The sequence below is a fragment of the Streptomyces sp. NPDC002788 genome, from assembly GCF_053592115.1.
The window spans coordinates 1-55514 of sequence record NZ_JBSFVB010000010.1 but is presented as its reverse complement, the minus strand read 5'-3'; the positions used below and the strand labels follow the sequence as shown (position 1 = coordinate 55514).

General features: G+C 70.6%; 56 protein-coding genes, 1 rRNA gene and 1 pseudogene. 36 read left to right on the top strand and 22 right to left on the bottom strand.

Features of this window, described 5'->3' with window-relative positions; all coding sequences use genetic code 11:
• Position 1: 1 nt before the first annotated feature.
• From ACWD1U_RS19675 to ACWD1U_RS19655, 5 genes are all read right to left on the bottom strand, one after another.
• Complete coding sequence (locus tag ACWD1U_RS19675) at positions 2 to 82, bottom strand: putative leader peptide (protein WP_350310325.1); 81 nt, start codon at positions 80 to 82, stop codon at positions 2 to 4.
• A 202-nt stretch (positions 83 to 284) separates the two neighbouring features.
• A complete protein-coding gene (locus ACWD1U_RS19670; RefSeq protein ID WP_451109071.1) occupies positions 285 to 1025 on the bottom strand; it encodes an LmeA family phospholipid-binding protein in 741 nt (246 codons plus the stop codon).
• Between the two features lie 288 nt (positions 1026 to 1313).
• Positions 1314 to 2453, bottom strand: coding sequence for a hypothetical protein (locus tag ACWD1U_RS19665; protein WP_451109070.1), 1140 nt, complete (start codon positions 2451 to 2453; stop codon positions 1314 to 1316).
• Positions 2454 to 2455: 2 nt separating this feature from the next.
• A complete protein-coding gene (locus tag ACWD1U_RS19660) occupies positions 2456 to 2710 on the bottom strand; it encodes a MoaD/ThiS family protein (RefSeq protein WP_451109068.1) in 255 nt (84 codons plus the stop codon).
• A gap of 96 nt (positions 2711 to 2806) precedes the next feature.
• Positions 2807 to 3658 carry an alpha/beta hydrolase gene (locus ACWD1U_RS19655; protein ID WP_451109067.1) on the bottom strand — a complete coding sequence of 284 codons (852 nt, stop codon included), beginning with the start codon at positions 3656 to 3658 and terminating at the stop codon, positions 2807 to 2809.
• Between the two features lie 171 nt (positions 3659 to 3829).
• Between ACWD1U_RS19655 and ACWD1U_RS19650 the strand changes: the two genes are divergently transcribed.
• The 8 genes from ACWD1U_RS19650 (at position 3830) to ACWD1U_RS19615 (ending at position 10534) form a co-directional block, all read left to right on the top strand.
• Entirely contained in the window at positions 3830 to 4609 is a 780-nt protein-coding gene (locus ACWD1U_RS19650; protein ID WP_451109066.1) for a response regulator transcription factor, read from the top strand.
• 128 nt (positions 4610 to 4737) lie between these two features.
• Positions 4738 to 5760, top strand: a complete 1023-nt coding sequence (locus tag ACWD1U_RS19645) for a LacI family DNA-binding transcriptional regulator (RefSeq protein WP_451109065.1) — start codon at positions 4738 to 4740, stop codon at positions 5758 to 5760.
• Positions 5761 to 5881: 121 nt separating this feature from the next.
• Positions 5882 to 6895, top strand: a complete 1014-nt coding sequence (locus ACWD1U_RS19640; RefSeq protein ID WP_451109062.1) for a S1C family serine protease — start codon at positions 5882 to 5884, stop codon at positions 6893 to 6895.
• Between the two features lie 43 nt (positions 6896 to 6938).
• The gene (locus ACWD1U_RS19635; protein WP_451109061.1) at positions 6939 to 7130 is read left to right on the top strand and encodes a hypothetical protein; all 192 of its coding nucleotides are present in this window, start codon (positions 6939 to 6941) and stop codon (positions 7128 to 7130) included.
• Between the two features lie 90 nt (positions 7131 to 7220).
• A complete protein-coding gene (locus tag ACWD1U_RS19630) occupies positions 7221 to 7958 on the top strand; it encodes a response regulator transcription factor (protein ID WP_451109060.1) in 738 nt (245 codons plus the stop codon).
• Positions 7955 to 9427 carry a sensor histidine kinase gene (locus ACWD1U_RS19625; RefSeq protein WP_451109059.1) on the top strand — a complete coding sequence of 491 codons (1473 nt, stop codon included), beginning with the start codon at positions 7955 to 7957 and terminating at the stop codon, positions 9425 to 9427. The genes ACWD1U_RS19630 and ACWD1U_RS19625 overlap by 4 nt, the downstream gene beginning before the upstream one ends.
• Before the next feature lie 59 nt (positions 9428 to 9486).
• Complete coding sequence (locus ACWD1U_RS19620; protein ID WP_451109057.1) at positions 9487 to 9819, top strand: ArsR/SmtB family transcription factor; 333 nt, start codon at positions 9487 to 9489, stop codon at positions 9817 to 9819.
• 34 nt (positions 9820 to 9853) lie between these two features.
• The gene (locus tag ACWD1U_RS19615; RefSeq protein WP_451109055.1) at positions 9854 to 10534 is read left to right on the top strand and encodes an NAD(P)H-dependent oxidoreductase; all 681 of its coding nucleotides are present in this window, start codon (positions 9854 to 9856) and stop codon (positions 10532 to 10534) included.
• A 27-nt stretch (positions 10535 to 10561) separates the two neighbouring features.
• On the opposite strand, the gene ACWD1U_RS19610 is transcribed toward ACWD1U_RS19615, so the two are convergent.
• Positions 10562 to 10759: a DUF397 domain-containing protein gene (locus tag ACWD1U_RS19610; protein WP_451109054.1), complete on the bottom strand. Its 198-nt coding sequence runs from the start codon at positions 10757 to 10759 to the stop codon at positions 10562 to 10564.
• Complete coding sequence (locus ACWD1U_RS19605) at positions 10756 to 11589, bottom strand: helix-turn-helix domain-containing protein (RefSeq protein WP_451109414.1); 834 nt, start codon at positions 11587 to 11589, stop codon at positions 10756 to 10758. Before ACWD1U_RS19605 ends, ACWD1U_RS19610 begins: the two co-directional genes overlap by 4 nt.
• A gap of 138 nt (positions 11590 to 11727) precedes the next feature.
• Here ACWD1U_RS19605 and ACWD1U_RS19600 point away from each other — a divergent pair, with 138 nt between their 5' ends.
• From ACWD1U_RS19600 to ACWD1U_RS19590, 3 genes are all read left to right on the top strand, one after another.
• A complete protein-coding gene (locus ACWD1U_RS19600) occupies positions 11728 to 11925 on the top strand; it encodes a hypothetical protein (RefSeq protein ID WP_451109052.1) in 198 nt (65 codons plus the stop codon).
• A complete protein-coding gene (locus ACWD1U_RS19595; protein ID WP_451109050.1) occupies positions 11922 to 12203 on the top strand; it encodes a hypothetical protein in 282 nt (93 codons plus the stop codon). The genes ACWD1U_RS19600 and ACWD1U_RS19595 overlap by 4 nt, the downstream gene beginning before the upstream one ends.
• Positions 12204 to 12283: 80 nt before the next feature.
• Entirely contained in the window at positions 12284 to 14347 is a 2064-nt protein-coding gene (locus ACWD1U_RS19590) for a pectinesterase family protein (protein WP_451109049.1), read from the top strand.
• A 75-nt stretch (positions 14348 to 14422) separates the two neighbouring features.
• Here the strand turns inward: ACWD1U_RS19590 and ACWD1U_RS19585 are convergent, their stop codons facing one another.
• From ACWD1U_RS19585 to ACWD1U_RS19575, 3 genes are all read right to left on the bottom strand, one after another.
• Complete coding sequence (locus ACWD1U_RS19585; RefSeq protein WP_451109047.1) at positions 14423 to 15445, bottom strand: glycoside hydrolase family 5 protein; 1023 nt, start codon at positions 15443 to 15445, stop codon at positions 14423 to 14425.
• A 152-nt stretch (positions 15446 to 15597) separates the two neighbouring features.
• Positions 15598 to 16833: an LmeA family phospholipid-binding protein gene (locus tag ACWD1U_RS19580; protein WP_451109045.1), complete on the bottom strand. Its 1236-nt coding sequence runs from the start codon at positions 16831 to 16833 to the stop codon at positions 15598 to 15600.
• A 58-nt stretch (positions 16834 to 16891) separates the two neighbouring features.
• Positions 16892 to 18706 (bottom strand): bifunctional metallophosphatase/5'-nucleotidase, encoded by a 1815-nt coding sequence (locus ACWD1U_RS19575; RefSeq protein ID WP_451109043.1) that lies wholly within the window; start codon positions 18704 to 18706, stop codon positions 16892 to 16894.
• A 145-nt stretch (positions 18707 to 18851) separates the two neighbouring features.
• On the opposite strand from ACWD1U_RS19575, the gene mshD reads away from it, so the two are divergent.
• A complete protein-coding gene (gene mshD, locus ACWD1U_RS19570) occupies positions 18852 to 19778 on the top strand; it encodes a mycothiol synthase (protein WP_451109042.1) in 927 nt (308 codons plus the stop codon).
• A 42-nt stretch (positions 19779 to 19820) separates the two neighbouring features.
• Positions 19821 to 20333 carry an N-acetyltransferase family protein gene (locus ACWD1U_RS19565; protein ID WP_451109041.1) on the top strand — a complete coding sequence of 171 codons (513 nt, stop codon included), beginning with the start codon at positions 19821 to 19823 and terminating at the stop codon, positions 20331 to 20333.
• Here ACWD1U_RS19565 and ACWD1U_RS19560 read toward each other — a convergent pair.
• The 3 genes and pseudogenes from ACWD1U_RS19560 to ACWD1U_RS19550 all read right to left on the bottom strand — a co-directional run.
• Positions 20305 to 21267 carry a LysR family transcriptional regulator gene (locus tag ACWD1U_RS19560; protein ID WP_451109040.1) on the bottom strand — a complete coding sequence of 321 codons (963 nt, stop codon included), beginning with the start codon at positions 21265 to 21267 and terminating at the stop codon, positions 20305 to 20307. The genes ACWD1U_RS19565 and ACWD1U_RS19560 overlap by 29 nt on opposite strands.
• Before the next feature lie 120 nt (positions 21268 to 21387).
• Positions 21388 to 22023 (bottom strand): ABC transporter, encoded by a 636-nt coding sequence (locus tag ACWD1U_RS19555; protein WP_451109039.1) that lies wholly within the window; start codon positions 22021 to 22023, stop codon positions 21388 to 21390.
• A 12-nt stretch (positions 22024 to 22035) separates the two neighbouring features.
• Positions 22036 to 22344, bottom strand: a pseudogene (locus ACWD1U_RS19550) (RNA polymerase sigma factor); the annotation flags it as partial.
• 137 nt (positions 22345 to 22481) lie between these two features.
• Between ACWD1U_RS19550 and ACWD1U_RS19545 the strand changes: the two are divergent.
• The 10 genes from ACWD1U_RS19545 to pstB all read left to right on the top strand — a co-directional run bounded on the left by ACWD1U_RS19545 (position 22482) and on the right by pstB (position 33093).
• The gene (locus ACWD1U_RS19545; protein ID WP_451109412.1) at positions 22482 to 22877 is read left to right on the top strand and encodes a GntR family transcriptional regulator; all 396 of its coding nucleotides are present in this window, start codon (positions 22482 to 22484) and stop codon (positions 22875 to 22877) included.
• Positions 22874 to 23758 (top strand): ABC transporter ATP-binding protein, encoded by an 885-nt coding sequence (locus ACWD1U_RS19540; RefSeq protein ID WP_451109038.1) that lies wholly within the window; start codon positions 22874 to 22876, stop codon positions 23756 to 23758. Before ACWD1U_RS19545 ends, ACWD1U_RS19540 begins: the two co-directional genes overlap by 4 nt.
• A complete protein-coding gene (locus tag ACWD1U_RS19535; protein ID WP_451109036.1) occupies positions 23755 to 24612 on the top strand; it encodes an ABC transporter permease in 858 nt (285 codons plus the stop codon). Before ACWD1U_RS19540 ends, ACWD1U_RS19535 begins: the two co-directional genes overlap by 4 nt.
• 188 nt (positions 24613 to 24800) lie before the next feature.
• A complete protein-coding gene (locus tag ACWD1U_RS19530; protein ID WP_451109035.1) occupies positions 24801 to 27167 on the top strand; it encodes an RNA degradosome polyphosphate kinase in 2367 nt (788 codons plus the stop codon).
• On the top strand, positions 27148 to 28263 hold the full coding sequence (locus ACWD1U_RS19525) for a CHAD domain-containing protein (protein ID WP_451109033.1): 1116 nt from the start codon (positions 27148 to 27150) through the stop codon (positions 28261 to 28263). The genes ACWD1U_RS19530 and ACWD1U_RS19525 overlap by 20 nt, the downstream gene beginning before the upstream one ends.
• 31 nt (positions 28264 to 28294) lie before the next feature.
• Positions 28295 to 28729, top strand: a complete 435-nt coding sequence (locus tag ACWD1U_RS19520; RefSeq protein ID WP_451109031.1) for an NUDIX hydrolase — start codon at positions 28295 to 28297, stop codon at positions 28727 to 28729.
• Positions 28730 to 28975: 246 nt separating this feature from the next.
• Complete coding sequence (gene pstS / locus ACWD1U_RS19515; RefSeq protein WP_451109029.1) at positions 28976 to 30103, top strand: phosphate ABC transporter substrate-binding protein PstS; 1128 nt, start codon at positions 28976 to 28978, stop codon at positions 30101 to 30103.
• Between the two features lie 104 nt (positions 30104 to 30207).
• Positions 30208 to 31206, top strand: coding sequence for a phosphate ABC transporter permease subunit PstC (gene pstC, locus ACWD1U_RS19510; RefSeq protein ID WP_451109027.1), 999 nt, complete (start codon positions 30208 to 30210; stop codon positions 31204 to 31206).
• Positions 31203 to 32273: a phosphate ABC transporter permease PstA gene (gene pstA, locus ACWD1U_RS19505; RefSeq protein ID WP_451109026.1), complete on the top strand. Its 1071-nt coding sequence runs from the start codon at positions 31203 to 31205 to the stop codon at positions 32271 to 32273. The genes pstC and pstA overlap by 4 nt, the downstream gene beginning before the upstream one ends.
• 43 nt (positions 32274 to 32316) lie before the next feature.
• Positions 32317 to 33093 (top strand): phosphate ABC transporter ATP-binding protein PstB, encoded by a 777-nt coding sequence (pstB, locus tag ACWD1U_RS19500; protein ID WP_391253862.1) that lies wholly within the window; start codon positions 32317 to 32319, stop codon positions 33091 to 33093.
• Between the two features lie 121 nt (positions 33094 to 33214).
• On the opposite strand, the gene ACWD1U_RS19495 is transcribed toward pstB, so the two are convergent.
• Both ACWD1U_RS19495 and ACWD1U_RS19490 read right to left on the bottom strand, forming a co-directional pair.
• Positions 33215 to 34213, bottom strand: a complete 999-nt coding sequence (locus tag ACWD1U_RS19495) for an anion permease (protein ID WP_451109024.1) — start codon at positions 34211 to 34213, stop codon at positions 33215 to 33217.
• 7 nt (positions 34214 to 34220) lie between these two features.
• The gene (locus ACWD1U_RS19490; RefSeq protein WP_451109022.1) at positions 34221 to 34841 is read right to left on the bottom strand and encodes a DUF47 domain-containing protein; all 621 of its coding nucleotides are present in this window, start codon (positions 34839 to 34841) and stop codon (positions 34221 to 34223) included.
• A gap of 203 nt (positions 34842 to 35044) precedes the next feature.
• Between ACWD1U_RS19490 and ACWD1U_RS19485 the strand changes: the two genes are divergently transcribed.
• Positions 35045 to 35422, top strand: coding sequence for a metal-sensitive transcriptional regulator (locus tag ACWD1U_RS19485; protein ID WP_451109020.1), 378 nt, complete (start codon positions 35045 to 35047; stop codon positions 35420 to 35422).
• Between the two features lie 16 nt (positions 35423 to 35438).
• On the opposite strand, the gene ACWD1U_RS19480 is transcribed toward ACWD1U_RS19485, so the two are convergent.
• Both ACWD1U_RS19480 and ACWD1U_RS19475 read right to left on the bottom strand, forming a co-directional pair.
• Complete coding sequence (locus ACWD1U_RS19480; protein WP_451109019.1) at positions 35439 to 35612, bottom strand: hypothetical protein; 174 nt, start codon at positions 35610 to 35612, stop codon at positions 35439 to 35441.
• Between the two features lie 85 nt (positions 35613 to 35697).
• Positions 35698 to 36549 (bottom strand): hypothetical protein, encoded by an 852-nt coding sequence (locus ACWD1U_RS19475; RefSeq protein ID WP_451109017.1) that lies wholly within the window; start codon positions 36547 to 36549, stop codon positions 35698 to 35700.
• A 430-nt stretch (positions 36550 to 36979) separates the two neighbouring features.
• Here ACWD1U_RS19475 and ACWD1U_RS19470 point away from each other — a divergent pair, with 430 nt between their 5' ends.
• Positions 36980 to 38536, top strand: coding sequence for an FAD-binding oxidoreductase (locus ACWD1U_RS19470; protein ID WP_451109015.1), 1557 nt, complete (start codon positions 36980 to 36982; stop codon positions 38534 to 38536).
• A 63-nt stretch (positions 38537 to 38599) separates the two neighbouring features.
• On the opposite strand, the gene ACWD1U_RS19465 is transcribed toward ACWD1U_RS19470, so the two are convergent.
• The 3 genes from ACWD1U_RS19465 to ACWD1U_RS19455 all read right to left on the bottom strand — a co-directional run bounded on the left by ACWD1U_RS19465 (position 38600) and on the right by ACWD1U_RS19455 (position 41425).
• On the bottom strand, positions 38600 to 39301 hold the full coding sequence (locus ACWD1U_RS19465; RefSeq protein WP_451109013.1) for a phosphatase PAP2 family protein: 702 nt from the start codon (positions 39299 to 39301) through the stop codon (positions 38600 to 38602).
• A gap of 244 nt (positions 39302 to 39545) precedes the next feature.
• Entirely contained in the window at positions 39546 to 40553 is a 1008-nt protein-coding gene (locus ACWD1U_RS19460; protein ID WP_451109011.1) for a bifunctional lytic transglycosylase/C40 family peptidase, read from the bottom strand.
• A gap of 146 nt (positions 40554 to 40699) precedes the next feature.
• Positions 40700 to 41425: a trypsin-like peptidase domain-containing protein gene (locus ACWD1U_RS19455; protein WP_451109010.1), complete on the bottom strand. Its 726-nt coding sequence runs from the start codon at positions 41423 to 41425 to the stop codon at positions 40700 to 40702.
• Between the two features lie 344 nt (positions 41426 to 41769).
• Here ACWD1U_RS19455 and ACWD1U_RS19450 point away from each other — a divergent pair, with 344 nt between their 5' ends.
• From ACWD1U_RS19450 to ACWD1U_RS19420, 7 genes are all read left to right on the top strand, one after another.
• Positions 41770 to 43059 (top strand): S53 family peptidase, encoded by a 1290-nt coding sequence (locus tag ACWD1U_RS19450; protein ID WP_451109008.1) that lies wholly within the window; start codon positions 41770 to 41772, stop codon positions 43057 to 43059.
• Between the two features lie 478 nt (positions 43060 to 43537).
• Positions 43538 to 43846, top strand: coding sequence for a hypothetical protein (locus ACWD1U_RS19445; protein WP_333935173.1), 309 nt, complete (start codon positions 43538 to 43540; stop codon positions 43844 to 43846).
• Between the two features lie 212 nt (positions 43847 to 44058).
• Positions 44059 to 44889: a hypothetical protein gene (locus tag ACWD1U_RS19440; RefSeq protein ID WP_451109006.1), complete on the top strand. Its 831-nt coding sequence runs from the start codon at positions 44059 to 44061 to the stop codon at positions 44887 to 44889.
• On the top strand, positions 44879 to 46207 hold the full coding sequence (locus ACWD1U_RS19435) for a hypothetical protein (RefSeq protein WP_451109004.1): 1329 nt from the start codon (positions 44879 to 44881) through the stop codon (positions 46205 to 46207). The genes ACWD1U_RS19440 and ACWD1U_RS19435 overlap by 11 nt, the downstream gene beginning before the upstream one ends.
• A complete protein-coding gene (locus ACWD1U_RS19430) occupies positions 46204 to 47760 on the top strand; it encodes an SCO6880 family protein (RefSeq protein WP_451109002.1) in 1557 nt (518 codons plus the stop codon). Before ACWD1U_RS19435 ends, ACWD1U_RS19430 begins: the two co-directional genes overlap by 4 nt.
• Positions 47761 to 47766: 6 nt before the next feature.
• Positions 47767 to 49176, top strand: coding sequence for an ATP-binding protein (locus ACWD1U_RS19425; RefSeq protein ID WP_451109000.1), 1410 nt, complete (start codon positions 47767 to 47769; stop codon positions 49174 to 49176).
• Positions 49177 to 49186: 10 nt separating this feature from the next.
• Positions 49187 to 50875: a TraM recognition domain-containing protein gene (locus ACWD1U_RS19420; protein ID WP_451108998.1), complete on the top strand. Its 1689-nt coding sequence runs from the start codon at positions 49187 to 49189 to the stop codon at positions 50873 to 50875.
• 54 nt (positions 50876 to 50929) lie between these two features.
• Here the strand turns inward: ACWD1U_RS19420 and ACWD1U_RS19415 are convergent, their stop codons facing one another.
• Positions 50930 to 51472 (bottom strand): GNAT family N-acetyltransferase, encoded by a 543-nt coding sequence (locus tag ACWD1U_RS19415; RefSeq protein ID WP_451108996.1) that lies wholly within the window; start codon positions 51470 to 51472, stop codon positions 50930 to 50932.
• Between the two features lie 94 nt (positions 51473 to 51566).
• On the opposite strand from ACWD1U_RS19415, the gene ACWD1U_RS19410 reads away from it, so the two are divergent.
• The 4 genes from ACWD1U_RS19410 to ACWD1U_RS19395 are packed head-to-tail and all read left to right on the top strand — an operon-like array spanning position 51567 to position 55193.
• Positions 51567 to 52487: an ABC transporter ATP-binding protein gene (locus ACWD1U_RS19410; protein WP_451108994.1), complete on the top strand. Its 921-nt coding sequence runs from the start codon at positions 51567 to 51569 to the stop codon at positions 52485 to 52487.
• Positions 52484 to 53263, top strand: coding sequence for an ABC transporter permease (locus ACWD1U_RS19405; protein ID WP_451108992.1), 780 nt, complete (start codon positions 52484 to 52486; stop codon positions 53261 to 53263). Before ACWD1U_RS19410 ends, ACWD1U_RS19405 begins: the two co-directional genes overlap by 4 nt.
• 23 nt (positions 53264 to 53286) lie before the next feature.
• Positions 53287 to 54528, top strand: coding sequence for a sensor histidine kinase (locus tag ACWD1U_RS19400; RefSeq protein WP_451108990.1), 1242 nt, complete (start codon positions 53287 to 53289; stop codon positions 54526 to 54528).
• On the top strand, positions 54525 to 55193 hold the full coding sequence (locus ACWD1U_RS19395; RefSeq protein ID WP_451108989.1) for a response regulator: 669 nt from the start codon (positions 54525 to 54527) through the stop codon (positions 55191 to 55193). The genes ACWD1U_RS19400 and ACWD1U_RS19395 overlap by 4 nt, the downstream gene beginning before the upstream one ends.
• A gap of 46 nt (positions 55194 to 55239) precedes the next feature.
• Here ACWD1U_RS19395 and rrf read toward each other — a convergent pair.
• A 5S ribosomal RNA gene (gene rrf / locus ACWD1U_RS19390) occupies positions 55240 to 55356 on the bottom strand.
• Between the last annotated feature and the right edge of the window lie 158 nt (positions 55357 to 55514).

Sequence of the window (55514 nt, the reverse complement as noted above, 5' to 3'; positions counted from 1 at the left end):
CTCAGAAGGTGCGACAGAGCATGGCGGCGACGCGGCACAGGTCTACTGCCCGCCGCTTCGTGAGATCCGCCTGTCGCTTCATGCCGTCGATCGTAGGGACGGCAGGGCGGACGTGTCACCGGTGTGTCGCATAGTGAGACAGGATGATCCGCAATATGGGATCAGCGGCGCGTCAGGACACCCGCGGCAAGCCCTCCGGCCGACTGTGTCCCCGTCACCTCTACGCTGCGGACATCGCCGTCTCGCCTACCGGACAGCGCCGGTCGGGTCCGCCGTGCGCGTTCCTACCCGGCGAGCCGGACGTCGGAACCCTTCACGGTGACCTCGACGCCGTTCGGGGCGGCCTGGACCTTGTCCAGCCGGATGCCGCCGGGGAGGCCGTCGATCTTCTGCTGGAAGTCGGTGACGGAGCGGACCCGGTTCTCGGCGAGGTCGACACCGGCGAACTTGGGCAGGCCGTCGGCCTTCACCCGCACGGTGTCGCCGTCGACCACCGTCACCGTGCTGAGCACGGAGACCGGCTCGGGCAGCTTGGTGCCGAGGACGGTGGCCTCGACGGTGACCTTGATCTTGCCGTTGCCGCCGTCGGAGAGGCCGACGACGTTGGCGGTCACGCCCGGGGCGACCTGGGTGGGCTCGGACTTCGCGGTCTTCAGCAGCTCGTCGTAGGCGATGGCCGCCGTGCCGGTGGCGCTGGTGGCGGTGGCGGAGCTGTAGTCGCCGGAGAACTCGACGCCCTTCATGTCGGCCTGGAGGTCGTCGATACGGATCTTCTGGTCGCCGTTGCCCGCGGCCGCCTCGAAGTCCTTGATGCCGACCTCGATGTCGTCGAGGGAGCCGCCGGCGACCTGGGTGAGGAACGGGAAGCCCTTGATCGACACGTCGGGGGTGGCCGAGAGGTTCTCCGTCGCCTTCAGGCGGTCGGCGGCCTCGCCCTCGGCGAAGTTGACCGCGACCCGGTCGGCGATCACGAAGAGTCCGCCCAGGACCACGACGAAGATCAGCAGTATTCGCAGTGCGCGCATGCGGTGTATCCCCCACCTAGGCGGTTGTGACGGCGTCCCTCGACGACCGGGTGGCCGTCCCTTGCGTGAGGGTAACTCCGTGCCGGGTGGGGATCGGGAGTTTGTCGATCATCTGTGACAGGTGCGGCTGCTCGGCGAGGGCCTGGCCGGGGCAGCGGCCGGGGCGGCTACGGCATCTGCCGCGACGCACCAGCGGCCGCCGGCCCATCACCCGGCGAGAAGGCGCGAGCGCGCGCCCCCGCCGAACCGGCCACATTCCGCCGCGGGCACCCTGGCTGGGCAGTACAGCTAGACCAGCGCCCGCCCCAGGACGTAGACCACCGGCGCGGCAGCCGCCAGTGGCAGGGCGACGCCCGCTGTGAAGTGGACGAAGCGGGACGGGTAGTCGTAGCTCGCGACCCGGTGGCCGATCAGCGCGCACACCGCCGCGCCCGCGCCCAGCAGGGCGCCCGGCGTGCCCAGGCCCGTCAGCGCCCCGGCCGCGGCGCCACCGCCCGCCGCGGCGAGCAGCGCCACGACCACCGACACCGGTGTCGGCAGCGGCACGGCACGCGCCAGGACCGCGACCGCCACGGCCACCGCGCCCACCGTCACCGCGTCCGTGCCGGCCGCGAGGTACCCGCCCGCCACGATCGCCAGCGCCGATGCGGCGACCGTCGCCGTCAGGCCGTACATCCGCTCGTCGGGATCCGCGTGCGACCGCAGCTGCAGCACCAGCGCGAGCAGCACCCACACCCCCAGCGTCCCCAGGATCGCCGCGGGCGAGCGGTCCGACGCGAGCAGCGCGGCATCCGCGGCCAGCGCCCCGGCGAAACCCAGCGCGATGCCCTGGCGCGCCGGCCACATCCCGTTCAGCCGGAACCAGCCCGCCGCGGTGACGGCCTGGAGGACGACCAGCGGCACGAGCAGCGCGTACGTCCCGACCGCCGCCGCACCGGCCATCAGCAGCCCCAGCAGCGCGGTCAGCGCGGCCGGCTGCATCCCGGGCTCGATGATCGGCGACCGCCCCTCCGCCCGCGCCCGCTGCGCGTCCGTGACCCGCGTGTTCCCACCGACGGTGGCGGGACCGTACTCGGGAGCGGCCTCGGGGGCGTCGGCAATCTCGGCGGACGCAGGAGCAGCCGCGCGCGCCGCGTGTCCCTGCGGCGGCAGATACGCGGTCTCGGCAGCGGCCGGCGCGGACACCGGCCGCTGCGTCTGCGTCTCCCACGTCTGCCCCTGCCACTGCTGCGTGTACTGCTGCGCGGCGTAGGGATCGTCGTACCCCTGGTACCCCTGGTACCCCTGATCCCCAGGATGCCCCTGCCCGGGCCACGCCTGATCCCCCGGGTGCCCCTGCCCGGGCCACCCCTGCGGCTGCTGCCCGTAGGGGCCCTGGGGTCCCTGGGGTCCGTGCGGTTCGTGACCGTCGTACGGCTGGTCGGTCATCGTCACCCTCCTGCGAACGGCGGGAGCACCTCGACCGTGCCGCCGTCGGCCAGCCGTACCGTCTCGTGTCCGCGGGTGCCCACGGGAGCGCCGTCCACGAGGAACGAGCAGCGTCGCAGGACGCGCTCCAGTTCGCCCGGGTGCCGCTCGCGCACTCCGTCGAGCGCCTCGGCGAGCGTGGCCGCCTCGTACGGCTCCTCGGCCACCCCGGCCGCGGCCTTGGCGGCGGCCCAGTAGCGCACCGTGACCTTTGGCATCTGCTTCCTCAATCGCACAGTCGCAACGGACTCATCGAACTCGTCGGACTCACAACGGACTCACAACGGACTCACCCGACGGTGAACCCCGTCAGGCTAGCCCGCCCGGCCGGCGACCCACTCCCCGATCCGGTCCAGCAACTCGTCGCTCGCCGCGTGCTCGGCGTGCCCCATCCCGGACTCCAGCCACAGTTCGCCCTGGTCACCGGCGGCCGCGGCGAGCATGCGGGGATGGTCGACGGGAAAGTAGCCGTCGGCGTCACCGTGCACGATCAGCAGGGGCGTGGGCGCGATCCTCGGCACCGCCTCCACCGGCGAGAGCGGGACCGGATCCCAGTCGCGGTGGTGGATGCGCGTGCGGAATCCGTAGCGGCTCACCACCCGGCCCTCGGGCCGCGTCACCAGCCAGTGCAGCCGCCGCATCGGGGCGGTCCCCCGGTAGTACCAGCGGGCCGGCGCGCTCACCGACACGACCGCGCCGGTCTGCTCCGGGTGCAGCGCCGCGTGCCGCAGCACCACCGAGCCCCCCATGGAGAACCCGACCGTGCCCACGCGCGCGTGCCCGCGCTCCCGTGCCCACCGCACGGCCGCCGCCAGGTCGAGCACCTCCCGGTCCCCGACCGTCGACCGCCCGCCGGAGGCGCCGTGCCCCCGGAAGGAGAAGGTCACCACGGCCCCGTAGCGGGCGAAGGCCCGGGCCACCCGCCGCACGTGCGGCCGGTCCACGGCCCCGGTGAAGCCGTGGGCGACGACGAACACGGGGTGATCGGAAGGCGTCCGGGAAGTGTCGTACACAGCCGTCCCCGGGTCGTACACGGCATCGATCGTCACACCGTCGGACGCGCGCAGGAACGTCCTCGACGGCGTCCGCACAGGCGTTCCCGCGACCGTCTCGGAGTTCGGACGATCGGTGGAACGCGCCACATGGCCTGCCGGACCAGAGCTCATGTGGGCTATTCTGCTGGGCAGAGGACTCGGGCAGCGTAGCCCCCGGGTCCTTTTGTGCTTTCGGAAGCGTTGTATACAACGCGGGAAACCGCAGGTGTACGGGGCCTTCGGGATCGCAGAGCTGGCTGTGCCAACAAGTGTCCTCGCAGGGACCGAGGAGGAACCAGACATATGAGTTCTCTGCTGCTCCTGACCAATGCCCTCCAGCCGTCGACGGAGGTGCTCCCCGCCCTCGGCCTGCTCCTGCACAACGTGCGTGTGGCCCCCGCGGAGGGCCCCGCCCTCGTCGACACCCCCGGCGCCGACGTCATCCTCGTCGACGGCCGGCGCGACCTGCCGCAGGTGCGCAGCCTGTGCCAGCTGCTGCGCTCCACCGGGCCGGGCTGCCCGCTCGTCCTCGTCGTCACCGAGGGCGGCCTCGCCGCCGTCACCGCCGACTGGGGCATCGACGACGTCCTGCTCGACACCGCCGGACCCGCGGAGGTCGAGGCGCGGCTGCGCCTCGCCATGGGCCGGCAGCAGATCGTCAGCGACGACTCCCCGATGGAGATCCGCAACGGCGACCTGTCGGTCGACGAGGCGACGTACTCCGCCAAGCTCAAGGGCCGGGTCCTCGACCTCACCTTCAAGGAGTTCGAGCTCCTGAAGTACCTCGCGCAGCACCCCGGCCGCGTCTTCACGCGCGCCCAGCTGCTCCAAGAGGTGTGGGGCTACGACTACTTCGGCGGCACGCGCACGGTCGACGTGCACGTCCGGCGGCTGCGCGCCAAGCTCGGCCCCGAGCACGAGTCGCTGATCGGCACCGTCCGGAACGTCGGTTATCGATTCGTTACGCCGGAGAAGGTGGAGCGCGCCGCCGAGGAGGCGAAGGCCAAGGCGACCAAGGCGAAGACGGACAAGACGGACGAGTCGGCCGCCCTGGACGCCACCGAGGTCCGCGCCAAGGCGTGAAGAGGCGTATCCCGACGCCGACCCGGGCATCGCTCTCCACGACGGCGCCCGCGGACGGCGGTCGGGATATCGTACGGATCCTCCTTTACGCCCTGCCCGGCATGGGTATATCCGCGTAGACTCCGCGCGTGGCCAAGGTGACTCGGGATGATGTGGCGCGGCTGGCAGGGACTTCCACTGCCGTGGTCAGCTATGTCATCAACAACGGACCCCGGCCGGTCGCCCCGGCCACGCGCGAGCGTGTCCTCGCCGCGATCAAGGAACTGGGGTACCGACCCGACCGGGTGGCCCAGGCGATGGCGTCCCGGCGTACGGACCTCATAGGCCTGATCATCCCGGACGCGCGCCAGCCCTTCTTCGGGGAGATGGCGCACGCGGTCGAGCAGGCCGCCTCCGAGCGCGGAAAGATGGTGCTCGTCGGCAACACGGACTACGTGGGCGAGCGCGAGGTCCACTACCTGCGCGCCTTCCTGGGGATGCGGGTCTCCGGCCTGATCCTCGTCAGCCACGCGCTCAACGACCTGGCCGCCGCCGAGATCGAGGCCTGGGACGCCCGGGTCGTACTGCTGCACGAGCGGCCCGAGGCCATCGACGACGTCGCCGTCGTCACCGACGACCTGGGCGGTGCCGAGCTCGCCGTGCGGCACCTGCTGGAGCACGGCTACGAGTACGTGGCCTGCATGGGCGGCATAGCGGAGACGCCCGCGGTCGGCGACCCGGTCTCCGACCACGTCGAGGGCTGGCGCCGCGCGATGGACGACGCCGGGATCTCCACGGAGGGCCGCCTCTTCGAGGCCCTCTACAACCGCTACGACGCCTACCAGGCCGCCCTGAAGATCCTCTCCGGGCCCGACCGCCCGCCCGCGATCTTCTGCTCGACCGACGACCAGGCGATCGGCCTGCTGCGAGCGGCACGCGAACTGCGCATCGACGTCCCCGGCGAGCTGGCGGTGGCCGGCTTCGACGACATCAAGGAGGCGGCGCTGGCCGACCCGCCCCTGACGACGGTGGCCTCCGACCGCTCGGCGATGGCCCGGGCGGCGGTGGACCTCGTACTCGACGACGGCCTGCGGGTCGCGGGGGCACGGCGGGAGCGGCTGAAGGTGTTCCCCTCACGGCTGGTGGTACGGCACTCCTGCGGCTGCGCGTAACTGCCGCCCAAGGTCCCTTCCGCTCCTCCCGAGGTGTCCTTATATCGGGCATACGAGGTTCTGTCGGGCTTCTCAGCAAGCACTCAGGAAGCTCTCATGGTCGGGCGACAAGCTCGATGCCATGACCGAGAGCTTCCACCGCAGTGGCGAGTACCAGAACCCTTACGAGGGTCAGCAGCAGGCCCCGGTGAACCCCGAGTGGCCGCCCCCGCCGGCGTACGCCCCGGCGCATGCTCCGAAGAAGCGCACCCGTGGCCCCGTCGCCCTGCTCGCCGCCGTGGCGATCGTGGCAGCGGCGATAGGCGGCGGCACCGCCTACGGCATCCAGGAGCTGACCGGCCACGACGCCGTCGCCTCCAGCTCCACCAGCACCACCGTGGTGCCGTCCAGCCAGAAGGGCACGGTCGCCGGGGTCGCGAAGGCGGTCAGCCCCAGCATCGTCGAGATCAACGCCGCCTCCAACGCAGGGTCCTCCACCGGCTCCGGCGTGATCATCACGAGCGGCGGCGAGATCATCACCAACAACCACGTCATCGCCGGCGCCTCGCAGATCAAGGTGACGACCGACGACGGCAAGACGTACTCGGCCAAGGTCGTCGGCACCGACAGCAAGAAGGACCTCGCGCTGATCAAGCTGGAGAACGCCTCCGGTATGAAGGCGGCGACGCTCGGCGACTCGGCCGGGGTGCAGGTCGGCGACCAGGTCGTGGCGATCGGCTCCCCCGAGGGGCTGTCCGGCACCGTCACCAGCGGCATCATCTCCGCTCTCGACCGTGACGTCACGGTCCCGACGGAGGAGAACCAGGGCCAGGGCCAGGATCAGCAGCAGTGGGGCCAGGGTCAGGGCGACCAGTGGCCCTTCGAGTTCGGCGGTCGGCAGTTCAACGGCGACACCGGCAACAACACCACCACGTACAAGGCGCTCCAGACCGACGCGTCCCTCAACCCGGGCAACTCCGGCGGCGCCCTGATCGACATGAACGGCAACATCGTCGGCATCAACTCCGCGATGTACTCGCCGACCGGCCAGGCCTCCTCGTCCTCCGACGCGGGCAGTGTCGGCCTGGGCTTCGCCATCCCGATCAACACGGTCAAGGCCGACCTCGCGAAGCTGCGGGCCGGTTCGACCGACTGAGTCCTTCCGCGATCGAGTTTCACCGAGTTCCGAGGAGAGGGCGATGATCCAGCAGGTTGCGCACGCGGAGCCGGGTGCGGACCCGGCGGGAGTCGGGACGGCGCTGGCGGTGGCGTACGAACTGCACCCGCCGGCACGACGGGCACCGGAGGTGGCTCCGGCCGCCGCGGCCGGAGCCGCCGAGCGGGCCGCCGGCCGGCGCCGGTCCGCGCGTCGGAGCACCTCAGGGGGCTGACGCCGCTCCTCCCGGCCCGCCCCGCCGACATGCGAGGCTGAGAGCATCAGAACACCCCGACCGTCCCTTCACCCCCGAGGACCCCTGCCCATGAGCCCCGCAGACGGCGACCGTGACCCCCAGCGCATCCTCATCGTCGACGACGAGCCGGCGGTGCGCGAAGCACTCCAGCGCAGCCTCGCCTTCGAGGGGTACGGGACGGCGGTCGCGGTCGACGGCTCGGACGCCCTGGAGAAGGCGGCGGCGTACCGGCCCGACCTGGTCGTCCTCGACATCCAGATGCCGCGCATGGACGGCCTGACGGCGGCGCGCCGCATCCGCGCCACGGGCGACACGACACCGATCCTCATGCTCACCGCCCGCGACACGGTCGGCGACCGGGTGACCGGTCTCGACGCGGGCGCCGACGACTACCTGGTCAAGCCCTTCGAACTCGACGAGCTCTTCGCCCGCATCCGCGCGTTGCTGCGCCGCAGCTCCTACGCGGCGGCCGTGGGCGCGGGCACACCGGAGGACGAGGACGCCCTGACCTTCGCCGATCTGCGCATGGACCTCGCCACGCGCGAGGTCACCCGGGGCGCCCGCCAAGTGGAGCTGACCCGGACGGAGTTCACGCTGCTTGAGATGTTCATGGCGCACCCGCGCCAGGTCCTCACGCGGGAGCAGATCCTGAAGGCGGTCTGGGGCTTCGACTTCGAGCCGTCGTCGAACTCCCTCGACGTGTACGTCATGTACCTGCGCCGCAAGACCGAGGCGGGCGGGGAGTCGCGCCTCGTCCACACGGTGCGCGGTGTGGGCTACGTGTTGCGGCAGGGCGGCGCCGAGTGAACAAAGCCGTACGACGGTACCGCTCCCTGCCGATCCGCTCACGCCTGGCGCTGCTGGTGGCGGCGGCGGTGGCGTTCGCGGTGGCGGCGGTGTCGGTGACCTGCTGGTTCATCGTGCAGGGGAAGTTGTACGACCAGGTGGACGGTGATCTGAAGTCGTCGTACCGGACCCTGCAGGCGGACGACTTCGAGGCCCTGACGAAGTCGTGTCCCCAGAAGCCGTCGAGCACGCTCGGCGGGGCTCCGCGTCCGCAGACCTACGCACAGGTGGTCAGGACCGACGGCCGGGTCTGCCTGTTCAGCAACCTCATGCCCCAGGTGAAGGTCACCAGCGGTGACAAGGCCGTGGCCAAAAACCCCGATCCCACCGTCGACAGGCTGCGCAACGGCACGGACAGCGACGGCAACTCGGTGCGGGTGCTGACCACGGCGGTCGTCGTGAAGAACGGCCCGTTCGAGCAGGGCGTGGCCGCCGACTACGCGCTCGTCATCGCCGTCCCGCTCAAGGGCACGGAGTCCACGCTCAACGAACTGGCGCTGATCCTGCTGCTGGTGTCGGGCGTCGGAGTGGTGGGCGCCGGGGCGGCCGGCCTCGCGGTTGCCCGGGCGGGCCTGCGCCCGGTGGACAAACTCACCGAAGCCGTCGAGCACGTGGCCCGCACCGAGGACCTGGACGTCCGCATTCCGGTCGACGACGCCAGCGAGGACGAGGTGGCCCGGCTGTCCCGGTCCTTCAACTCGATGACCTCGGCCCTGGCCAGCTCCCGCGAACTCCAGCAACAGCTCATCGCGGACGCCGGCCACGAACTCCGCACGCCGCTGACGTCACTGCGCACGAACATCGAACTCCTCACCCGCAGCGAGGAAACGGGCCGTCCCCTCCCCAAGGCGGACCGCAAGGCGCTGCTCGCATCGGTGAAGGCGCAGATGACGGAACTGGCCGCACTCATCGGCGACCTGCAGGAACTGTCCCGGCCCGACACGGACCAGCACGCGGGCCGTACGCAGATCGTGGCCTGGCAGGACACGGTGGAATCGGCGCTGCGGAGAGCACGGCTGCGCGGCCCCGAGCTGACGATCACGGCGGACATCCAGCCCTGGTTCGTCCGCGCGGAACCCTCCGCCCTGGAGCGGGCGGTGGTCAATATCCTCGACAACGCGGTGAAGTTCAGCCCGGAGAGCGGCACGATCGACGTGCGCCTGGCTGAGGGCGTCCTCACGGTCCGCGACCACGGCCCGGGCATCCCCGCCGAGGAACTCCCCCACGTCTTCGACCGCTTCTGGCGCTCGCCGAGCGCACGGGCGTTGCCGGGCTCGGGGCTCGGCCTGTCGATCGTGGCGAGGACGGTGCAGCAGGCGGGCGGCGAGGTGTCACTGTCCCGGGCGGAAGGCGGCGGCACGGTGGCGACGGTACGACTGCCGGGGGCGGCGGTACCACCGCCGGACAGCCTCACCTTCGCCGACGCATAGCGCGCATCCGATATCGATATATCGTGGTGTGTCGCACTGACGGGCGAGGAGGGTGACGCATGGCCGCGAGGGCGGAACTGGATTCGGGCGATCTGATCGAGGTGTTCAAGGCCCTCGGCAACCCTGCCCGCCTGCAGATCATGCAGTGGCTGAAGGATCCCGACGCGCACTTCGGTGAGTACGAGCCGATCGCGGACCGTCGAGCGGTCGGCGTGTGCGTCACGCACATCCAGGCGAAGGCGGGACTCGCCCAGTCGACGGTCTCCAGCTACATGAGCACGCTCGAACGGGCGGGACTCGTGCGTCCCACCCGGGTGGGCAAGTGGACCCACTACCGGCGCGACGAAGAGCGGCTGGCACGGCTGGCACGGGCGATCGGCACCGCCCTCTGATTGACGAATCGCGATACGTCGATATGATCCCTTCATGTCGACCTTCACTGCTGCGCCCACAGCCCTGATCGTTCACGCTCACCCCGAGCCCCACTCGTTCAGCACCGCCCAGATGGCCGCGGCGGCTCAGTCCCTGGGCGAGGCCGGGTACCGGGTCGACGTCCTGGACCTCTACGCCGACGACTGGGCGCCAGTGCTCGCCCGGGAGGAGTTCGCACCGATGGAGGGGGCGTTCAAGCCACAGGCCGAGCAGCTGCGCGCGGTCGAGGAGGGGACGCTCGACGCGGCCGTGAGGGCCCATCTCGACCGGCTGCTCGCCGCTGATCTGCTCGTGCTGTCGTTCCCGATGTGGTGGTTCTCGCTGCCGGCCGTCCTCAAGGGATGGGTGGACAGGGTCTTCGTGATGGGCGGGGTTTTCGGCGGCAGCCACGGGCTCTTCGGCGACGCGGCGCTCGCCGGGAAGCGCGCGATGCTGCTGTTCACGACCGGCGGGCCCAGCGAGTCGTTCCGACCCGGTGGCGCCTTCGGGCCGATGGACGACTTCCTGTTCCACATCCACCGGGGAATGCTGGAGTTCGTCGGCTTCCAGGTCCTGGAGCCCGTGATCACGTACGGCCCCGCCCGTATGACCGACCAGGAACGAGCCGCGGCGCTGGATGCGGTCAGGGGGTCCGTCGCGCGCGTCGCGGCCGATGCCGGAACCACCGTGGACTGACGCCGACGCCGGCTGGGACGAGCGCCATCACCCCTTGACGCCGGCCAAGAACAACGCCCAGGGGGTCGCGCCGAACACGAGCACGGGGCCGTCTGGCTGCTTGCTGTCGCGGACGGGGACTATGCCGGGGCAGTTGTCGGCGACTTCGAGGCAGTTCGAGGCGCCTCCGTCGCTGTAGGAAGACTTGCGCCACGCCGCGGTGGTGAGGTCAGGGGTTCGGTTCATGGTCTGCACTCCTCCAAAAGGCGTTTGATGAACGCCGTCGACTCCGCCGGGCTCAGCGCCGCATCCCTGACGAGATCGTAGGACAAGCGGTAGGACAGGACCCTGTCCGGATCGTCGATCAACTGCCCGATCCCGTTGCCTTCAACGTAGGCAACAGGATCCCCGAGGCGCTGCCACAAGAGGATGAGGTCGCTGTTCATCAGATCGTGCACACCGGCCGTGTAAGGCAGCACCTGGATTGCGACATTCGGCAGCTCGGCAGCGTCCACCAGGTGTGACAACTGATCGGCCCAGACCTTCGGGTTGGGAACCGGTCGCCGTACCGCTCCCTCGTCCAGAATCACGCGCACGCTCGGCACCGATTGGCGATGGAGCAACTCCTGCCGCCCCATCCGCGCGGCCACCTGTTCCTCGATCTCCTCACTGTTGCCTGCTGTTGTCTGCGCGCCAGACAACCCTGACAACACCGCTCGGGCGTAGTCCTCGGTCTGCAAGAGACCCGGCACGCGCAGCTGGAACATCCACATGATCTGCGCCGTCGCCTCAAGGTCCATGAACGCCTTGTACTTGTCCTTGATGACTTCGCGGCGCGCGTCCCGCCACTCACGAACCAGCAGGTCACCGGACCTGTAGTAGCTGTCCAGGTCCTCCATGACCGCCCGCTTGGAGAGCCGCTCCCCCTTCTCCAGGCGGCTCAAGTAGCTCTTGTCGTACCCCGTGTCCTCGGCCAACTGCCCGAGTGACTTGCCAGCCTGCTCGCGCAGGAACCTCAGTGTCCGGCCGAGCGCAGCCCGCCCCGATTCCCGCTCCCGGTCAACCACTTCGCCCACGTCACCCCTCACCGTTGCCTGGAGCGCCAGGCAACACCTGGCCCCTTCCGCAGCGTACGCGCGGCCAGTGACGATGAAGGCACGAACGGTAATCGACACTCGTCAACCCTGCCTCCTGCCCTGAGAAGGGACACTTCCGTGCGCCTGCGTATCCCTGAACTCTGCGAGTCGGTCCTGCTCCTCCTCGTGCGGATCCTGCTGCCCGTCCGAGGACGTCACCGGGCCACCCCGGCCCGACCCTCGCCGGCGCTCCCCCACTCCCTCGATGAGGAGCCCTTGGTGATGGACACCCCGCTCGTACGGCCGTACCTGAACACCGTGGAGGTGTTCGCGTGAGGCTGCTCCCCTGGACCGGCGCCGACGGCAAACCCTGCTACCTCAGCACCGACGACCCGGACAGCCTGCTCTCGCGGCTCGCCGACGACATCGAGGCCGCTCAACTCACCTCCGCCGAACAGGTCCTCGCAGGCGCCGAGGCCGTACTCCGCGACCCCAAGGCCGGTGAAAGCGCCGTGCGCTTCGCGTTGGTCAGGGCCTTGGAATCGCTGGGAGACGTGCTGCGGGTCGCGGTCAGTCGCGGGGAGCGCATCGATCCCAAGTCCTGCACCGAGTAGAGCTCATACACCGGCAACCTTTTCGCGCCGAGCGGCAACCCACCCCCGGACCATCCCCCCGCATGGAACGGATTCGCCGCATGAGTGAGCTGCTGCCCAGCAAGCCCCGACACCGCAGAAGCCGAAAAGCCCTGGCCACCGGCATCCCCCTCGCCCTGACCGCCGCCGGCACCCTCGCCTACGGCGCCGACCTCGGCGTCCTCGGCTCCACCGCCCAGCAGGCCTCCGCCGCAGTCCCGGCCTGGGCTTCCGCCACCGCCGACGGTTTCGCCTCCGTCAACTCGCTGGGGCAGAACGGGACGTACGGCGGACGCGGCGGGCAGATCGTCACCGTGAAGACGCAGGCCGAGCTGGAGAAGTACGCCACCGCGACCCAGCCGTACGTCATCGTCGTCGCCGGGGCGATCAACATGAACCCGGTCGGGAAAGAGATCAAGGTCCGGTCCGACAAGACCATCGTGGGGGCCGGGACCTCCGGCCATATCGTCGGCGGTGGGTTCTACCTCGGTTCCGGGGTGCACAACGTGATCATCCGGAATCTGACCATCCGGGACTCGTACCAGGGCATCTGGAACGACAAGGATCACGACTTCGACGCCATTCAAATGGACGGCGCCCACCACGTGTGGATCGATCACAACGATCTGCGGCACATGGCCGACGGGCTCATCGACGTCCGCAAGGACAGCACGAACGTCACCGTCTCGTGGAACAAGCTGAGCGACAACAACAAGACCTTCGGCATCGGCTGGACCGAGAACGTCAAGACGGACATCACGATCCACCACAACTGGATCCGCGAGACCGAGCAGCGCAACCCGTCCACCGACAACGCCGCCCACGCGCACCTCTACAACAACTTCCTCGAGGACGCCCCCGGCACCGCCATCAAGTCGTCGTACGGGAACTACTCGCGCGGCGCCACGAAGATGGTTCTCGAGAACTCGTACTTCAAGGGCATCAACAACCCCGTCATCAAGGACAGCGGCGCCGCCGTCGTGCAGCGCGGCAACTCCTTCTCGGGTACCAGCGGACGGAACGAGAGCGGCGGGAGCGCCTTCGATCCGAAGGCCTACTACCCGTACACCCTCGACAAGGCCGCCGACCTGCCGTCGGTCCTGAAGTCCGGGGCGGGTCCCCGCGGTTCCATCGGGACCACGGCCGCCGCCTCCACCAAGGCAGCGGCCGCCACCACCCTCACCGTCGCCAAGGACGGCAGCGGGCAGTACAGGACCGTGCAGGCCGCCGTGAACGCCGTACCGGCGAACAATCCCTCGCGGGTCGTGATCGCCGTCAAGCCGGGGACGTACCGGGAACTGGTGAAGGTGCCGGCCAACAAGCCGCACGTCACCATCCGGGGCACCGGCAGCAGCCGCAAGGACACGACGATCGTCTACAACAACGCGTCCGGTACGCCGAAGCCCGGCGGCGGTACGTACGGCACGGGCGGCAGCGCCACCGTCGCCGTCGAGGCCGACGACTTCCAGGCCCGCAACCTGACCATCTCCAACGACTTCGACGAGGCGAAGAACCAGCACATCAGCGGGCAGCAGGCCGTCGCGCTGCGTACCGCCGCCGACAAGGTGTTCCTGGACGGGATCATCGTCAGCGGGGACCAGGACACTCTGCTCCTCGACACCGCGTCGAAGGACCGGCTGGGCCGGGTCTACGTCAGCAACTCCTATGTCATCGGCAACGTCGACTTCATCTTCGGCCGGGCCACGGCCGTCGTCGACAAGTCCGTCATCACGCTGAAGAAGCGCTGGAACGGCACCTCGGCCGGCTACATCACCGCCCCGAGCACCGCCGCGAACCGCAGGGGCATCCTGATCGCCAACTCCACGGTGAACGGGGACGTCTCCGCCGGGAGCTTCTACCTCGGCCGGCCCTGGCACGCGGGCGGGGACGCCTCGCTCGATCCGCAGGCCACGGTCCGCAACACGAACCTGAGCAACGCGATCAAGTCGACCCCGTGGACCGACATGAGCGGCTTCTCGTGGAAGGACGACCGGTTCGCCGAGTACGGCAACTACGGCGCGGGCGCGGGCCCGGCGAGCACCAACCGGCCGCACCTGAGCGACGCGCAGGCCGCGAACCAGGAGGTCGCGGACTGGCTCGCGGGATGGACGCCCACGGCGTCCTGACGGCTCCCTTCCGGGTCCGGCTGACAAGCGGCGCCGGACCCGGAAGGGTCACCATGGTGTTCCCCGCAGGGACGTCTACTGCTTCCAGGCCCAGTGCAGGCGGTCCAGGCCGCTCTGGTTGTTGACCTTCAGGCTGAGGTTCGTGCCCGTGCCCTGGAGGGTGGTCAGGGAGTAGGTGTCACCGTTGCGCAGCCCGGGCCAGTAGACCGAGCCGAGGCCCAGTTCGCGGATGGTGTCGGTGGCGGCCTGGATGTACGCGACCTCGTTGGAGCCGTTGACCGGGCCGTTGTAGTCCAGGCCGGTGGTCATCGAGGCGCCGAACTCGTCGAGGATCGTCCGGGAGGCGCAGTCGCCGATGCGCGCCTTGAAGTCCTGCTTCCACTGGTCGACGCTGGTCCAGTCGGTGTGCCAGAAGCCGTAGTTGTGCAGGGCCAGGCGCGTGCCCTTCAGGCGCGGGTCGGCGCAGACCGGCTTGACGTCCTCGCTGTACTTGTAGCCACCGATCAGGATGCGGTCGCGGGGCACGTTGCCGTGGGTGCTCACCCACTTCGCGGCGATGTCGGTCCACTCCTGGGCGGTGTAGCCGAACGGCTCGTTCATCGGCTCGAAGTACACCTTGGAGTTGCGGGCGTAGGCGGAGGTGATCCGCGCCCACATCCGGTCCCAGGACGCCTGGTTGTCGATCTTGCCGTCCTTGGCGTTGTCGGCCTCCCAGTAGCCCAGGATGACCTTGAAGCCCTTGGCGGTGGCGGCGTCGATCGCGCCCCGGTACGACTTCCAGAACGGGCCGTTCACGGAGGTCGGGTTGACCGGGAGGCGGACCGTGTTGGCGCCCAGTTCGGAGAACCCGCTGATGATCGCCTTGGACTTGGCGTAGGTGGTGGCGTAGCCGTCGGAGGTGGACAGGCCCGAGGGCACGACCGCGTCGTCGGCGTAGTTGTCGCGCGGGTCGGCCCAGTTGACCCCCTTGAAGTCGCTGACGGGCGGCGGAGCGGTGGAGGAGGCGGCTGCGGGGGAGGCGAGGGCCCCGCCGAATGCCGTGACGCAGGCAAGCAGCGCCCCCAGGCCGGCTGTCCCCCGATGAGTCTTTCGTGACACGACGTCCCCTTCTGAGCAGATGCGTTCGCGAGAACTCGCGTGCCAAGCGGCGGCGGCTCGTTGGCTCCCGCAAACTAGAAGAAGGCTCGAACAGAGGTCAACACATCTGATCACCAAATTTCATCAAGAACGCAGACCGCGGACCCATCGGGCTACGAACCCAGGTTCAGCCCCGACCCCGACACCCGCACCCGGATGCCGTCCTCCTCCACGCGCACATCCCTCAGCCGCACATCTCCCTGTTCCGGCTCCGGCAGTTCGAACGCCAGGGAGAGCCGATCGGCCATGACCGGGCGGGTCAGGCCGGACAACTCGTCGAGAAGGCCGGGGTCGAGGCCGAGGCGGCGGAGCACGCCGGGGTTGTCCAGAGCCAGGTCGATGAGGTTGAGGCGCTGGGCCTGGCGGGCGAAGCGCGGGGAGCCGGTCAGTTCGGTGAGCTTGCCGTCGTCGGCCAGGGCCTCGCGCACGGTCGTCTCGGGCACGCCCATCCGCCGCACGATGGCCGGGACCGACAGCAGCGCCTTGGCCTTGCGGGTCTCCCGGGCGAGGTCGGCGGCTGCCTTGGGCGTCAGATGCAGGCCCTCCGCGGCGCGGGTGCCGGGGCGGTAGGTGGCCAGGTCGCCGATGTCCAGGCGCATGTTGCCGATCTCGGTGGCGATGCCCCGCTCGCCCTGCCGCTGGATGCGGGCCTCGGCGCGCAGCCGCAGGTCGTGCCCGGCGACCGGCAGGGTGCCGTCGGCCCGGACCCGGTCGCGGCCCTCGCCGGTGAAGGTCACCTGGGAGGCGCCGAGTTCGCGGTTGAGGTCGGCGAAGGAGAGCTGGACCTCCCCCTCGAAGCGGGGGACGTGGGCGCCGCGCACGGACGTGAGGCCGTCGGCGTCCAGCCGGATGTCGTGGGCCGTGGCCGACACCTTCGCCAGCGAGACGCGGTCGGCGGCGACATCGGGGACGGTCACCTTCACCGAGTCCAGCCGCTTGTCGGCGAGCTGGGTGAGGAAGGGGAAGCCGCCGATCTCCACCTCGGGCGCGGCGGCCAGGTCGAGGCGGTCCTTGAGGGTGTCCGCGGCCCGGTGCTCGGCGTACAGCACGGCCCAGCGGTCGCCGAGGGCGGCGAAAGCGGTGAGGACGACCAGTCCCACCACCGCCTTCATCGCGAACGGCAGTCCGGCGAAACGATTCCTCTTGCGCCGGCCGCCACGGCGGTGGTCGGGCGGCGACCACGCGGGCTCCTGCTCGTCCCGCTGTCCGGCATCCGCGCCGAGGAAGTCCTCCAGAGGGGTCGCCTCCAGAGGGCCGTCGTCGAGTGCGCCGAGTTCCTCGTAGGGGTTGCGGGGCTGCTCGGAGCGGTCGTGGGGATGATGCGTGTCCATGCGGTGGGGGGTGCGCATCGTCTCATCCGACCATGCGCACCGCCCCACCCGGCAACTCGAACCCCGGGTATGCGATTTACTTCACGACGGTGATGCGGTCCGCCTTCGGCGGCGCCAGCGGGGCGGACGCCGAGGAGTTGGCCGTCAGGTACTGCTCCAGCGCGGTCAGGTCGTCGGCGCCGACGACGTCGTTCGTGCCCTGGCCGAGCGTGGGGAAGCCGTCGCCGCCGCCCGCGAGGAAGCTGTTCGTCGCGACGCGGTAGGTGGCCGCCGGGTCGATGGCCGCGCCGTTCAGCTTGATCGAGTCCGTGACCACGCGGTCGGCACCGGACTTCGTGAGGTCCAGCGTGTAGGTGAGGCCGGACGACACCTGGAGGACCTTCGGCGCCGCCGCGTTCGGGCCGGTCACCTGCTCCTTGAGCACCTGGATCAGCTGGGCGCCCGTGAAGTCCTGGAGGTTCACGGTGTTGGCGAACGGCTGGACCGTGAAGCCCTCGGCGTAGGTCACCACGCCGTCGCCCTCGGTCCCCTTGGCCGCGTAGGCGAGGCCCGGGCCCCGGATTCCGCCCGGGTTCATCAGCGCGAGGTCCGTCTCCGGGTCGAGCCCCTTGCCGTACGCGAGTTGCGCGTCGGCGATGAGGTCGCCCATCGGGGACTCGGTGCCGGTGCTGGATATGTCGGCGGAGATGTATCCGATCGGGCGGTTGCCGATGGGCGCCGCGAGGTCGTTCCACTTGACGATCAGATCGGTCATGTCGCTCGCCGGGCGGACGGTCCGGGTGACCACGTGGTTCGCGGACGCCACGGCCGTACGGGCGATGTCACCCGTCCAACGGTCGTACGTCAGCGTGGTGTCCGTGTACAGCCGGCCGAAGGACGCGGCCGAGGTGACCGTACGCGGGTTGCCCGCCGGGTCGTTGATGGTGCACGCGTACGCGGCGTGGGTGTGGCCGGTGACCAGCGCGTCCACCTGCGGGGTGATGTTCTTGGCGATGTCGACGATCGGGCCGGAGATGCCGTCGCCGGCGCCCGGGGCGTCACAGTCGTAGTTGTACGACGTCGACGCCGGGAAGCCGCCCTCGTGGATGAGCGCGACGATCGACTTCACGCCCTGCCGCTGGAGCACCTTGGCGTACTTGTTGATCGTCTCGACCTCGTCCTTGAAGGAGAGGCCCTTGACGCCCTCGGCGGAGACGACGCCCGGGGTGTCCTCCAGGGTCACGCCGATGAAGCCGACCTTGACGTCCTTCTTCTTCCACACCCAGTAGGGCTTGAGGATCGGCTTCTTCGTCTTCTCGTCGAGGACGTTGGCGGCCAGGTAGGGGAAGTCGGCGCCCTGGAACTCTTGGTCCGTGTAGCAGCCGTCCTTGGGGTGGCAGCCGCCGTTCTGGAGGCGGGCCAGCTCCTCGGCGCCCTCGTCGAACTCGTGGTTGCCGACGGACGTGACGTCGAGGTCGAGCTTGTTCAGCGCCTCGATGGTCGGCTCGTCGTGGAAGAGGCCGGAGATCAGCGGGGATGCGCCGACCATGTCGCCGCCGGCCGCCGTGATGGAGTACTTCTCGCCCTCGCGGGCCTGACGCAGATGGGTGGCGAGGTACTCGACACCGCCCGCTTCGATGGGCTCCGTCGTGCCGTCGGTGACCCGGCCGGAGGAGCCGGTGGGCGGCTCCAGGTTGCCGTGCAGGTCGTTGAAGGACAGCAACTGGACGTCCTGGTAGCGGCCCGGCCAGTGGCCGCCCCCGCCGTGGTTCTCGCCGGCCGACGCCGACCCGGGCACCGTCGCCGCGGCCAGCGCGCCGACGGTGGCGACACCGGCGGCGAGAGCGACGAGACGGTTCCTGCGACGTCTGCGGCGCTCCTGGTGCGCCGGTGCCGGTGAAGTGGCTGGCATACGCCCCCCAATGGTTCTGCTGGGACAGTGATGTCGTCCGGCGCAGCCTAGAGTCAACGCGCGTAGCGCGACAGGTGTTTCGTGGTTACAGCCTGGTTGCTTCTTTGCCGCCGTTTTGCCGGTGGTGCCCCGTACCCTCGTACGCATGACCAGCGACGACACCGTACCGCCCGGCCGCCCCCGCTCGATCGAGACCCTTGCCGCGCTCTCCGCCGAGCAGACCGAGGCCGTGTTCGGACTGCTCGACGAGGCCGCCCGGACCGACGGACAGCAGGCGGTCTCCGAACAGGGCCGGTTGCAGTTGCGCGGCGGGGAGCGCGAGGGCGTGTCCCATCTGCTGCTCACCGTCGGCGGGGAACTTGTCGGTTATGCCCAGTTGGAGGACACCGACCCGGTGGAGCCGCCGGCCGCCGAGCTGGTCGTGCATCCCGGGCACCGGGGGCGCGGGCACGGGCGGGCGCTCGGCTCGGCGCTGCTGGCGGCCTCCGGCAAGCGGCTGCGGGTGTGGGCGCACGGCGGGCACACCGCCGCCCGGCACCTCGCGCAGGTCCTGGGCCTGGCGCTGTTCCGCGAACTGCGCCAGATGCGGCGGCCGTTGACCGGCTTCGACGCGCCCGAGCCGGTGCTGCCCGAGGGTGTCACCGTCCGCACCTTCGTGCCCGGCCAGGACGACGCGGCCTGGCTCGCCGTGAACGCCGCCGCGTTCGCCCACCACCCCGAGCAGGGCTCCTTCACCCAGCGCGACCTCGACGACCGCAAGGCCGAGCCGTGGTTCGACCCCGCGGGCTTCTTCCTCGCCTTCCGCGGCGACGAACTCGTCGGCTTCCACTGGACCAAGGTGCACGCCGAGGAGGGCCTCGGCGAGGTGTACGTCCTCGGCGTCAGCCCCGGCGCGCAGGGCGGCGGCCTCGGCAAGGCCCTCACCACCATCGGGCTGCGGCATCTGGCGGGGCAGGGGCTGCCGACCGCGATGCTGTACGTCGACGCCGACAACAAGGCGGCGGTGACGGTGTACGAACGGCTGGGGTTCGTCACGCACGAGGTGGACCTGATGTACCGGACGGAGACCTGACCGGCCCGCTCACCGGCAGGACGGGTGTGTGAGGATCCCCGGGTGAACGATCTGCGCCTCCGCTTGGCCACCGAAGCCGATCTGGCCGCCCTGGTCCGCCTCCGCGACGACGCGGCCCGCTGGATGCTGGCCCGCGGTGTCACCGGGCAGTGGCGGCCGGGCGAGCTGGACGAGGACCACTTCCGCCGCGTCATGGCGGACGGCGAGGTCTGGCTGGCGGAGGCCGGTGGCCGTCCCACCGGTGCCTGGGAGCTGTGGTGGGAGGACGAGGACGCCTGGGGTCCGCAGCCGCCCGTGGCGGGATACGTGCACCGGCTGATGGTGGACCGGGGCGTCGCCGCGCCCGGGACGGGGCGGCTGCTGCTGGGGGCGGCGGAACGCCGGGTGGCCGAGGTGGGGCGGACGACGGTGCGCCTGGACTGCCTGGCCGGCAACGCGCAGCTCAACGCCTACTACCAGGGCGCCGGTTACCGCGTCGTGGGACTCAAGGAGGGCAAGCCGCAGCCGGGCGGTGCGCCCAGGTCCTTCACCCTGCTGGAGAAGCGGATCGGGTAGGCGACGGACGCGCCCAGGCCGGCCGCCAGGTCTCGCCCTCCGGCGGGCGCGGGCGGGTCGCCACCAGGTAGTCCCGGAGAGCGGTCAGGCCGGGATGCGGGTTGTCCGCGCGCCAGAGCAGGGAGTGCGGGTAGACCGGGGTCGGCTCCCGCAGCGGGACGAGCCGCAGATCGTGGCCGACCGGCCAGACGTGCGGGGTGCGTTCACTGAGGAACGTCGCCACGGTCGGGGAGCCGGCGATGGTGTCGAGCAGCGCTTCGAGGCCGAAGTTGGGCCCGATGGTGTCGATGGTCGGCCCGAAAGCGGCGGCGAGTGCCTCGTAGTAGGCGTGCCACTCGGTCCCGGGCACGTTGCCCGGCATCCAGATCCGGTGGCCGGCCAGCTCCGCGGGCGTCACCCAGGCGGCCCGGGCGAACGCGTGGCCGGGGCCGACGCACAGGTGCAGCGGCTCGTCCAGGACCGGGACGGCGGCGATGCCGTCGGGGAGCCGGTGCCCGGGCATGGTGACGGCACGGAACGTGGCGTCGACGGCCCCGTCCCGCACGGCCGCCATCGCCGTGTCCGCGTCGAACAGGGTGACGACGTCCAGCGCGATCTCCGGATGCGCCCGGTGGAAGTCCTGTACCAGTCCCCCGGTCGCGGCCCGGCGGCCCACGACGTCCACACGCAGCGCGCGGTCCCCCGGACGCACCGCGGCGACGGCCCGCTCCTCCGCCTGGAGCAGGACCCGGGCGTGCGGCAGGAGGGCCTGCCCGTCGATGGTGAGCTCCGCCCCGCGCGGTGTACGGACCAGCAGCCGCACCCCGAGGTCCTTCTCCAGCGCGGCGATCCGCTTGGACACGGCCTGCTGGGTGAGAGCCAGGTCGACGGCGGCCTTCTGGAACTGCCCGGCGTCGGCGATGGCGACGAAGGCCCGTACGGCTTTGAGATCCACGGCCAGAGCCTAGCCTCACAACGTGTGGTTGTGCCGTGGGAGACGGCGGTTGCTCGAGGCCCTGGATACAGCCGAGCCCGTCAGCCGCCGCGCCGGTCAGCACAACCACCGGGCGTGGCGCTAGTGCCCGGCCCGTCTCAGGCCCCGGCGTCGCAGCGGCTCCACCGCGCACGCCGCCCCCGTCAGCACGGCCGCAGCCGGCACCACGGCCCACCGGTCGTGTGCCGCCGCCCACCGTTCGTCCTCCACGGGCACGAACAGAGCCCAGCGGCCGGGCCAGAACAGCATGGTCAGGACCGCCGTGGTCAACAGGGCGGCCGCCACCGGCAGTCCGGGCCGGGTGACCTCGGTGAACCGGACCGCGGCCGCCGCGCCGGCCACCGCCAGGACGAAGGCGGCTGCGGCCTCCAGCGTGAGGTCGGCGACCGGGGGCCGTGCCTCCGGCGGGACGAGCAGCAGCGCTGCCGTCCACCAGGCCGCCGCGGCCGGAACGGCCAGGGCCACCACCCGCAGGGCGATGCGGAGCGGGCGCGGGGTCGGCACGGCGGCGGTGGTGTGGCGGGCCGGGTCGTCCAGGAGGAAGACCAGTCCGAGCGCGAAGGCCAGGACGGCGGCCCGCAGCAGGGAGAGCCGTTCCGCCGCCTCGCCGGTCCGGGTCAGCGCGGCCGGCAGCAGTCCCGCTCCCCCGGCCGCACCGAGCACGCCCCAGGGGACGGTCCGGTGGACCCGGAGCAGCAGATCCCGGTTCAGAGGCACTCGTCGTTCCCCTCGGGTGCGGGCAGGCCCAGCAGCTTCGCGGCCCGGGCCGCCGTCACCTTCGGCGCCGTCAGTTCGGCCCAGTGCTCCTTGACCCGGGCGGTGGCCTCGCCCCGGGGCCGGTCGAGCAGCGCTTGCAGCACCTCCGTCTGGGCCTCGGTCATGCAGAGCCCGTCCGAGGAACGTCTCTTGCACGACGTCGTCGACCACGCCGAGATCGGCGCACCGCCCCCGCAGCCGGGCCCGGAGCCACGGCGCGTACCGCCGGTACAGCTCCTCGAAGGCGCGCCGGTCGGCGTGCGCGGCAACGGCCCGCAGCAGCTCCCCGTCGCTTCTCGCCTCGCTGACGTCTCCTCATCGGACGGCCCGGCTCGAACGGTTCACCGAAGCGGGGTTGACTTTCCGGCTCCACGCCACCACCCTTTCACTACTCAATTAGTGAAAGGGTGGTTCAAGCAGTGGTCGAGTACCGCATCGACCGGCGCAGCGGCGTGGCCACCTACGTCCAGATCGTCCAGCAGACCAAGCAGGCCCTGCGCCTGGGCCTGCTCGAGCCGGGCGACAGGCTGCCCACGGCCCGCGAGGTGGTGGAGGCCACCGCCATCAACCCGAACACGGTCCTCAAGGCCTACCGGGAACTCGAACGCGAAGGCCTGGTCGAGGCCCGCCGCGGGCTCGGCACCTTCGTCCGCAAGTCCCTGGGCACCGCCCCCACCGACTCGCCCCTGCGCGCCGAGCTGGACGCCTGGGCGGCCCGGGCCCGCGAGGCCGGTCTGGAGCGCGACGACGTGGCCGCCCTCTTCACTTCCGTACTCGACGCGCACTTCGACGCACACACCAAGGGGGACGCATGACCGACACCGCCATCGAGGCGGCGGCGCTGGGCAGGAGGTTCGGGCACCGCCGCAGAACGGCCCTGGACGGCTGCTCCTTCCGGCTCCCCACGGGCCGCGTCTGCGCCCTCGTGGGTCCGAACGGCGCCGGCAAATCCACCCTGCTCGCCCTCGCGGCCGGGCTGCTGAGGCCCACCGAGGGCGCGATCACCGTGCTCGGCCGGACCCCGGCCGCGGCCCGCGCGCGCCTCGCCCACGTCGCCCAGAACAAGCCCCTCCATCCCCAGCTCACCGTCGCCGGCACCCTGCGCCTGGGCCGCGACCTCAATCCCCGCCGCTGGGACGCCCGGGCCGCCGAGCGGATCGTCGCGGAGGGCGACCTCGACCCGGACGCCAAGATCCGCTCCCTCTCGGGCGGCCAGCGCACCCGCGTTGCGCTCGCCCTGGCCCTCGGCAAGCGCCCTGAGCTGCTGCTCCTGGACGAGCCGATGGCCGACCTGGACCCCCTCGCCCGGCACCAGTTGACGGCCACGCTCATGGCCGACGCGGCCGACTGCGGCACCACGGTTGTCATGTCCTCGCATGTCGTGGCGGAGCTGGAGGGCTCCTGCGACCACCTGCTGCTGCTCGGCGCCGGCCGCGTCCGTCTCGCCGGCCCGCTGGACGACCTGATCGCCGCGCACACCCTGGTCACGGGCCGGGCGGGCGACGGTCTGGACCCGCACACCGTGGTCGAGTCCCGCACCACCGGACGCCAGCTGACCGCGCTGGTCCGGCCCGCCGGCCCCCTCGGTGAAGGACGGCGGACCGACCGGCCGTCCCTGGAGGAACTCGTCCTCGCCCACCTGCGCTCCCCCGACGCCCCGCCGCTCCTGCTCGACACGCGGGAGGCCGCCGTATGACCGCCGGGACCGCCGGGGCGCCCGCTGCCCGGCGCGGGTCGGAACAGCGCGGCCTGCTCCTGGCCATGCTCCGGCTGCACCGCTCGGCACTGTGCTTCTGGCTCGGACTGGTGGCGGTGGCCGCCGGGTCGCTGCTGTGGGCACTCGGCCCCGGCGCGGACGCCGCCTGGACCGAGTACCGGGCGATGGGCTGCGACGGGGGCAGCCCGAACCTGGGCTGCGATCTCCCGGGTCCCGCGAACGGCCGCTACGAGACCGTCGTGACGGTCGCCACCGGGCTCCTCTCCCTCCTCCCGGTGATCACCGCCGCCTGGGCGGGCGGCGCACTCATCGGCCGCGAACTGGAGGACGGCACCGCCCGGCTGGCCTGGACCCAGTCGGTCACCCCGGCCCGCTGGCTGGCGGCCAAGCTGGCCGTCCCGGCCCTGCTGCTGGTGCCGGGCACGCTCGCCGTCATGCTGCTGCATCGCGCACTGTGGTCGTCGGACGGCCACCTCCAGCGCGTCCTGGGCTGGCGCGAGTGGCACAGCGACAGCGTCTTCGAGGCCAACGGCACCCTCGTCACCGCACGCGTCCTGGCCGCCCTGGCCCTCGGCGTCCTGGCGGGCCTGCTGCTGCGCCGTGCGCTGCCCGCTCTCGGCGCCGCGGTCCTGGCCACCGTGTCGCTGATCCACGTGCTCGACGAGGTACGCCCTCACCTGTGGCCGACGCCGCCCGGGAAGCCCGCGCTCATGCACGAGCACCCGGCCTCCCACTTCTGGCCCCTCCAGCTCGTGGAGACCGGCCTGGTGCTGGCCGTGGCCACCGCGGCGACGGCCACCGCCTTCCTCCTCCTGGTCCGCCGCCTGCCCTGAACCCGGTCCGCGCGTCCTTCCACGGGGGGACGGACGCGCGGACCGCCGCCGGGAGCGGGAGCATCTTCCACAGCCTGTGGGCGGGCGCCGCACACGCCGGCCCCGGGACCCCCGCGAGCCGCCCCCCGCTATCCCGCACGTCATGTATCCGTAACCATCGATTCAGACGAGCTTGCGAAGCTCGGCCAATGAATCCCGCTGTGCCAGAGCCTTCGCCTCCCCCGGAGGGGCCCGCGAGGAACGGGAGCACTCATGAGGCTCCCTCGCTCCCGCCCGCGCTTTCCGACGCGCCCGTGATGCTCGCGGCGCGGAAGAATGGGTCCATGAGCCAGCCGAACACCCAGGCACAGGTCCAGCACGCGCAGCCCTCCGTGGGCTCCATCGCGGCCCACCGACCGCACACGATCGCGGCAGCCGTCTCCGACCTCGAACCCGACATCGACGCCGACCTCGACGCGTACGAGGAGTCGCCGTACGACGGGCCGCAGCTGCCCCAGGGACGGTTCCTCGACCGGGAGCGCAGCTGGCTCGCGTTCAACGAGCGCGTGCTCGAACTCGCCGAGGACCCGAACACGCCCCTGCTGGAACGGGCCAACTTCCTCGCGATCTTCGCCAGCAACCTGGACGAGTTCTTCATGGTCCGGGTCGCCGGGCTGAAGCGCCGTATCGCCACCGGCGTGGCCACCCGCTCCGCCTCCGGCCTCCAGCCGCGCGAGGTACTGGAGATGATCTGGGCCCGCTCCCGCGAGCTGATGGCCCGGCACGCCGCCTGCTACCACGAGGACGTCGCCCCCGCACTCGCGGAGGAGGGCATCCACCTGGTCCGCTGGAGCGAGCTCCAGGAGAAGGAGCAGGCCCGCCTGTTCACCCTGTTCCGGCACCAGATCTTCCCGGTGCTGACCCCGCTGGCGGTCGACCCGGCGCACCCCTTCCCGTACATCTCCGGCCTGTCGCTGAACCTGGCCGTCGTCGTACGGAACCCGGTCACGGGCCACAAGCACTTCGCCCGGGTGAAGGTGCCGCCGCTGCTGTCCCGCTTCCTGGAGAGCTCCCCGGGCCGCTACGTCCCCATCGAGGACGTCATCGCCGCCCACCTCGAGGAGCTGTTCCCGGGCATGGAGGTCCTGGAGCACCACGCCTTCCGCCTCACCCGCAACGAGGACCTGGAGGTCGAGGAGGACGACGCGGAGAACCTGCTCCAGGCCCTGGAGAAGGAGCTCATGCGGCGCCGCTTCGGCCCGCCGGTGCGCCTGGAGGTCGAGGAGTCCATCGACCGCGAGGTCCTGGACCTGCTGGTGCGCGAGCTGAAGATCAGCGAGGCCGAGGTGTACCCGCTGCCGGGCCCGCTGGACCTCACGGGGCTGTTCCGGATCGCCTCCCTGGACCGGCCGGAGCTGAAGTACCGGAAGTTCGTCGCCGGCACCCACCGCGACCTCGCCGAGGTCGAGTCGGCGTCCGCGCCGGACATCTTCGCGGCGCTGCGCGAGCGGGACGTCCTGCTGCACCACCCGTACGACTCGTTCTCCACGTCCGTCCAGGCCTTCCTGGAGCAGGCGGCCGGCGACCCGGACGTCCTCGCGATCAAGCAGACCCTGTACCGCACCTCGGGCGACTCCCCCATAGTCGACGCGCTCATCGAGGCCGCCGAGTCCGGCAAGCAGGTCCTGGTCCTGGTCGAGATCAAGGCCCGCTTCGACGAGCACGCCAACATCAAGTGGGCCCGCAAGCTGGAGGAGGCCGGCTGCCACGTGGTCTACGGCCTGGTCGGCCTGAAGACCCACTGCAAGCTGTCGCTGGTGGTCCGCCAGGAGGGCGAGACCCTCCGCCGCTACAGCCACGTCGGCACCGGCAACTACCACCCGAAGACGGCCCGCCTCTACGAGGACCTCGGCCTGCTCACCGCCGACCCGCAGGTCGGCGCCGACCTCTCGGACCTCTTCAACCGCCTCTCCGGCTACTCCCGCCGCGAGACCTACCGCCGGCTGCTCGTCGCCCCCAAGTCGCTGCGCGACGGACTGGTCTCGCGCATCACCAAGGAGATCCAGCACCACCGCGCCGGGCGGCCCGCGTACGTCCGCATCAAGGTCAACTCGATGGTCGACGAAGCCGTCATCGACGCCTGCTACCGCGCGGCCCAGGCGGGCGTCCCGGTGGACGTGTGGGTGCGCGGCATCTGCGCGCTGCGCCCGGGCGTGGCGGGCCTGTCGGAGAACATCCGGGTCCGCTCGATCCTCGGCCGCTTCCTGGAGCACTCCCGGGTGTTCGCCTTCGGCAACGGCGGCGAGCCCGAGGTGTGGTTCGGCAGCGCCGACATGATGCACCGCAACCTCGACCGCCGGATAGAGGCCCTGGTCCGGGTCACCGACCCGGCGCACCGGGCGGCCCTGAACCGGCTGCTGGAGACCGGCGTGTCCGACTCCACCGCCTCCTGGCACCTCGGCCCGGACGGCGACTGGACCCGGCATGCGACCGACGCGGACGGCCAGCCCCTGCGCAACGTCCAGGAGATGCTCATAGACGCCCGGAGGCGCCGGCGTGGCACAGCGACACCTTGACCCGACGAACTCCCTGTCCGGGCCCGCCCCCACCGGAGACACCCTCGCGGGCTATCTGCGGGCCCAGGCCACGGAGTTCCTCCGAGCACTGCGCCTGCACCGGGAGACGGGGGCGGGGGCGAACGGCTCGGAGGGGTCCGCCGAAGCGGCCCGCGCCCTGCGCCGCTCGGCCCGCCGCATCAGCGCCAGCCTCCACACGTTCCAGTCCCTCCTCGACACGGACTGGTGCGAGGCGATGCGCCCCGAACTGGCATGGGTCTCGGGCACGTTGGCGATGGAACACGCGTACACGGCACGCCTCGAGCGCCTGCTGAGCGCGCTGCACCGCCTGTCGGGCTCCACGGCGTTCCCGTCCCCGGCCGCCGAGGCGGCCGCGGGCGGTGGTGCCGCCGGGGCGGCCGTCCCGCAGACAGCGGCGTCCCGCGACGCCGGGCCGCGCACCCAGCCGACGGCGACACAGGAACGCGGCAACCTCACGGTGGGAGCGGCCAAGGCGGGCGCCCTGCTCGACCGCCAGCTCACCCTCGCCCGCACCCGGGCCCACTCCACCACCCTGCAAGCCCTCGGCTCCAGCCGCTTCCACGCCGTCGCGGACAAGGTCGCGGTCCTGGCCAGCGAGGTTCCCCTCGACACGACCGCTCCCACCACCGACCTGCGCCCCCTCGCCAAGGCGGCCGAAGACCGCCTCAGGGACGCCGTGACCGCCCTCCCCCTCGTCACCGCGGGAAGCCCGTACAACGCCGCGGCCCTCATCCACGGCCTGTCCCCGGACACGGTCCCGCACCCGCAGGACGCCCCGTGGCACCAGGTCCGCCTGCTGCTGCGCCTGCACCGCTACGCCCGGGAAGCCGTCAGCGGCCCCAAGGGCAACGCCGTCGTCGACCTGCGCCTGCTCTCCGCCGGCCAGGCCCTGAACCGGCACCGCGACGCCTCGGAGGCGGCGGCAGCGGCGGCCCAGGCGGCCCGTACCCCCCGGATCGCCCCGGCCACGGCGTACGCCCTGGGCGTGCTCCACGCCGACCAGCGGCACGAGGTGGAGGCGGCCCGTTTCGCGTTCCAGCAGGCCTGGCAGAAGGACACCGTCGGCGCGTCATGACCAGCCGCGCCGAGGAGGCGGTGAAGACCCGATGAGCACCCCCGAGGACACCACTGTTCAGGCGGCGGGCTGCGTCCTGTGGCGCCACTCCCCCGCCACCGGCGAGCTGGAGCTCTGCCTCGTCCACCGGCCGAAATACGACGACTGGTCCTGGCCGAAGGGAAAGCTGAAGCGCGACGAGGAGGCACTGGCCGGCGCGCTGCGCGAGGTGGCGGAGGAGACGGGCTGCCATGCCGTGCCGGGCACCGAGCTGCCCACCCTGCGCTACCGGGCGAACGGCCGCCCCAAGCAGGTCCGCTACTGGGCGGCCGAGGCGGTGTCCTGCGCGTTCGCCCCGACGGACGAGGTGGACCGGGTCCTGTGGCTGACACCGGCCGCGGCCCGTGACCGCCTCACACAGCCCTACGACCGCCCCTTGGTCGACGCGCTGCTCGCCGTGCTGCACCCGCCCCGGACGGCCGGCTGACCGGACGGTCCCGGTTCGTCCGCACAAGCGGAATGCCGACGTGCTCTCCCCGTGAGCATTCCGTTACCTAACCAGGCCTTAGGCAGGGGTTCACCCCTCGTTCATGTGCGGCCATCGGCGGCTTCACCTGATCTGCCTAATTTCAGCCTTACCGACGCGAGCCGCGCCTACCGAGCGGGTCCGCGTCCGCGTCACTCAGACTTCGCACGCCGCCGATCAGGACGGCGGCTCCTGGAAGGAACTCAAGTGAAGCTTCAGCGCATGAACCGGCGGGCCCTCGCTCTCGGTGCTCTCGCCGTCTCCGGCGCCCTGGCCCTCACGGCGTGCGGCTCCGACGACACCGGCGGCAGCGGCGGCGGCGGGTCCTCCGCGGCCGCCCAGCCGGGCAACATCAAGTGCGACGACGCCAAGGGCCAGCTTCAGGCGTCGGGCTCCACCGCGCAGAAGAACGCGATCGACGCCTGGGTCAAGCAGTACACCGCGGCCTGCAAGAGCGTGCAGGTCAACTACAACCCGACCGGCTCGGGTGCGGGCATCACCGCGTTCCTTCAGGGCCAGACCGCCTTTGCCGGCTCGGACTCCGCTCTGAAGCCCGATGAGGTCGCGCAGTCCAAGAAGGTCTGCTCCGGTGGCCAGGCCATCGACCTGCCGATGGTCGGCGGTCCGGTCGCCGTCGGCTACAAGGTCCCGGGCGTCGACAACCTCGTCCTGAACGCGTCCACCCTCGCCAAGATCTTCGACAGCAAGATCACCAACTGGAACGACCCGGAGATCGCGAAGCTCAACCCGGACGCCAAGCTGCCCGACCTCAAGATCCAGGCCTTCCACCGCTCCGACGAGTCCGGCACCACGGACAACTTCACCAAGTACCTGAAGGCCGCCGCGCCGAACGACTGGAAGTACGAGCCGGGCAAGGCCTGGGAGGCCAAGGGCGGCCAGTCCGCACAGGGCTCCTCCGGCCTGGCGCAGCAGGTGAAGCAGACCAACGGCGCGATCTCGTACTTCGAGCTCTCCTACGCCAAGGACGGCATCCAGACGGTCAGCATCGACACGGGCGCCTCCAAGCCGGTCGAGGCCACCCTGGAGAACGCGACCAGGGCCATCGCCGCGGCCAAGCAGGTCGGCACCGGCAAGGACCTCGCTCTCGGGCTCGACTACGCGACCAAGGCCGAGGGCGCCTACCCGATCACGCTGGTGACCTACGAGATCGTCTGCGACAAGGGCAACAAGGCCGACACCCTGCCCACGGTCAAGTCCTTCCTCAACTACATGGCATCCGACGAGGGCCAGGGTCTGCTGGAGGACGCCGACTACGCCCCGATGCCCGATGAGGTCATCACCAAGGTCCGCGAGGCCATCAAGGGCCTGAGCTGACCTGAGTGTGCGGCCCAGCCCCGACCGGGTTGGGCCGCACCGTCCGGTGCACCGCCGCCAGGAGCCCTTCGAACACGGGACGGCTCCGCAGACCGGAGAACCTGATGGACATAACGACACAGAATCCCAGCGCACCTCCGACGCCCTCCGAGGCCGAGCAGAAGCGCGCCGCGCGCGGCGCCACCCGCCCCGGGGACCGGGTCTTCCTCGGACTCTCCCGCGGGTCCGGCATCCTCGTGCTGGTGATCATGGCCGCCATCGCGGCCTTCCTGACCTATCGCGCCGTCCTCGCGATCAGCAAGGACGAGGCCAACTTCTTCACCACCTTCGAGTGGAACCCCAGCGGCATGCCGCCGGTCTTCGGCATCGCGGTCCTGGCCTTCGGCACCGTCGTGTCGTCGATCATCGCCATGGTCATCGCGGTGCCGATCGCGGTCGGCATCGCCCTGTTCATCACGCACTACGCCCCGCGCAAGCTCGGCGGGTCCATCGCGTACGTGGTCGACCTGCTCGCAGCGGTGCCGTCCATCGTCTACGGCCTGTGGGGCGCCCTCGTCCTCGTGCCGCACCTGGACGGGCTCTACGGCTGGATGAACGACTACCTCGGCTGGACCGGCGTCTTCCAGTGGAACGGCGGCGCCGCCCGCTCGCTGTTCACCGTCGGCATCCTGCTCGCGATCATGATCCTGCCGATCATCACCAACGTGAGCCGTGAGGTCTTCCGCCAGGCCCCGCAGATGATCGAAGAGGCGGCCCTCGCCCTCGGCGCCACGCGCTGGGAGGTCATCCGCATGGCCGTCCTGCCGTTCGGCCGCTCCGGCGTCATCTCCGCCTCGATGCTCGGCCTCGGCCGCGCGCTCGGCGAGACCATGGCCGTCGCCATGGTGCTCTCGCCCACCTTCGACATCACCACCAGCCTGCTCAACCCGGGCGGTGGCACCTTCGCCCAGAACATCGCCAGCAAGTTCAACGAGGCCACCGAGCTGGGCCGGGACGCGCTGATCGCGTCCGGTCTCGTGCTCTTCGTCATCACTCTGCTGGTCAACGGCGCGGCCCGCCTGATCATCGCCCGCCGCAAGGAGTACTCGGGGGCCAACGCATGAGCAACGCACGTCTTGCCGACAAGCCGGCCAAGCACCCGAGCGCCCTTCAGGGCGCCACCCTGCCCAAGTGGTTCGCCTGGGCGGTGGCCGCCGGCTCGATCGCCCTCGGCCTCGGCGTCAGCACCGCGGCCGGGCTGCACAGCGACATCCAGTGGGCCCTGATCGCCGCGGTCCTCTTCGTCCTCGGGTCGTACGCCATCTCCGCACGCGTCGAGGGCAAGCGGCAGGCCAAGGACCGGACGGCGACCAGCATGGTGTGGGTCGCGTTCCTCCTTGCCGTCATCCCGCTGATCTCCCTGATCTGGGAGACCGTGAAGCGCGGTGTCAAGGTCCTCGACATGTACTTCCTCACCCACTCGATGGGTGTGGTCGCCGACAGCGAGCCCGGCGGCGGTATCTACCACGCCATCCTCGGCACGCTGGAGCAGGTGGGCATCGCCACCCTGATCTCCGTGCCGGTCGGTGTGCTGACCGCGGTCTACCTCGTCGAGTACGGGCGCGGCAGGCTCGCCCAGGCCGTCACCTTCTTCGTCGACGTCATGACGGGCATCCCGTCGATCGTCGCGGGTCTGTTCATCCTCAGCATCGTCCTGATGTTCGACCTGGGTCCTTCCGGCTTCGCCGGTTCGCTGGCGCTGTGCATCCTGATGATCCCGGTGGTCGTCCGCTCCACGGAGGAAATGCTCAAGCTCGTCCCGAACGAGCTGCGCGAGGCGTCGCTGGCGCTGGGCGTGCCGAAGTGGCGCACCATCCTGAAGGTCGTCATTCCGACGTCGTTCGGCGGCATCACCACCGGCGTGATGCTCGCGATCGCGCGCATCACCGGGGAGACCGCTCCCGTGCTGCTGCTGGTCTGGGGTACGAACTTCATCAACGCCAACCCCTTCAAGGACCCGCAGGCCTCGCTGCCGATGTACATCTACCTGCAGTACGCCAACAGCGGTGGCTCCGGCGCGGCGTACGACCGGGCCTGGGCGGCAGCCCTGACGCTCATCGCGTTCATCATGGTCCTGAACCTGGCGGCCCGCGGCATCGCCCGCTGGAAGGCCCCGAAGACCGGTCGCTGACGCGGCCATACAGCGACTGTCTGAGTCTGGAAGTGAAGAAGTAATGGCCAAGCGAATCGACGTAAGCGGACTGACCGCCTACTACGGCTCCCACAAGGCGATCGAGGACATCTCGATGACCGTCGAGCCGCGCTCGGTGACGGCGTTCATCGGCCCGTCCGGCTGCGGCAAGTCGACGTTCCTGCGCACGCTGAACCGGATGCACGAGGTGACCTCGGGCGGCCGGGTCGAGGGCAAGGTGCTGCTGGACGACGAGGACCTCTACGGCGCGGGCATCGACCCGGTGTCGGTCCGCCGTGAGGTCGGCATGGTGTTCCAGCGGCCCAACCCGTTCCCCACCATGTCGATCTTCGACAACGTGGCGGCCGGGCTGCGGCTGAACGGCAACTACAAGAAGAGCGAGCTCTCCGACATCGTCGAGCGCTCGCTCAAGGGCGCGAACCTCTGGAACGAGGTCAAGGACCGCCTGAACAAGCCCGGCTCGGGCCTCTCCGGCGGTCAGCAGCAGCGTCTGTGCATCGCGCGGGCGATCGCGGTCGAGCCGAACGTCCTGCTCATGGACGAGCCCTGCTCGGCCCTGGACCCCATCTCCACGCTCGCGATCGAGGACCTGATCGGGGAGCTGAAGGAGCGCTTCACGATCGTCATCGTGACGCACAACATGCAGCAGGCGGCGCGGGTCTCCGACCGCACGGCGTTCTTCAACCTCGCGGCGGTCGGCCAGCCCGGCAAGCTCATAGAGATCGACGACACGGAGCGCATCTTCTCCAACCCGTCGGTCCAGGCCACGGAGGACTACATCTCCGGCCGCTTCGGCTGATCCGAACCCCGCCGACTCCTCGCGGTGCTGCATGGCGGTGCCACCGCGAGGCCGAAAAAGGGCCCGCCCCCAACTCCCGGGGGCGGGCCCGTTCGCGTCGCCCGCGCGGGCGCGGGGCGGCCTACAGGAACGCCAGGTTCACGATTCCGAACGCCGCCGCGGCCACCAGCGCGGCAGCCGGCATGGTGATGAACCAGCCGAGAATGATGTTCTTGGCGACACCCCACCGCACGGCGTTCACGCGCTTCGTCGCCCCGACGCCCATGATCGCCGAGGTGATCACGTGGGTCGTGGAGATCGGCGCCTTGAACAGGAACGCCGTGGTGAACATGATCGACGCGCCGGTCGTCTCCGCCGCGAACCCCTGCGGCGGGTCCAGCTCGATGATCTTCCGTCCCAGCGTCCGCATGATCCGCCACCCACCGGCGTACGTCCCCAGCGACAGCATCACCGCACAGGCGATCTTCACCCACACCGGGATCGGATCGCCGTAGTCCTCGACATCGGCGATGACGAGCGCCATCACCACGATGCCCATCGTCTTCTGCGCGTCCTGCAGACCGTGCCCCAGCGCCATTCCGGCCGCCGAGACGGTCTGGGCTATGCGGAACCCGCGCTTGGCCTTGTGCGGGTTCGCCTTCCTGAATATCCACAGGATCGCGGTCATCACGAGGTAGCCGGCCAGCATGCCGACCACCGGAGACACGAACATCGGGATGACGACCTTCTCGAGCACCCCGTGCCAGTAGACCGTCGTCCCCCCGGCCAGCGCCGCCCCGACCATGCCGCCGAACAACGCGTGGGAGGAGGAGGACGGCAGGCCGAAGTACCAGGTGATCAGGTTCCAGACGATCGCGCCCACCAGCGCGGCGAAGAGGATTCCCATCCCCTTCGACCCGACCGGTGTCTGGATCAGGCCCTCACTGACGGTCTTGGCGACGCCGGAGCCCATGAACGCACCGGCGAGGTTCATCACCGCGGCCATGGCCAGCGCGGCCTTCGGCGTCAGCGCCCGCGTCGACACGGACGTGGCGATCGCGTTCGCGGAGTCGTGGAAGCCGTTGGTGTACGTGAAGAAGAGCGCGACCCCGATGGTCACGACCAGAGCAAAGGTGTCCATGAAGGGTTCAGGACTCCTTGACGGCGATGGTCTCCACCGTGTTCGCCACGTGCTCGAACGCGTCCGCCGCCTCCTCCAGCACGTCCACGATCTGCTTGAGCTTGAGGACCTCCATGGCGTCGTACTTGCCGTTGAAGAGGTGCGCGAGCAGCTTGCGGTGGATCTGGTCGGCCTGGTTCTCCAGCCGGTTGACCTCGATCCAGTACTCGGTGAGGTTCTCCATCGTCCGCAGGTGCGGCATCGCCTCGGCCGTCAGCTCGGCCGCGCGCGCCAGCACCTCGATCTGCTGGTCGACGCCCTTGGGCAGTTCCTCGACGTTGTAGAGGACGACCAGGTCGACGGCCTCCTCCATGAAGTCCATGATGTCGTCGAGGGACGAGGCGAGGGAGTAGATGTCCTCGCGGTCGAACGGCGTGATGAACGAGGAGTTCAGCTGGTGGAAGATCGCGTGCGTGGCATCGTCACCTGCGTGTTCCGCTGCCCGCATACGCTCTGCGATCTCGGCCCGGGCGGGTGTGTCCGCCCCGAGCAGTTCCATCAGGAGCTTCGAGCCCGTGACGATGTTGTCCGCGGAGGCGGCGAACATGTCGTAGAAGCTCGTCTCCCTGGGGGTCAGACGAAAGCGCACGTGGGGTCCTCGGGGTGCTTCGGTTTCGGTCAGGCTGATGCTAGGCGCAACATCCGGCCACGGCTATCGGGCCGCCCACCAGTGTCGCCCATCGGGCACAGTGATGAGCACGGGGGCGGTCCCAGGGCCGTATACCCCGCAAAGTTCGGTACCATATACCCACTAGGGGTATATGTCGGCGCACTGCCCACCAGGAGGACGCGATGACCGACGTGACCGACTCGACAGATGTCGCGCATGTCACCCACGGCACCGCCGACACCACCGGTGCGGACGTCGTGACCGACCACGACCGCGGTGTGCACGGCTACCACAAGCAGAAGGACGAACACCTCAAGCGCCTTCGCCGCATCGAGGGCCAGATCCGCGGCCTCCAGCGCATGGTCGACGAGGACGTCTACTGCATCGACATACTCACGCAGGTCTCCGCCTCCACCAAGGCCCTGCAGTCCTTCGCCCTGCAGCTGCTGGAGGAGCACCTGCGGCACTGCGTCGCCGACGCCGCCCTCAAGGGCGGTGACGAGATCGACGCGAAGGTCAAGGAGGCGACCCAGGCGATCGCCCGCATGCTGCGGACCTGACCCGGGCTTCCCCCGCTCAGCGCCTGGAGGCGTCCCGCTCCTCGCCCACTTTCAGCACCTCGTCGATGCTCTCCAGGCTCAGCCGGTCCTGGGCGGCCGAGGCCGCGATGATCAGCTCTCCGCACAGCTCGATCTCGGCGAGGGCCACGTGGTCCTGAACTGCCGTACCGCCGACCGGAGCCACGTGCATCACCTCATCCCTGCCGTTACCGACTTCCTAGAGTAGGGAGCGGCCCACACACCGCGCATGGCACGGACGGGCTAGTTCACGCCGGTCATTCCTCGGCGATCTTGCCCGCGTAGATGTCGTCCGCTTCCGGCAACCGCACCCGCACCGAGGCCCCGAAATCGTAGAGCAGCGTGGTCGAGGCGACGGCCACGGGGCTCTTCTGCTGCCCGTTCAGGAAGCTGAACCGGTGCCGGACCTTGCGGATACGTCCCTCGTCGTCGAGGTAGGCGTCGAACGGCACTTCGGCCGTGGCGAACCCGTTCGCCGCCGCGCGCAGCGACTCCTTGTTGCCGTGCGACGCTCGCCGGGCCGCCGCGCCGAGATCCGCCGTCCCCCGGTAGTGCCGCACGCCCGTGCCCGCGACCTCGGTCCTTCCCACATATGTCGCAGTCCGCGTCCCGCGCAGCACCTCCGCCGCCGCGAACGGATCGGTGGCCCCGCCGGTGACGAGGTTCCCGTCGGACAGGGTCCGCGTGTCCACCCGCACCCACTTGTCCGGCGGCACACCGGCGCCCCGGTTCTTCATGAACAACGCACCCGGCGCGAGCAGTTCGGTGATGGGTCGGCGCTCGGCCGCCCCGGCGGGATCCTGCGGCAGCAGCACCTTCAGCTGCCCCATCCGCTCCCGGAAGTCGTAGACCCCGGCCCCCCGGATGGTCACGCGCGTCCCCCCGGCGGCCATCTCCATCGACGTACGGGCCTTGGAACTCCCCGCGTCCACCAGCCGGTCGGCGGCCCGGTGCAGCACGGCGACGGCCTCCCCGTCCCGGGAGTCCCCGGCGACGGCGTCCCCGCCCGCACACCCCCCGGCTCCCAGCCCCACACCGGCCACGACCCCGGCCGCGGCAACCACCGCACCCGTCCGTCCGCGCCGCCGTTCCCGCTGCCGCCCAGTCATCGCCTGCCTACCCCCAGCCGGTACGTTCGTCACGGGCCCCCTGTCGTTCCGGCTTAACGACGGGTATGTGCCCCCCGTCACGCGGGCGAGGCTCTCCCGGGATGCAGACCCTCCACCGGAGCTGGGTAACGTTGTCGGCGTGGCGCAGCAGGACGGGCTGGAACCTCCCCCCAACCTCCCGGAACACCGCACGACGACGCAGGAGAAGGGCCGCTTCTGCATGGCCCACTGCACGTGCGGCTGGCACGGCCCGGCGAGACGGGCAAGAAGCCAGGCACGAACGGACGCGGAGAACCACGCGACGCGTTGAGGCTCGTTCCCCCGGCTTCCCGAGTTGCCCGGGCCGGCTCGGTCCGCAGCGGGCAGCCCCCATCATGGAACCCGCGGCGCCACCGCCCCGTCTCCCACGGCGGAACCACCGGGAGGCCCCATGGAACGGCGCACGATCCTCACAGCGGGCACGGCAGTCATCGCCGCAGCCGCGACCCCCTTCACCACCGCTTGCACCACGTCGGACACCCGCTCCAGGGCAACGGCCACCGTCGGCACCACGGCCATGACCACGAGCGCGAAATCCACCGCGGCCGACTGGTCCGCCCTGGCCCGGGACCTCGACGGCCCCCTCGTCCGCCCGGGCGACACCGCCTGGCCGGCGGCCCGGCAGCTCTACAACACCCGTTTCGACACCCTCAAGCCCGCCGCGGTCGCCTACGTCTCCCACCCGGGCGACATCCGCACGGCCCTGGCCTACGCCCGCACCCACGCCCTGCACGTGGCGATCCGCAACGGCGGCCACTCCTACGCCGGCTGGTCCTCCGGCAACGGCCGTCTGATCATCGACGTCTCGAAGCTCAACCGCGTCCGGGCCTCCGGCAACACCGCCGTGATCGGCGCCGGCGCCAAACTCATAGACGTCTACCGCGCCCTCGCCGCGAAGGGCGTCACCATCCCGGCCGGCTCGTGCCCCACCGTCGGCGTCTCGGGCCTCACCCTCGGCGGCGGCCACGGCGTCGTCTCCCGCGCCTACGGTCTGACCTGCGACAGCCTCACCCGGGCCACACTGATCACCGCGGACGGCAAGCAACTCACCGCCGACGCCCGTGAGAACAAGGACCTCTTCTGGGCCCTGCGCGGCGCCGGCAACGGCAACTTCGGCGTCGTGACGGAACTCCACTTCAAGACCCACCCGGCCCCGCAGGGCGTCTCGGCCTACCTGTCCTGGCCCTGGTCGAAGGCCGCGGCGGTGGTGAAGGCCTGGCAGGAGTGGGGTCCGTCGCAGCCCGACGAGATCTGGTCGGCCCTCCACCTGGCGAACGCCGCGGGCGGCACCCCGACCGTCTCCGTCTCGGCCTTCTCTCTCGGCACCTACGGTGAACTCCACAACGCCGTCGACCGCCTCGCCGACCGCGTCGGCGCCCCGGCCCGCAGCGTCTCCCTGAAGCGCCGCTCGTACGAGGAGTCGATGGAGGTCTACGCCGGCTGCTCCTCGTTCCCGACCAACGCGCAGTGCCACCTGCCCGGCTCGACCCCTGGCCGCTCCCCCGAGGGCGCGCTGGGCCGCGAGACCTACGCGGCGGCCTCGGACTTCTTCGACCGCTCCCTCTCCGCCGCCGGCATCCGCACCCTGCTGTCCCAGATCAGTTCGGTACGCGGCGGCACGGGCAGCATCGCCCTCACGGCCCTCGGCGGAGCGGTGAACCGCGTCTCCCCCACGTCCACGGCCTTCGTCCACCGCCGTTCCCGCATGCTGGCCCAGTACATCGCCGCCTGGCGAGCCGGCACGACCGGCTCCACGGCCCGCGACTGGCTGGCCGCGGCCCACACGTCCATGCGCCCGCACGCCTCGGGCGCGGCCTACCAGAACTACACGGACCCGACCCTGACGAACTGGCGCAAGGCGTACTACGGAGAAGCGGCAACCCGCCTGACGAAGCTGAAGAAGCAGTACGACCCGAACCGCTTCTTCACGTATCCCCAGGCTCTGTAGGACTCATCGTGCCGCCGAGGGCGACACGGGTGGGTGAGGGGGGTCCCCTCCAGCAGGTCCCCCCTACGCGGCGAGGTCCCGTTCCGAGGCCCGCTCACTGCGGGCCTCGGGAATCCCCGCGTCGTCCTCGGCGGGCGCCCGCCCTCCGGCCCGCACGAGCCACCCCGCCCGAGGCGACCGCTCGACCGCCTTCACCACAGGCGTCAACAGGGCCATGGCGACCGGCGACAGCAGCAGCGCCACAGCCGTACCCAGCGCGAACCCACCCACGACATCCGTCGGATAGTGCACGCCCATGTAGACCCGGATGAAGCCGCCGAACAGCGCCAGCACCAGTCCGGCGATCCCGAACTTCCGATCGGCGACGAACAGCCCGACCGCCAGCGCCATCACGATCGTCGCGTGGTCGCTGACAAACGAGTAGTCGGTCTTGCCCTTGACGAGCACGTCGAGTCCCTGGTGATCGAGGAAGGGCCGGGGCCGCTCCACGAATCCCCGTATCGGCACGTTCACCAGCACCGCGACACCCGCGGCCAGCGGCGCCCAGACCAGCGCCGCGACGGTGGACGCCGCGTCCTCGTCGCCCCGCCGCCGCACGGACCACCAGCACCAGACCACGAGCAGGACGATGGCGAGCAGCAGCCCGTACTCACCGACGTACTCCATGACCCGGTCGAACCAGGCCGGTGCCTCCTTGGCCAGGCCATTGATGTCGTACAGCAGGTCGACGTCGGGGTTCGACCCGGAATCGGCGAGTCCAGCCATGGTGCTGCGGCCCCTTCGTCTCTCTCCCGGCGCACCCGTGCGTGCGCCGCTGCTGCCACCCCCGTGGTTGTAGATCCGCTTCCGCTGCACGCGCGCGTGACACGTGCTCACTGACGTCTGCTCGGCTACGTCACCAGGAACGCATGGTTCCCGCTGATACGTTCCACACTCCACCGAATGATCACGCAGACGTTATCGAAGAGAGATACGTCTTCGCAGCTCAGGGGGTGGGTTCACACTCGGTTCACACTGTCGTGGGGAGCGCTTTCGCGCCATCTACGGTGACGCGGGTGGCTCCGAAGTAGTCAGGGGTGTCGATCGGGTCGAACCGGATGACCGCACCCGTCCGAGGCGCGTCGATCATGTACCCGCCTCCGACATAAATGCCGACATGTCGGATGGCACGCGAATTGGTGAGGTCGTCCGAGAAGAACACGAGGTCGCCGGGGAGCAGCTCGTCCCGCGCGGGATGCGGCCCGGCGTTGTACTGGTCGTTGGCGACGCGCGGGAGTTTGATGCCCACCGTCGCGTAGGCGGCCTGGGTCAGCCCCGAGCAGTCGAAGCGTCCGCCCTGCTCAGCGGTGCCGGTGCCGCCCCAGAGGTAGGGCGTGCCGAGCTTCTTCTGCGCGTACTCGATCGCCCCGGCGGCCTGCTCGGAGGGATCGACCCGCCCGACGGGTGCCGCGAAGCTCTCGGAGAGCGTCGTGATCCTCTTCACGTAGTTCCGGGTCTCGCTGTACGGCGGCACGCCCCCGTACTTGATCACCGCGTACGCCCCCGCGTTGTACGCGGCCAGCATGTTCTCGGTCTGATTCCCGCCAACCTTCTTCACGTACGACGCGAGTTCGCAGTCGTAGGAGGCGGCCGAGGGAATCGCGTCCTTGGGGTCCCACACGTCACGGTCGCCGTCGCCGTCGCCGTCGATGCCGTGGCTGGCCCAGGTGCCGGGGATGAATTGCGCTATGCCCTGCGCGGCGGCATGACTCTGGGCCCTGGGATTGAAGCCGCTCTCCTGGTAGAGCTGGGCGGCGAGCAGGGCCGGGCTGATGGCGGGGCAGAGGTTGCCCCACTTCTGCACGAGGGCCGCGTACGCGGCGGGCACCGACCCCTTGGCCAGCGATTTCGCAGCGCCGCTCACGCCGTTGACCAGGTTTCCGGCGACGAGGTAGACGCCGACGACGAGCAGCATCACGAAGGCGAGGGCGGAGCTGATGGCAACGCTCGCCACGATCCATGCCTTACGCACCGTCAACCGCCCCTCGCCGCCCAGGAGTCCGTTGGTCAGTGTAGGGCCGGTCGCCGCGCTCAGGAATGATCACGGGGAGGAGAGTCGGGGGCGGACGGAAGGACGGGCCACAGCACGGGCGGCACAGCCGGGGCGACCGGCGCACGGGGTCGTCACGGATCGCCCGCCGCCTCCCGGTACAGGCGCTTCGCCTCCGCACCGAGTACGACGCTGTAGGAGACACCGGGGCTCGTGCCGCCCTCCTCGTGGCCGCCGAGGACCCCGACGACCTGCCCGTCCCCGTTCAGCCAGGGGCTGCCGCTCGTGCCGCCGCTGAACCCGGGGCACTCGACGCGCTGCTGGGTGGGACCGATCGCGACCGGCTTGTCGGTGCAGCTGACGGGCGTCTCACGCGAGTTGGGGTACCCGGTGACGGTCACCGCGGTCGCCCCCGTCGCCGTACCGGTGGTGAACCGGTTCCCGCCGACGACGTCCTCGACCCCTTTCCCGGCCCGCGGCGCGACGACGAGGAATCCCACATCGCTGTCCTCGTCCCGGCCCTTGAGCCACCCCTCCGACAAGAACCGCCGCTGCACCGTCCACACCCCGTAGGGCGCGCGGCCGTCCCGGTATCCGGGCACGAAGACCAGTGCCCCCTCCCGGCCCAGGCAGTGCGCCGCGGTGACGACCAGATTGCGGTGGGGCGCGTCCACCACGGACGCCGTGCAGAAATGCGCACCGGCCGGCCGCCCCGCCCGCGCGGCGGGCACCAGCACCCCGACGCGCGCGTCTTGCGCGGCGACGGTCACCCCGAAGGGCCCGGCCCCGTCGTCGGCGGTCGCGGTGGACACGGAGATGACTGCGACGATGGCCACGGCGATGGACAGGACGCGCTTCACCGGAGCGACTGTGCCCGACGAAGGTGAGAGAAGCGTCAGACAGCGATCTGCCGCTCGTCCCGGGTCAGCGGGAAGTGCGTGCCCGTAGCGCCTCCGACACCCGCCACAGCCGCGGGCCGTCAGCGGGTCGAGTCAAGCGGTGCCCATTGCCCGGCCATCGGTCCGTCATCGAGCGGTAAGCCCTGAATCCCGTTCGGTAAGGCGGAAGTCAGGATTCCGGAAGCCGTCTTGTTGTCACGTACTCAACAAGTCATCGTCGTCGCGGGTCGCCGCCCCCGCCGGGAACCACGCCGGCGGATCCCCCACCCGCAGGCCTCTGCCCACCACTGCCAGGAGGCTGTACCTTGCGCACGACATCCCCCAACTCCACGGTCGCGCGTCACAGATGGCGCCGCGTCAGCGCCGCCGTCACCGCCACCGCCGCCCTCCTCCTCACCGGCCTCACCACCGCCGCCCACGCGGACACCGCCCAGGCGAGCACGTCCAAGGTCACCTGGACCCGCTCCTGCGCCCTCCCCCGCCACCGGGACGAGATGGCCTGCAACGCCCTGCGCGTCACAGGAGGCCGCACCGCCTACCAGCAGCAGCACGGCATCTCGTCCACGGCAGCCGAGGCCTCCTCCCCCTCCGGCTACGGCCCCTCCGACCTCCGGAACGCCTACGGCCTGACCTCCGCCGCCGCGAGCAACGGCTCCGGCCGGACCATCGCCATCGTCGACGCCTACGACGACCCCAACGCCGAATCCGACCTCGCCGCCTACCGCTCGCACTACGGCCTGCCCGCCTGCACCAGCGCCAACGGCTGTTTCAAGAAGGTGAGCCAGACCGGCTACACCACCTCCCTCCCCGCCCCCGACAGCGGCTGGGCCGCCGAGATCTCCCTCGACCTCGACATGGCGAGCGCGATCTGCCCGAACTGCCACATCCTCCTCGTCGAGGCCAAGTCCGCCACCATGACCAACCTCGGCACCGCCGTCAACGAGGCCGTCGCCCTGGGCGCCAAGTACGTCTCCAACAGCTACGGCGGCGGCGAGTCCTCCTCCGACGCGACGTACGACTCCGCGTACTTCAACCACCCGGGCGTCGCCATCACCGTCAGCGCGGGCGACGCGGGCTACGGCGCCGAGTACCCGGCGGCCTCCAAGTACGTGACCGCCGTCGGCGGCACCAGGCTCACCGCCTCCTCCACCACCCGCGGCTGGACCGAGAGCGTCTGGCGGACCAGCAGCACCGAGGGCACCGGCTCCGGCTGCTCCGCCTACGACACCAAGCCCACCTGGCAGTCCGACACCGGCTGCGCCACGCGCATGATCGCCGATGTCTCGGCCGTCGCCGACCCGGCGACCGGCGTCTCCGTCTACGACACCTACGGCGCCGACGGCCAGGGCTGGGCCACCTACGGCGGCACCAGCGCCTCCGCCCCGATCATCGCGAGCGTCTACGCCCTGGCGGGCACTCCGTCCAGCGGCTCCTACCCGGCCGAGTTCCCCTACGCGAACACCTCCGCCCTGAACGACGTCACCAGCGGTACCAACGGCAGCTGCACCACCAGCTACTTCTGCACCGCCCGAACGGGCTATGACGGGCCGACCGGATGGGGTACCCCCCAGGGACTCGGCGCCTTCACCGGCTGATACCTCCCCCTTCGTGACGGACCGTCACCGAAAAGCGCCGCCCGGGGCCGTGGGGGCCCGGGGCCGGCAGGGGACGAACGGGCCGCGGCACTCCAGCCACGGCCCGTTCGCCGTGCCAGGTAGCCTTCATCCGGAGAACACCGGCCCGACCGCTCACCCGACCAGCCGTCAGAAACCGTCCGGGAAGGTGAGGAAGGTCGCAAGAGGGCACAACGACGGAACCACACACCAGGTTCCGCTCAGGCCTCATTGCCCGGGGTGACCTGCCGTGATACACAGAGTGACCATACGATCCTTCGTACACCGTTCGTCGTCCCCCATAGGGACCGGCGCCGAACGATGGCAAGGTATTCGTACGAAACCCGCCAATCAATGACGCCAAGTCGACATACGACAGCATCATTGTCGGCGAGAATGAGGCCTGACCTCTGCACGACCGCAGAGGATGCGGAACTACCCACCAGGGGCGGTGACTTACATGCTCTTTGCGGCCGACAAGGGAGACATCAACACCATCATCGGCGGGATCGCTCCGGACTGGGGCCCCTTCGGCAGCCTGGGCACCGAAGCGAAGACGATGGTCCAGGTCGTGATGGCGTTCGCCATCCTGATCTGCCTCGGCATCGCCGTCTGGGGCGCCGCCAAGCAGCGCATCGGGGCGACGGCCCTGCGGGACACCTTCAGCGCGGAGCAGGGCAAGGGCCTCATCATCGCGGGCCTGACGGGCGTGTTCATCATCGGCTCACTCGGCACGCTCTTCACCATCGTGTACGGCATGGCCGTGTAGCCCGGGAACCGTCCGCCCGGCCGGGCACGCCCGGCTCCTCCCCCTCCATCCCACCCGCCCGTCGTGCCCACCGGCTGAGGTTGCGTTTCCCTGATGTCGAGTCACCACACCGCGCCCGCGCGGGAACCAGCACGGCTACCGTCGTACGAGGAGTATGAGCAGTACGACCGGTACGAAGTGTTTCCGCACGACGTCGAGGGGGCGTACGCGGTATGAGTCTCGGTGACGAGCGTGAGTCCTCCGGCGGCTACGGCGGCACGGGCCAGACCCGCACCCGCCTGCCCGACACGGACTCCGACCCCTACGGCAGCCCCCGCCGGGGCCCCCGCTCCTCGTCCCGCAGCCTGGTCACGGTGGTCGGCGTGGTGGTCGTCCTGATCGCAGCGATCGCCTTCGCCAACCGGGGGGGTGACGACTCACCGGCGGACGCCGCCGGAGACAAGCCGCAGACATCAGCCACGGCTCCCTCCGGTCAACGCCCCGTCAAGACAAAGTCGGGCGCCGGCATCCCGTCGGGCTTCACCCAGGACCAGGAGGGGGCCCAGAGCGCGGCGGCGAACTACGCAGTGGTGCTGGTCTCGGCCGACATCCTCAAGCCCGCACGACGGCCGGAGATCGTCCGTCAGGTGTTCGACGCCGACAGAGCACCCGAGCTGGAGAGCACCCTCGACCGGGTGTACGACAAGGCGTTCCTGGACAAGGTCGGCCTGGACGAGAACGGCGACGCGCCCAAGGGCAGCACCTACGTCTCCCGCACCATGCCGGTCGGCACCAAGACCACCGACTACTCGGGCGGCACCGCCAGCGTCGAGGTCTGGTGCACCGGCGTGTACGGGATGACGGGGGAGAAGTCGCAGAACCCGGTCACCAGCGACTGGTTCACCATGACCCTCCAACTGCGCTGGACGGACGGCGACTGGAAGGTCGACAGCTTCTCCCAGAAGGAAGGCCCCGCGCCGGTCAATGGCGACAACAAGGTGTCGACCTCGGACGACATCTCGAAGGCCGTCGAGGAGTTCGGAGGGTTCACGTATGCCCGGTAGCCCGCCCCGTGGAGTGAAGGTCGCCGCAGCCCTCACCGCCGTTCAGACCGCCGTGGTCCTGTTCGCCACCCGGGCGGTCGCCGCCCCCACACCGTCGCCCACCCCCAGCAACGACAACTGCTCCCTGCTCTCCGGCAGGGCCAGGGAGATCTGCGAAGGCGACACCGGCAGCCGCAGCGGAGGCGGCGGCACCTCCCGCCTCGACCCCACCTCCACCCTCGACCCGCTCGCCTCCCTCGCCAAGGGCTGTGCCGAAGCCGCCTCCTGGACCGTCGGCAAGCTCAGTGAGGCCGTGAAGGAGACCGCGAACGTCGACTTCACGAACCCCAAATTCCTCCAGCAGTACGCCGTCGTCTTCGCGGCGTCGACGATCCTCACCCTCGTGCTCTGGATCCTGGCCGTGGCCAAGCGGGCGGTGCGCGGCGTCCCCCTGACCACCGCCCTGTCCGAAGCCATCGGCTTCCTCTGGCTGACCGTCCTGGCCTCCGCCTTCACCCCGCTGATCCTCTACACCGTCGTCTCCGCGACGGACGGCATCACCGAGGTCCTCGCCAAAGCCACCGGCGACCAGACCGACGCCTTCTTCGGCACGTTCTCCGAAGCCCTCGTGAAGGGCCAGGACATCGGCGGCGGTCCGATCATGCTGATCGTCGTCTCCCTGGTCAGCATCCTCGCCGCCGGAGTGCTGTGGCTGGAGCTCGTCATCCGCGCGGCTCTGCTCTACGTCGGCGCCCTGCTCGGCACCGTCGTCTACGCGGGACTCGTCGACAAGAACCTGTGGGGCCACGTCCGCCGCTGGGCGGGCATCATGATCGCGGTGATCCTCGTCAAGCCGGTCATCGTGATCGTCCTCGGCCTCGCCGGCGCGCTCTCCGCCGACGACGGCCCAAACGCCTTCTCCGCCGTCGTCTCCGGCCTCGCCATCATCCTGCTCGCCATCTTCGCCAGCGCGATGATCTACCGTTTCGTCCCCGGCTTCGGCGACGAGATCGCCGGCTCCCGCAACAACCGCATCATGCAGGGCGCCGAGGGCAAGGCCGCGGCCGTCATCAGCTCCCCGGCGTCCCTGGTCGCGCAGGGCATCAAGACCCACAGCTCCCGCGCCGACCACAACGGCGGAGGCGGCCAGTCCTCCGCCCCCCGCCCCAGCAACCCCGCATCCGGTGGAGTCGCCGCGCACAGCGCGCGCACCTCGAACGGCGGCGGATCTGTACCCTCCGCCGCACCCGCACCCCGTTCGAGCAGCCCCGTCAACACTCCCCACGCCGGCAACACCCGCAACAGCAGTACCAACCGCACGGGAGGTGAAGGGCGTTGACGACCGAATCCCACGTGTCCCATCCGGTCACGCCCCGCCGTACGTATCTGATCGGCCGCGCCCGGCCGAACGCGATCATCGGCCGCAATCGCGAGACCGGCGAGATCACCCTGATCGTCGTGGGCGCGTTCCTCGGCATGATGTGCGGGCTCCTCGTCCCCGTGCTGTCCCTGCGCATCGTGCTGCTCGCCGGTTTCCCGATGCTGGCGCTGGCCGCGGTGTACGTGCCGTACAAGCACCGCACGTTCTACAAGTGGTTCGAGATCAACCGCAGTTACAAGCGGACCCTCAAGCGCGGAGCCACCTACCGCTCCGCCGTCGTCGAGGCGGGCACCCGGCTGGACGGCCGCGAGGTCGAGATCGGACCGCCCCCGGGCATCGGCCGCATCACCTGGCTGTCCGCCCCCTTCGGGCCCGACGAGATCGCCGTACTGCTGCACGCCGACCGCAAGACCGTCACCGCCGCCATCGAGATCGAGGGTCCCGGCGTCGGCCTGCGCGACAGCGAGGACCAGGAGGCCCTGGTCGACCGCTTCGGCACGCTGCTCAAGCACGTGGCCAACGGCGACGGCTTCGTCACCCGCCTGCAGATGCTCGCCCGCACCCTCCCCGCCGACCCGGACGCCCACGCCAAGGACGTCACCGTCCGCGGCGACGACAAGGCGCCGCCGTGGCTGCGGGAGTCCTACGACCAGCTCCAGTCGATGGTGTCGACCAGCAGCGAGCAGCACCGCGCCTACCTCGTGGCCTGCATGCACTACAACCGCGAGCTCGCCGCCGAGGCCAACGCCATGGCCCGGGCGGCCCGCGCGCACGGCGGCAAGGTCGACCGGGACGGAGGTCTCGCCGTCGTCATGGCCCGCGAGCTCACCGACATCTGCTCGCGCCTGCAGGAGGCCGACATCCGCGTCCGGCAGCCCCTCGGCCAGAGCCGGCTGTCCTCGCTGATCCACTCCATGTACGACCCGGACCACCCGATCGACCACATCCAGGCGATGACGAAACGCAACGCCTGGCCGGCCGAGCTGGACGCCATGGAGCCCACCTACCTCCAGGCCAAGACCCGCGAGTCCTCCACCCGCGCCCCCTGGTGCCACGCCACCGCCTGGGTGAAGGAGTGGCCGATGACCCCCGTCGGCGTCAACTTCCTCGCCCCGCTGCTCGTCCACACCCCGGACGTCATCCGCACGGTCGCCGTCACGATGGACCTCGAACCCACCGAGGTCGCCATCGAGCGCATGCTGACCGAGAAGACCAACGACGAGGCCGAGGCGTCCCGCGCCGCCAAGATGAACCGCACCGTCGACCCGCGCGACGTGGCCGCGAACTCCCGGCTCGACCAGCGCGGTGAGGACCTCGCCAGCGGCGCCGCCGGCGTCAACCTCGTCGGCTACATCACCGTCTCCTCGCGCTCCCCCGACGCCCTCGCCCGCGACAAGCGGACGATAAGGGCCTCGGCCGGAAAGTCGTACCTGAAGCTGGAATGGTGCGACCGCGAGCACCACCGCGCCTTCGTGAACACCCTTCCCTTCGCCACCGGCATTCGGAGGTAGGACCTGATGCGGGATCCGCTGTCCGTCCTCACCGAGGCCTTCACGTCCTTCCTCTTCGGGAAGGTCGAGACGACCCGGCTCCCGGTGCGCACGTCCACGGGCCAGGCCCAGGCGGTCTACCTCCCGACCGCCGCGCCGGGCCTCGGCGACTCCGGCGTCATCATCGGCCGTGAGGTGTATTCCGGAAAGGGCTACATCTACGACCCCTTCCAGCTCTACGGCCAGCAGCTCCCCGCCCCCCACTGGCTGGTCCTCGGCGAGTCCGGCAACGGCAAGTCGGCGCTGGAGAAGACGTACGTCCTGCGCCAGCTCCGCTTCCGCGACCGCCAGGTCGTCGTCCTGGACGCCCAGGGCGAGGACGGAGTGGGTGAATGGAACCTCATCGCGCAGGAGCTGGGGATAACTCCCATCCGGCTGGACCCGATGGCGGCCCTGGACATGGGTATCCGGCTCAACCCGCTCGACCCCGCGATCACCACGACGGGCCAGCTCGCGCTGCTCCGGACGATCATCGAGGTGGCGATGGGGCACGGCCTGGACGAACGCTCGGGCTTCGCCCTCAAGGTCGCGCACGCCTACGTCACCGAGACGATCGTCGACCGCCAGCCGGTCCTCACCGACATCGTCGAGCAGCTCCGTCACCCCGAGCCCGAGTCGGCCGAGGCGATGAACGTCGCCATAGACGACGTCCGCGCCTGGGGACTCGACGTCGCCCTGGTCCTGGACCGCCTGGTCGACGGTGACCTGCGCGGCATGTTCGACGGACCGACCACGGTCGGCATCGACCTCGACGCGCCGCTGATCGTCTTCGACCTGTCGCACATCGACCGCAACTCCATCGCCATGCCCATCCTCATGGCGATCGTCGGCGTCTGGCTGGAGCACACCTGGATCCGCCCCGACCGGAAGAAGCGCATCTTCCTCGTCGAGGAGGCCTGGCACATCATCAACAGCCCCTTCGTCGCCCAGCTGTTCCAGCGCCTGCTGAAGTTCGGCCGACGGCTCGGCCTGTCGTTCGTGGCGGTGGTCCACCACCTGTCGGACGTCGTCGACGGCGCGGCGGCGAAGGAAGCGGCGGCGATCCTGAAGATGGCCTCGACGAGAACGATCTACGCCCAGAAGGCGGACGAGGCGAGGGCGACGGGCCGCGTCCTGGGCCTGCCGCGCTGGGCGGTCGAGATCATCCCGACCCTCACCCCCGGCATCGCCGTCTGGGACGTCAACGGCAACGTCCAGGTCGTCAAACACCTGGTCACCGAGACCGAACGCCCCCTGGTCTTCACCGACCGCGCGATGACCCAGTCCTCCGCCGACCTCGCGGACGACGCCCTGCGCGCCGCCGAACTCGAGGCGGAGGAACGGGCCGCGGCCTTCGTGGAGCACCACTTGGGCGACTCCGAATCGACGGTGGCGTAAGGGAGAACACGTGAGACCGGACGACCACCGCACCCAGCGGGACACCCAGGGAGGCATCCCCGACGGCCTGCTGGTCGGCATCCTCGCGTTCCTCCTCGGCACGACCCTGCTGGTGTGGACGGCCACGGGCCTCGCCGCCCTGTTCGCCCACGGCTCCTGGCCGTCCGGAGTCACCTTCACCCGCACGCCCCTGGCCATGCGTCGGCTCATCACCCACCCCCAGGACATCCCCGGCGCCTGGCCCGGCACGCCCTCCGGCGACCTCTCCGGCTACGGCCTGTTCTGGGGCCTGTTCATCGGCCAGCTGATGGTCCTGTTCGTCCTGACCGTGTTCGTCATGGGGACGGTGGTCCGCTGGAGGGCCGTGCGGGCGCGACGCAGGAGGGAAAGAGCGGCGACGGCCGGGGAGCGAGCAGGGGGCGCGTACGAGGCCGGCGCATCGACGCCGCACGAGGTCCCGGCACCGGCGCGGCACGGGACACCGGGCACGGGGCAGCACGGCGCATCGGCCCCGGCGCAGTACCGGACACCCGCAGCGGCGCCCCACGAGATGCCCGCCGCGGGACAGCACGGGGCACCGGGCTCAGCGCGGCACGAGGTACCGACGCCGGTGGAGCAGACCACCCCCGCGTCCGCGCAGCACGACGTCCCCACCCCCCGCCGCGCCGCCCCCGAGCCTGCGCACCTCGCGGAGCCGGCCGCACCCCCGGCCCCCACCCCGGCAACCGCGCCGGCGACACCCGCTTCCCTGTTCGCCCGGGAACGCGGGGGCGGGTGGGAGAGGATCCTCGTAGCCCCCAGGGAATCCCGCCAGACCACCGCCACCCAGGCGGTACGCGACGCGGAAGGCCCCGCCCTGATCGTCACCTCCAACCCCACCCTCTGGCACGAGACAAAGGACGCCAGAGCCAAACTGGGCCCCACCCACCTCTACGACCCCACCCACCTCTGCGACACCCCGTCCCGCCTCCACTGGTCCCCCACCACCGGCTGCGAGGACAAAGACGCGGCGGCCAGGAGAGCAACCGCCCTCCTCACCCCGGTACGCCCCACCGCCAAACTCGACCAGGCCCTCAGTGACACGGCCACCACCCTGCTGCGGAGCTACCTGCACGCCGCCGCCATCGACGGCCGCACCATCCGCCACGTCCACCGCTGGTCCCAGGGCACCCAGATCCAGGACGCCGTACGCATCCTCCGCACGAACCCCAAGGCGTCCCCCGGCTCCGCCGGCGAACTCGAAGGCGCCCTCACGGCCCACCCGGAACGCCGGGACATGGCCCAGCAAGTGACGACCCGTGCCCTCGCGGCCCTCTCCACGGTCAACATCCGCGAGGCCTGCACTCCCAACCGAACTGATGGCCTCGCCTTGGATTCCTTCATCCACGAAGGGGGCACGCTTTACGTGGTGGGGGAATCCATCGAGGACCCCAGGACGAACGCGGGCGCGATGCCCTTCCTGACGGCCCTCGTCTCGAGCGTGGTCGAGCGCGGCCGGCACATGGCCGAACGGTCATCCTCCGGTCGCCTCGACCCACCACTGACGCTCGTCCTGGACGACGTCGCGGCCGTGGCCCCGCTTCCCCAGCTCCCGGAGCTGCTGGCCACCGGAGCGGACCGTGGCCTGCCGACCCTGGCCCTGCTCAGGTCCCGCGAACAGGGCCGCGCCCGCTGGCCGCACGACGAGCTGCCGGTCTGAGCGGCCGTCTGAGCGGCCGGTCCGAGCGGCCGGAAGCCTCCCGCTCGGCGGCCCTCACTCCCGCTCGAGGACGAACTCCAACTCCCGCTCCCCCGCGTCCCCGAGCGGCACGGTCAGCCCGCTCGGCACGAACCCCACCCGACGGTAGAACCGCTGCGCCCGCCCGTTCTCCTCGTGCACGATGAGCCGCACCCGCTCCAGCCCCCGCCCCCACGCCCACTCCAGGGCCGCGTCGAACAGCACCTCGGTCAGCCCGCTCCCGCGCTCCTCGGGCCGTACGAACACGCCGACCAGATGCCCCTGCTTCCGCTCCACCGGAAACCCGGCCCAGTCGGTCGTCCCGGGCTCCTCCACGAGCACGGTCAGCGTCCCCACCCACCGCCCGTCCGGCCCCTCAGCGATGATCTGCTGCGCCTTGTCCGCTCCTTCGGCGGCACCCGTGGTCCGCTCCTGCCAGAAGGAGTCCATCCTGGCCGCGGCCTCCTCGTACGTCTCGAGGAAGGCGAGGTGCGCGATCGGGTCCCGCAGCGCGGCGAGCCGCAGCTCCTTCGCCGCAGGCCACTCATCAGCACGGACGGACCGGATCACATAGCTCATGCGGGCCACCGTAGTACCCGGGTACGACACCCCTCACCCCGATTACCACCGCCGGTCCGACGCCCGGCGCCCCCGCCCGCACGAGCATCGAAGCATGCTGACGGCACACGAACTGACCAAACGCTACGGCGACCGCACGGTCGTCACGGACCTGTCCTTCACCGTCCGCCCCGGCACCGTCACCGGCTTCCTGGGCCCGAACGGCGCCGGCAAGTCCACGACCATGCGGATGATCCTCGGCCTCGACGCCCCCACCCGCGGCCACGCCACCGTGGGCGGACGCTCCTACGCCACTCACCCCGCGCCCCTCACCGAGGTCGGCGCCCTCCTGGAGGCCCGCTCGGTCCACCCCGGCCGCACCGCGTACCACCACCTGCGCGCCCTGGCCCACACCCACGGCATCCCCCGCACCCGGGTCGAGCAGGTCCTGGGCCTCACCGGCCTGACCGACGTGGCCCACCGCCGCGTCAAGGGCTTCTCCCTCGGCATGGGCCAACGCCTCGGCATCGCCGCCGCCCTCCTCGGCGACCCGGCCGTGCTCATCCTCGACGAGCCGGTCAACGGCCTCGACCCCGAGGGCGTCCTGTGGATCCGCAACCTCCTCAAGTCCCTCGCCGCGCAGGGCCGCACGGTCTTCGTCTCCTCCCACCTGATGAGCGAGACGGCACTCACCGCCGAGCACCTGGTCATCATCGGCCGCGGCCGCCTCCTCGCCGACACCACGGTCGCCGACTTCGTACGCGACTCCGGCGCGGGCACCGTCAAGGTCGTCACCCCCCAGGCCTCCGACCTCGTACGCCTGCTCACCGCCCCCGGCGTCGACATCAGCACCGACACCCCCGGCACCCTCCACATCAGCGGCACGGACGCCCAGCACATCGGCCGCACGGCAGCCGCCCACGGCATCCCCCTCTACGAACTGACCCCCGGCACCGCCTCCCTGGAAGAGGCCTTCATGGACCTCACCCGCGACGCCGTGGAATACCCGGCGACCCTGCAAGGAGCAGCGGCATGACCACGGCGCCCCTCCCCTACCGCGTGACCCCGGTTCGCGTCCTGCGCTCCGAGTGGCACAAGCTCTGGACCCTGCGCTCCACCTGGATCACCCTCATCGCCACGAGCCTCTTGACCGCAGCCATGGGGGCGGGCCTGGGCGCCGCCTACGACGGCACGGGCGAAGGCGGCATGGACACGGTCGTCTTCGTCCTCCTCGGCACCCAGTTCGCCCAGATCAACCTCGGCGTGCTGGGCATCCTCGCCACGGCCGGCGAGTACTCCACGGGCCAGATCCGCGCCACGATGACCGCGGTACCGCGCCGCCTGCCCGTCCTCTGGTCCAAGGCCGCCGTCCTGGCCGCGATCACCCTCCCCCTCACCCTGGCCACGAACCTCCTCACCTTCCCCCTGGCCCAGACCTTCCTCGCCGGCACCGACCAAGCGGCCTCCCTCGCGGACCCGGGCGTCCTGCGCGCCCTCGCGGGCAACGCGGTCGGCCTCACGCTGCTCACCGTCCTGGCCCTCGGCATCGGCGCCGTGGTCCGCTCGGTCCCCCTGGCCATCGGCGCCTTCATCGGCCTGCTCATGATCCTTCCGGAGGTCCTGGCCATGCTCCCGTACACCGTCGTCGACGACGCCGTCCGCTATTTCCCCGGCAAGGCCCTGGAAGCCCTCACCACGGCCCAGCCCATGCCCGGCACTGCCTCCCCGGGCGCCGCCCTGCCGGCCATGCTTCTGTGGACGGCGGCCATTCTCGCGCTGTCCGCGGCGGTGCTGCGCCGCCGAGACGTATGACGCCCGGCGTCGGAACCCTCACGATGGACCCCGTGACGGAACAGCGGGCGCCGGAGCCCCTCACCGAGTACGCCCACCGCCTCACCCGCCGGGTGTGCGCCTTCGACCGGCGCCACCCGCTGCTGTGGGACCTGCACTTCACCGGCTTCTGGGTGACAGCCGCCCTGATCGACTACGCCGGCGGTGGCTGGCGTCACAACGCCCACAACCTCGACGTCCCCGGCTGGCTCCTGCTCACCCTGAGTCTCGGCCTAGCTGTCCCTCTCCTCCAACGCCGCACCCACCCCGGGGCAGCTCTGGTCGCGACGGTTCCCTTCGCCCTGGTCAACGCCTGGACGGGCGCCGCCCTCCAGGCAGCGCTGCTCCAGCTGGTCCTCATCTACCACCTCGCCCTGCGCAGGGCCCTGCGCAGTCTGTGGTGGGCCACGGCCCTGGTGATCGTCCCGGTCCTCGTGTCGGTCGCCCGGCACGGAGAGGGCAGCTGGGACCAGCAGATCGGCTCCCACCTGATGTCCGTCACGGTCGCCGCCCTCATCGGCGTCACGGTCCGTACCCGGCGCACCTACACCGAGGCCCTTGAGGACCGCGCCCGCCGCCTGGAGACCGAACGCGACCAGCAGGCCCAACTCGCCACCGCCGCCGAACGCGCCCGCGTCGCCCGCGAGATGCACGACATCCTCGGCCACAACCTCTCCGTCATCACCGGCCTCGCCGACGGCGGCCGGTACGCGGCCGCCAAGTCCCCCGAACGCGCCGCCCAGGCCCTCGACGCCATCGCCACCACCAGCCGCCAGGCCCTCACCGAGCTCCGCCGCCTGCTGGACGTCCTGCGCGAGGAGGAGAAGCAACAGGCGGACCTGACCCCCCAGCCCGGCCTCACCGACCTCGACCAGCTCCTCGACGGCGTCCGCTCCGCAGGCCTCCCCGTCCACACCACCACCAACGGCAGCCCCACCCTCCCCCCAGGCCGTCAACTCACCGTCTACCGAGTCATCCAGGAAGCCCTCACCAACACCCTGAAACACGGCGGCCCGGACGCGGAGGCGGAGATAGACCTGTTCTACGGGAAGGAGGCCGCCGTCACCGTCACCATCACGGACACGGGGCACGGCAGCCCGGCGGACACCCTGACCGGAGGCCGCGGACTAACGGGAATGCGCGAGCGAACCGCCCTGTACGGCGGCACACTTGAGGCCGGCCCTCGCCCCCACCCGGAGCAGGGCTGGCGTGTCCGCCTACACCTCCCGGAGGAAACCCCGCAGTGACCACGGTCCTGATCGCCGACGACCAGCCCCTGCAGCGCTTCGGCTTCCGCATGCTCCTGGAGAGCCAGGACGACATGACGGTCGTGGGTGAGGCGGCGAACGGCAGCGAAGCGGTCCGCATGGCAGCCGAGCTCCACCCCGACGTCGTCCTCATGGACATCCGCATGCCCGGCCTGGACGGCATCGAGGCGACCCGCCGCATCACCGCCGCCGGCGATCGCACCCGCATTCTGATCGTCACCACCTTCGACCTCGACGAATACGCCTACGCCGGCCTCCGCGCGGGAGCCTCGGGCTTCCTGGTCAAGGACGCGCAGCCGGAGGAGCTCCTGGCCGGCATCCGCGCCGTCGCCACCGGCGACGCGGTCGTGGCCCCGAGCCTGACCCGCCGCCTCCTGGACGCCTACGTCCACCACCTGCCGACCGACCCGACCGCGGACCCCACGCAGGAGGACTCACGCCTGGCTTCCCTGACCGACCGGGAACGCGAAATCCTCACGGTCATCGGCCAGGGCTGGACGAACATTGAGATAGCTGCCCGTTTCCACCTGGCCGAGTCCACGGTGAAAACCCATGTGGGCCGCATTCTCGCGAAAACCGGCTCCCGCGACCGTATTCAGGCGGTGATCCTGGCGTACGACACGAAGCTGGTCCAACCGTCGTGAAACACAAAAAGGCCCACACCATAAGGTGTGGGCCTTTTCAATGATTGTTCGGCGGCGTCCTACTCTCCCACAGGGTCCCCCCTGCAGTACCATCGGCGCTGTAAGGCTTAGCTTCCGGGTTCGGAATGTAACCGGGCGTTTCCCCTACGCTATAACCACCGAAACACTATGAAACTGTCAGCCGCACCACGCGTGGCAACGTGGGGCTGTTCGTGGTTTCAGAACCAACACAGTGGACGCGAGCAACTGAGGACAAGCCCTCGGCCTATTAGTACCGGTCAACTCCACACGTTACCGTGCTTCCATATCCGGCCTATCAAC

Bases quoted from the DNA above. Each gene is read 5' to 3' on its own strand.
- ACWD1U_RS19675 (WP_350310325.1), bottom strand. From the start codon at position 82: ATGAAGCGACAGGCGGATCTCACGAAGCGGCGGGCAGTAGACCTGTGC.
- ACWD1U_RS19670 (WP_451109071.1), bottom strand. From the start codon at position 1,025: ATGCGCGCACTGCGAATACTGCTGATCTTCGTCGTGGTCCTGGGCGGA.
- ACWD1U_RS19665 (WP_451109070.1), bottom strand. From the start codon at position 2,453: ATGACCGACCAGCCGTACGACGGTCACGAACCGCACGGACCCCAGGGA.
- ACWD1U_RS19660 (WP_451109068.1), bottom strand. From the start codon at position 2,710: ATGCCAAAGGTCACGGTGCGCTACTGGGCCGCCGCCAAGGCCGCGGCC.
- ACWD1U_RS19655 (WP_451109067.1), bottom strand. From the start codon at position 3,658: ATGAGCTCTGGTCCGGCAGGCCATGTGGCGCGTTCCACCGATCGTCCG.
- ACWD1U_RS19650 (WP_451109066.1), top strand. From the start codon at position 3,830: ATGAGTTCTCTGCTGCTCCTGACCAATGCCCTCCAGCCGTCGACGGAG.
- ACWD1U_RS19640 (WP_451109062.1), top strand. From the start codon at position 5,882: ATGACCGAGAGCTTCCACCGCAGTGGCGAGTACCAGAACCCTTACGAG.
- ACWD1U_RS19635 (WP_451109061.1), top strand. From the start codon at position 6,939: ATGATCCAGCAGGTTGCGCACGCGGAGCCGGGTGCGGACCCGGCGGGA.
- ACWD1U_RS19630 (WP_451109060.1), top strand. From the start codon at position 7,221: ATGAGCCCCGCAGACGGCGACCGTGACCCCCAGCGCATCCTCATCGTC.
- ACWD1U_RS19620 (WP_451109057.1), top strand. From the start codon at position 9,487: ATGGCCGCGAGGGCGGAACTGGATTCGGGCGATCTGATCGAGGTGTTC.
- ACWD1U_RS19615 (WP_451109055.1), top strand. From the start codon at position 9,854: ATGTCGACCTTCACTGCTGCGCCCACAGCCCTGATCGTTCACGCTCAC.
- ACWD1U_RS19610 (WP_451109054.1), bottom strand. From the start codon at position 10,759: ATGAACCGAACCCCTGACCTCACCACCGCGGCGTGGCGCAAGTCTTCC.
- ACWD1U_RS19590 (WP_451109049.1), top strand. From the start codon at position 12,284: ATGAGTGAGCTGCTGCCCAGCAAGCCCCGACACCGCAGAAGCCGAAAA.
- ACWD1U_RS19580 (WP_451109045.1), bottom strand. From the start codon at position 16,833: ATGCGCACCCCCCACCGCATGGACACGCATCATCCCCACGACCGCTCC.
- ACWD1U_RS19575 (WP_451109043.1), bottom strand. From the start codon at position 18,706: ATGCCAGCCACTTCACCGGCACCGGCGCACCAGGAGCGCCGCAGACGT.
- mshD (WP_451109042.1), top strand. From the start codon at position 18,852: ATGACCAGCGACGACACCGTACCGCCCGGCCGCCCCCGCTCGATCGAG.
- ACWD1U_RS19540 (WP_451109038.1), top strand. From the start codon at position 22,874: ATGACCGACACCGCCATCGAGGCGGCGGCGCTGGGCAGGAGGTTCGGG.
- ACWD1U_RS19535 (WP_451109036.1), top strand. From the start codon at position 23,755: ATGACCGCCGGGACCGCCGGGGCGCCCGCTGCCCGGCGCGGGTCGGAA.
- ACWD1U_RS19530 (WP_451109035.1), top strand. From the start codon at position 24,801: ATGAATCCCGCTGTGCCAGAGCCTTCGCCTCCCCCGGAGGGGCCCGCG.
- ACWD1U_RS19520 (WP_451109031.1), top strand. From the start codon at position 28,295: ATGAGCACCCCCGAGGACACCACTGTTCAGGCGGCGGGCTGCGTCCTG.
- pstC (WP_451109027.1), top strand. From the start codon at position 30,208: ATGGACATAACGACACAGAATCCCAGCGCACCTCCGACGCCCTCCGAG.
- pstA (WP_451109026.1), top strand. From the start codon at position 31,203: ATGAGCAACGCACGTCTTGCCGACAAGCCGGCCAAGCACCCGAGCGCC.
- pstB (WP_391253862.1), top strand. From the start codon at position 32,317: ATGGCCAAGCGAATCGACGTAAGCGGACTGACCGCCTACTACGGCTCC.
- ACWD1U_RS19495 (WP_451109024.1), bottom strand. From the start codon at position 34,213: ATGGACACCTTTGCTCTGGTCGTGACCATCGGGGTCGCGCTCTTCTTC.
- ACWD1U_RS19485 (WP_451109020.1), top strand. From the start codon at position 35,045: ATGACCGACGTGACCGACTCGACAGATGTCGCGCATGTCACCCACGGC.
- ACWD1U_RS19480 (WP_451109019.1), bottom strand. From the start codon at position 35,612: ATGCACGTGGCTCCGGTCGGCGGTACGGCAGTTCAGGACCACGTGGCC.
- ACWD1U_RS19475 (WP_451109017.1), bottom strand. From the start codon at position 36,549: ATGACTGGGCGGCAGCGGGAACGGCGGCGCGGACGGACGGGTGCGGTG.
- ACWD1U_RS19470 (WP_451109015.1), top strand. From the start codon at position 36,980: ATGGAACGGCGCACGATCCTCACAGCGGGCACGGCAGTCATCGCCGCA.
- ACWD1U_RS19465 (WP_451109013.1), bottom strand. From the start codon at position 39,301: ATGGCTGGACTCGCCGATTCCGGGTCGAACCCCGACGTCGACCTGCTG.
- ACWD1U_RS19445 (WP_333935173.1), top strand. From the start codon at position 43,538: ATGCTCTTTGCGGCCGACAAGGGAGACATCAACACCATCATCGGCGGG.
- ACWD1U_RS19440 (WP_451109006.1), top strand. From the start codon at position 44,059: ATGAGTCTCGGTGACGAGCGTGAGTCCTCCGGCGGCTACGGCGGCACG.
- ACWD1U_RS19435 (WP_451109004.1), top strand. From the start codon at position 44,879: ATGCCCGGTAGCCCGCCCCGTGGAGTGAAGGTCGCCGCAGCCCTCACC.
- ACWD1U_RS19425 (WP_451109000.1), top strand. From the start codon at position 47,767: ATGCGGGATCCGCTGTCCGTCCTCACCGAGGCCTTCACGTCCTTCCTC.
- ACWD1U_RS19415 (WP_451108996.1), bottom strand. From the start codon at position 51,472: ATGAGCTATGTGATCCGGTCCGTCCGTGCTGATGAGTGGCCTGCGGCG.
- ACWD1U_RS19410 (WP_451108994.1), top strand. From the start codon at position 51,567: ATGCTGACGGCACACGAACTGACCAAACGCTACGGCGACCGCACGGTC.
- ACWD1U_RS19405 (WP_451108992.1), top strand. From the start codon at position 52,484: ATGACCACGGCGCCCCTCCCCTACCGCGTGACCCCGGTTCGCGTCCTG.
- ACWD1U_RS19400 (WP_451108990.1), top strand. From the start codon at position 53,287: ATGGACCCCGTGACGGAACAGCGGGCGCCGGAGCCCCTCACCGAGTAC.